Below are 54926 nucleotides of genomic sequence, written 5' to 3' on the forward strand. Positions count from 1 at the left end.
GTGACGCTGGCGTCGGCCTTCAGCAGGGGATCGTCGACACCGGCGCGATAGGTCTGGTCGACCCCGGGATCGAACAGGCCATTGCCGTTGGTGTCGAGCGCGAGGCTGGTGATCGCCGGATCCCACTGGTCCCCGCCGATCGCGCCGATCGCGGACAGGACGAAGGCTTCCGGTGCATTGCCGGCATTGACGACACGAAAGGACAGCACCCGGTTCTGCTCACCGGGGGCGACCGGAACGCTGCCGCCATCAAGCCACGCGATCGCGACATCGATGCGCTCGTCGACCTTGAGCGAGGCTGGGTTGGACTGGACGGTGCGCTTGTCGCCGCCATCGATCCAGCTCAGCTGCGCGACGTTGACGATGTCGGTCCCGGCCGGCGTGCCCTCGGCGAAAGCCGCGGCAGACGCGGCGCACAGGGCGACCGACAGCGCGATCCGCGCCTGCCGTCCGATCCGTCCTTCCACCTGCCTCGTCATTCCAGTGCGCTCCTTCAAAGGATGCGCAGGACCGACCGAAAGGCCGCGACCGCAAGCGAGCAGGCGACAGGCGAAGGGGGAAGATGACGCCGGTTGTCTGCGCTCTCGTGGACTAGCTTGTCGCCGTGAGGAGACAGCCAGACCTGCGCGACACCCCGATTAGCGACATGACCGCATTAACGGTCATCAACAGTTGTAAATCGGGCGGCGACGGACCCTCTTTTACAGCTGTTTACACGGCGATCCGACTTTACAGTTGTTTACGCGGTGCCCGCGCGAAAGCATGTTAGCAGCGGACTTCATGGTGTTTGAAATCTATCTCGATTCCGACGACCGGTTCCGCTGGCATCTGCTTGATCAGAAGGGCCAGATCGTCGCGCTTGCGGCCGAGGCGCACCGCGACCTCGACGAGGCCGTACGCAGCTTGGCCACGGTGCGCGACAGCAACCGCGCCGAGATCCGTCACCCTCAGGGCTGAGCGGCGCGGTAGCGAGCGCGGATGTCCTCGGCGAGGGTCAGCGGATCGAATGGTTTGGCGATGACGTCCATTGCACCGGCGACCTTCAGCGCCTTGATCCGGTCCGGCATCAGGCTGGCAGTCATGAAAATGGCCGGGATCGCGGCACTCTGCGGTCGCTCGCGAAGCTTCGCCAGAAGCTCCTCGCCGGTCATTTCGGGTAAGCGGAAATCGAGCAGGTAGAGGTCGGGCACCATCGCCGCCTGGTCGGCCAGCAGGGCAGGGCCGGACCCGTAATGGGTGACCTCGATCCCGCCGATCTCACGCAAGGCAAGCTGCGCGAGGACGGCGATGTCCGGATCGTCTTCGACCAAGACGATGGTGCGCAGGTCGTTCATGCTGCCGGCAACTCGATCCAGAAGCAGGAGCCGCCGCCGTCGCGAGGCTCGTAGCCGATCCGCCCACCATGCTGCTCGACGATCGCGCGGCTGATGGCGAGGCCGAGGCCTGTCCCACCATTGCCACGCCGCTTCGCATCGACCGCCTGGGAAAAGCGCTCGAACAGGCGATCGACGAAATGCTCGGGTACACCCGAGCCACGGTCACGCACCTCGATCCGCGCCAGTCGGTCCCGGCGCAGGCCTTCGACCTCGACCACCGATCCCGGCGGGCTGTGCCGGGCGGCGTTGGAAAGGAGGTTGGTCAGGACCTGCAGCAATCGCCCGGGATCGCCGGTCAACGGGAGGGGATCGCCGGGAAATGCTTCGAAGCGAACGTCCAGCCCCTCGGCGAACGGGCCGTTCTGCTGGACGGCATCGTGGATCACCTCGTTCATGTGCAGCGGCACCAGCATGTAGCCGGTCTGACCGCGGGTCAGCCGCTCGATGTCGAGGATGTCGTCGATCAGGGTGCTGAGCCGGGCGGCATTCTTCTGCGCCATGTCGAGCATCTGCCTGGCCCGGTCGTTGATGCCGGTGCCGAGGCTTGCGCCGAGCAGCGCGATGGCCCCGCGGATCGCGGTCAGCGGGGTGCGCAGTTCATGGCTGATGGTCGAGATGAATTCGTCCTTCGCGCGATTGGCGATCCGCTCGGCGGTAAGATCGCGCACCGACACGATGAAACCCTGCCCATCGTCGAGACGCAACCGTACGGAATGAAGCGTGCGCCCTTCGCGTGTCGTGATCTCGGTCTCCGAGCGGGCGGTGGTGCGGATGTTGTCGAGCATCGCCGGCAGCATCGCCTCGGTCGCCTTGGGTCCGAACAGCCCCCAGCGAAGACTCTTCTCAAGCATTTCCTCCGCATCGGCGCCGCGCCGCTTCATGTCGTCGCCGAAGCCGTGAAGTTCGAAGAACAGGTCATTCCACAAGGCGAGCTTCAGGTCGCCGTCGAAATAGGCGATGCCCTGGTCGACGCTGTCGAGCATGACCCGCAGCAATTGGGTCTGGCGCTTGAGCTCGAGCTCGCGCTTCTCCGCGACAAAGGTGCCGAGGCGGGTTTCGATGAGGTTTGCCGCAACCTCCCCCAGATCCTCCAGCTGCCGGCGTTGTACGGCCGTCATGGTGCGCGGCTTTGTGTCGATGATGCAGAGCGAGCCGATGGCGACACCGCCGATGGTGATCGGCGTCCCGGCATAGAAGCGTATGAACGGTGGCCCGGTCACCACGTCATGGTTGGCGAAGCGGGGATCCTCGAGCGCATCCTCGACGACCATCACCGAAGGCTGGCGAACCGTGTGGCCGCAGAAGGCGCTCTCGCGGTCGGTGCCGCTGTCGGAGAGTCCGCAAACCCCCTGGAAGATCTGTCGGTCGCGGCGGAGCACCGTGACCAGTGCAATAGGCGTGTCGAAGATGCTGGCAACGGTCTGGCTCAGCTGATTGAAGGCGGCTTCGTCGCTCTCGCCCAGTCCGTAGCGCGTGATGACGCGCTGGCGCAGATCTTCCTGCGTGTCGATCATCGCGGCAAGCCCCGAAGCCCCGCGACCAGCGCGGCAATCGCCTCCTTCACTTGCTCCAATCCCCCCTCGCAGCTTCGATCCAGATCGCGCGCTAGTCGGGCGGCGTGGTCGAATCCATAGCTGCCAAGCGTGCCGACGAGCCGGTGGCTGCACTGACGCAGGGCATGAAGGTCGGAAGGGTCGGCCGCGAGCAGCCAGTCGGCGGTGTCTTGCATCCGGTCGATGCACGCACCCCTGGCCAGGGCGAGGCGGAACTGCAGAGCCGGACTGATGTGCATGCCGTTCGCACTAAGCGGCAAAGGTTACCAAGAGGGTAACCATGACCGGCGATGGCCGATAGTGATTTCGCGGTAACAGGATCGATACGGATATTAGACCTCAATGAAATTCGTCTCTCCCTTGGGTATGGCCCGTCGGGAAGGGAGTTCGCGTGCGTATCGCTTTGCTCGAAGATGACCCATCGCTTGCCGACCTGGTGTCGGCGACGCTGGAGACTGCCGGTCACACTTGCCATCATTACCCCGACTGCCGTTCGGCCAAGGTGGCGTTCCGGCAGGAGAGCTTCGATCTCCTGCTGATGGACTGGCACCTGCCCGATGGGGAGGGCGTCGACGTGCTGCGCTGGGCGCGGCAGAACCTCGTTCCCTGTCCGCCGGTGATCATGGTCACCAGCCGGACGGAGGATGAAGCCGTGGTCGCGGCGCTCGACGCCGGGGCCGACGATTATGTGGTGAAGCCGATTGTCCCTATGGTCCTGCTCTCAAGGGTCGCCGCGCTGTTGCGGCGAACCTACAAGCCGGTCGCGACCGTCGGCGGGGTCGAAACCCATTTCGGGGTGGCCTTCGACCATGGCGATTGCAGCGTGTCGATCGGGGGCGACACCGTGGCGCTGACCCACAAGGAGTTCGGGCTCGCCCTGCTGCTGTTCCAGCACGTGCACCGCCCGCTCAGCCGGACCTATCTTCTGGAAGCGGTGTGGGGCCGTAACCCCGACCTCCCGACCCGGACGCTCGACGTCCACATCTCGCGCCTCCGCTCGCGCCTTGGCCTCACCGCCGCCGGGTTCAAGCTGAGTTCGATCCAGAGTTTCGGCTATCGACTGGAGATGACCAGCCTGCAGTAGGGGCGTCCGCGCCGGCCCGATCGTCAATCATCGTCAATCATCGGCAAACCATCGTGCCATCATCATCCCCCATCGGCCGCCCGATCCGTAGGCGAGGGCCATGGAGTCGGTCGCGGATCTGCGCTTCCGGCTTCTCATGGTCAGGAAAGGATCGGACCGATGAAGCAGCAGAATTGGACGGTGGCCGGGCTTGCCCTCGGCATGGCGCTAGGGATTGCGGCACCGATATCGGCGCAGGTGGTGCAGACCGGGTACAACGATCTGACCGGCACCCAGCAGGTGACGTTCGGCGGCGTGGCCGGAGGGCCGGTGCCAGGCACCAACTACAACGGTATCCTGGTGATCGACGGGGTCGCATTCGGCGAGCGCTTTGCCGGTCAGACGGTGACCGCCAATGGGGTGTATGACCAGCTGGGGGGTAGCCCGACCGGTCCGTTGACGCTGCTCGCCGGCGCGGCGGGGCAGAACCTGTCGGTCTTCAACAGCCCTGCCGGACCGGTGCTGGCCGGGCTCGGCCCGCTGGGCTTTCCAACGAATGATGCGATCGGCGAGGGCGCCATCTCGATCCTCTTCCCCACCTTGCAGTCCGAATTTGGCCTGCGGCTGACGGGAGGGAACGGAGGAAGCGCTTTCGTCAGCTTCTTCGGCGCGGATGGAAACGTCCTTGGGTCGACCACTTTGTCCGACCTGCCCTTGCTGTCTTCGTTCGGTTTCGCGCGGGCGGGCGGGGTGGCGGACATTCGCGGCGTGTCGTTCTGGAATGCCGACGTGACCGGCCTGGGGCTGGCGGGGATCCGCTTCAACGTGGCGACCGGCGTGCCCGAGCCGGGCACCTGGCTGATGATGCTGCTGGGGTTTGGCGCGATCGGCTCGGCCCTGCGCCGCCGTTCGCGGGGCGTGATCCTTCCGCAGGCGGCGTGATGCCGGGCGCAGCAGGGGCGCAGCTTGCCAAAGGCGGCAATCTACAGTTCTCTGGCCCGGACTTCAGAGGGAGTCGCGTGTGATCATCGAACTGGCCACTGCCATGTCGTTCGCGCACGCCGCGCTGCAAGCGGCACCCCCTTTAGCGCCAGGCGCCGAGCCGCCGGATGGTGCTGGGGAGATCGTCGTCACCGGCGAGCGGCTTCCGCGGCGCCTGCGTGACACGCCGTCGAGCGTGGCGGTCATCGACAGCGAGACGATCGAGGCGGGCGGGGACGACCGCATCGACCAGTTGCTCGCCGCGATCCCCAACGTGCAGCAGGGCTCGGGCGAAGACGGACCCGCGATCCGCGGCCAGGATTCGACGGGCGTAAGCCGGGGCCTGTTCGCCTTTCTGGGCGGCACCCGGCCGCGCGTCACGCTGCAGGTCGATGGCCGCGCGGTCAGCTATTACGAATATGTCTCCAGCTCGACCCCGGCGTGGGACATCGACCGGATCGAGGTGTTCCGCAGCCCGCAGACGACCACCCAGGGGCGCAATTCCATCGCCGGCGCGATCTTCGTCGAAAGCCGCGATCCCGAATTCAGCTGGAACGGCCGGGCCCGGCTGATCGCAGGGGAGATCGGCACCCGGCAGGCGTCGGCGGTCATCACCGGTCCCTTGATTCGGGACCAGCTTGCGGTGCGGATCAGCGGCGACGTCAGGCGCGGCCGGATGGCGAGCAAGATGTTCGACGGGATCGCCGGCGCCGACATCGACCGGGACGATTACAGCCAGGCCCGGGTCAAGCTGCTCTACCGGCCGTCGGCGATGCCCGGGCTGCGGGTCGAGACCACCGCCGTCCATACCCGCTCGCAAGCACCGCAGTTCGAAGCCGTGGCGGCCCCCTTCAAGCGGCGCGAATATTCCCTTCCCGAGCGGACCAACGGAATCCTGCGCGTGACCGCCAACAGCCTGACGTCGCGCATCATCCTGCCGCTCGGTCCTGAGCTGGCCGCCGAGGTCACCCTGTCGGGCGGGGACGCCAATGTCCGGCGCTTCGGGCTGCCGGGCCTCGGCAATACGCGGGTGGACAACAAGGATGCCTCGATCGAGACGATCCTGCGCTGGACCCCCGGAGGGGCGGTAGGGCTGATTGCGGGCGCGTCCGGCGGCCTCAACCGCCAGGAGCAATGGATCGATGTCGTCGGGCTCGGGATCGGCTCCGGCGGCTTCGACGATCGCCAGAGCAGCGTCGGCCTGTTCGGGGAAGCCAGTTGGAAGATCGTGCCGCGGATGACCCTGACCGGGGGGCTGCGCTATCAGGGGGATCAGCAACGGCGCAGGGGGATGGTGGGAAGTCCGCCGGCCGGGATCGCCCTCGACTATCGGGAATCCTTCGATGCCTGGCTGCCCAAGCTGTCGCTCACCTATGCCGTGAGCGAGGCGGTGAACGCCGGCGTTCTGCTTCAGCGCGCGCACAACCCCGGCGGCATTTCTGTCAGCCTGCTGCGCCGCGTCGGTGACCCGTTCGATGCCGAGCGGCTGACCAATCTCGAAGGCTTCGTCCGCGCAATCTTCGCGGGCGGGCGCGGCACTCTGTCCGCCAACCTGTTCGCCAACTGGATCGAGAATTCGCAGCGCCAGCTGTTAGTGCCGGTGACGCTGCCGAACGGCGGGACGTTGCTCACGACAGAATATGCCAATGCGCCGGAAGCGACCAGTCGCGGGTTCGAGGCGCAGGTCGGCTGGCGGCTCAACCGCCAATTGTCCGCCCGGCTCGGTGTCGGGTTCCTCAGGACTAGGCTGGAGCGCACATTACTTCCGAACGATCCCACGCTCGGCAAGCAGTTCCAGCGCTCGCCGCGATGGGGCGCGAGCGGCGGGATCGACTGGCGTCCGGCGGCGGCGTGGCGACTGTCGGCCCAGGCGCGCTATCATGGCCGCTATTTCAGCGACGATGCGAACAGCCCGGCGCGCCAGGTCGGCGCGGCGGCGATCGTCGACCTGCGGGCGGCCTGGGAAGGCCGGCGGGCAAGCCTGTTCGGCTATGCCCGCAACGCCTTCGACAGCTTCGCGCTCACCTATCTTTTCTCCTCCACCTTCGCGACTGCGGAGGATCCGCGCGAGGCGGGCGTCGGGGTGGAACTGCGCTTCTAGCGCACCGGTTGCGCGAGGAAGTCGGGGCTCACCCCGCGCTGATCCCAGTAGTCCTGCAAGCCGATGTCGCGCATCAACGGCAGGAAGCGCGAGTCCTGCTGCATCGGCACGCCCAGGGGAGTGAACAGCATGTTGGTCTTGCGGCGGCGCTGGTCGGGAACGAACGGCTGACCCGGTCGCCAATTCAGCGCCGCGATCACCGGTCCGCGCTCGAGATAATAGGCCTCGGCCAGGCCGAACGCAGCATCAAGCGACTTCATCATCTGCAGGAGCATGAAGGCATTCACTACCGCCGAGACACTCGCACGAACGCCGCCCAGCACCTGTTTGGTAGTCGCCGCGACGACTGCCGGATCCCCGCTTAGCGCCGCCCGGTGGGCACTGCGCAGCGCCGCGAGCATAGGTGGGGGAAGGTCGGGATGGCCCCGCTCGTTCTCGATCTGCTCAAGCGCACGGTCGGTGCGCCCGGTCCCGTTCAGCAACCACAGCCGCGCAAACCAGACGGGGGCGAAGCGCGGCCACATGTCGAAAGCACGCTGGGCCGCCTGGTCGGCCTCGGTGATCTGGCCGAGGAACCAGTGGCAGTAGATGGAGCGATATTGCAGCTGGGCGTCGTAGAGATCGTCGGATGCCAGCGACAGGCGCATGCGCGCGCTTTCCTTCATCCGGCCGACCGCGCCCAGCATGAAGGAGTAGGAATCCCGGGCATAGGGATGGTCGGTATGGCGGGCGAGAAACTGCTCGAATTGCCGCTCTACCGGCAGCCAGCTGCCATAGTAGGGAAGGGCGATGATCCGCGCGGCGGCGGCATCGGCATTGCCTGGATCGAGTGACAGCGCGCGCTGCGCCGCATCGTCGACTTTCGCCGCAGAGGTCACCGGGCGCGCGAAGACATGTTCGTCGACCCGCGCCACGGCAAGGGCGAGCTGGCCCCAGGCATTGGCATTGCCAGGTGACCGCTTCACCGCTTCGTCGAGCAGGGCGATGGCCTTGCGCTGGCCCTCGGCAGTACCGGTGCGCAGCGATTGCTGAGCCCTGGCGAGCAGCGCGTCGGCAGGATCGGGCGTGGGACGGTTGCCGGCCCACCAGGCTACGCCCGCGGCCGCCCCAAGCGAGAGCCCACCGGCGAGCAGGGCCCGGCGAGACCAGCTCGCGCGCCCGGTGCCCGGCTCCACCTCCCCCGCGGCGGCCTGGCCCAAGCCGTCTCCCGTCAAGCGATATCCCGTCCGTGGTACGGTATCGACGGAGAAGCTGGCCTCGACGCTGGCAAGTGCGCGCCGGACGCCGGCCACCGCCCGATTGAGGCTGTCGTCGCCGACGTACACATTGCCCCAGCAGCGCGCGAACAGGAGATCGCGGGTGACCACGGCACCCTCGGCGTCGGCGAGGGATACCAGCACCTGCATGACCCGCGGCTCGAGCTGAACGCTGCCGCCGGGTCCCGACACGGTCCGGGTGCCCGGATCGATGCTGATCGTGCCGAGCTGAAAGCATGGCCGCGCCGCCAGCTGCCCGCTCGTCAGTAATGAGTCGACTGGTCCGTGCACCGTCCGACCTCCCTCCTGCGTGAGGATCATCGGCAGACCGTCAGGTCATCATCATTCCCCGGCGCATCGCCAGGGCAGACCATGTGCATCCAACCGGCGACACCTCGCTGATCGTCCGGAGGATAGCAGATTGCGCGCTCGCCGTAACGGTCGAGTTCGTGGCTGCCCAACCAGGAATGGGGAATGATGATGAGACATTTCGCAGCTTCTCTTCCGGCGACCCTGACGCTGCTGCTATGCGCCTGCGGAGGCGGCGGCACCACCGGGAGTGTGCAGTCGATCCCGGCTGCGCCGATCACCCCGCCCACGGCATCAACGCCGCCCGCCCCTATCACCCCGCCGCCTTTGCCGAATGGTCCGCTTGGGCTGTCGGCGGGGCCGTTCGTCACGCAAGCGGCCAATTGGGATGGCATAAGCGGCGAGTGGCCCAAGCAGACCACCGAAAGGCTATTGTCGGGGCCCGACCTGGTCAGCATCAGCTATTCGGCGGCGGACAACAGCTACACCCTGACCTTGCCGGATTTCGGCACCGGTACGCTACGTCCGGTGAACGGCAGTGGCATTTTCAATGCCGGCAGTACCACCTGGAGCAAGCTTAATGCCGTAAACTACGCGCTGGTGCAACCAAACGGTATTGCCGCCCCGGTCACTGTGGCGATGGACTATGCTCCCGACAGCGGGTTCACCTACACGTCGACCGGGTTCTGGAGCGACGGATTGCAGGGCAATCCGAAGCGGGCAGGGGTATTCGCCTACGGACAGGCCACGACTGACTCGGCGATGCCCGTCAGCGGTACCGCCAGTTTCGGCGGCGAGGTGCGCGCCTACACCCGTACGTTCAACGACGTATGGGGAACGGTCGATCTCAGCTTCGATTTCGGTGCGGGCACGCTGTCGGGCAAGATGGTGCTCGATACCAGCGACGGCTGGGATCCGCTCCCACTCGGCACCTTCCCCTTCCAGAACACCGTTTATTCGAAGGGGAGCACCAGCTTCAGTGGTGCGATCGCGGCCCCCAATGCGGAAACCTTGGGGAGCTTCTCGGGTCAGTTCACCGGGCCCGGCGCGCCGGAACTGCTCGGCAACTTCCGCACCCCCGCCTTCAATCCCCTGCTCAAGAGCTGGGACGAGATTGCCGGCGTGTTCGTCGGCAAGCGGAAATGATCGTCTGCGTCTTCGCCTGCCTCGCGGGAACGATCGACCTTGTCCCCGGGCAGCCGGCGATCGAGCAGCGGGTCGGGGGCCCGCAGTTGCTCCGGCTGGCGCAGGCGGCGCAAGGCCGTGGGGATACCGGCTTTGCCGAACGGGCCTACCAGCTGTTGCTGGGGGACAAGCAAGCCCACGTCCGCAACGAGGCACGCTTTCGCCTGGCGCATCTGCATGCCGGGCGCGGCGAGTGGACGAACGGCGCCCGCCTGCTGCGCGCGATCCTCGACGAGCAGCCCGAAAGCCCGCGCGTGCGGCTGGAGCTTGCCGGAATGCTGGAGAAACTGGGCGACGAGCCGGCCGCACGCCTTGAGCTTCGCACCGCGCAAGCCTCGCGCCCGTCGCCCGGGCTGGCGCGCCTGATCGACCGTTATGCCGCGGCCTTGCGCGACCGGCGCCCGTTCGGTGCCGAGATGCGGCTGGCGGTCGCCCCCGACAGCAACATCAATCGCGCCACCGCCGACGATCGGCTCGCCACCGTGCTCGGCGACTTCGGCATCGACCGGTCGAGCCGGGCGAGGTCGGGGCTCGGCCTGTCCATGGAGGTCGCCGCCTTCGGCCGCTTGCCGCTTGGCGAGGATATGTCGCTGGTCGCGCAGGCGGGGATGCAGTCGACGCGCTACAAGCATGACGAATTCAACCGAATGGGGGTGGCTGCCCGGGTCGGGGTGCAGATGGCGTCAGGCCCCGATCGCCTGGACGTGGCGATCGCCCATCAACGCTTCCATCTCGGCTCTCGGCTGCTGCTGGACAGCACCGGGCTGGAGATCGACTGGACCAAGTCGCTGTCACCCCGCCTGCAGGGGCGCCTGAGTGCAAGCGCGGCGCTGATCGACAACCACCGCAACCGGCTCGAGGATGGCCGTGCCTATGGTCTGCGCGGCGGACTGGATCTTGCGCTGTCGGCGACCACCGGCGCCAGCCTGTCGCTGGGCGCCACCCGCCGAACAGCCGCCGACCCGGCCTACTCGCTGCGTTCCGCGGACCTGGGTGTCGAGGTGTGGCGCGACCTGGGCAGCGTCACTGCCGGTCTGTCCGCTACGGCTTCGGTTCTCCGCGCGGACGACAGGCTCCTGCTTCTCCCGGCCAGGCGCCAGGACCGAGGCTGGGCGCTCGGCGCGAGCCTGACCTCCCGCCGGCTCCAGTGGAAGGGGCTGAGCCCGTTGCTCCGCGTCACGATCGAGCGGAACCACAGCAACCAGGCCTTCACCAACAATCGCCGCCGCGCACTCGAGCTGGGTGTGATCCGCTCCTTTTGACGCTGGCGAAGCGGCTGACAGCGTCGACGGCGCGAGCATCGGTGGACAAGCATCGGACCGGTCCCTAGCCTCCGGAGCACCCAGGGGAGGGCAAAATCGACATGGCTCGTGACCGTAACTTCAGGCTGCTTGCGCTTGCGCTGACGGCAGCGGTGCCACTGACGGTTCACGAGGGTGCCAGGGCCCAGGCCCAGCCGATCGAGCCGGTCCTGTTGCCGGTCAAGGCAGATACGGCGACCGGCAAGATCGTCGCCACCCTGCCCAAGCCGGGACCGGACGGGACTTCCGGTCGCTACATCTACCTCAGCCAGCTGGAAACGGGGGTCGGTTCGGCGGCGATCGGTCTCGACCGATCCGCCCCAGGCGCCTCACGCATCCTAGCGTTCCGCCGGCTCGGCAAGAAGGTCGTGGCGGAGATCGAGAACAGCAAGTTCGTGGCGAGCCGCGGGACCCCTGACGAGCAGCAAGCCGTCCGGGAATCGTTCGCCACCTCGATGATTTGGATGGGCGAGGTCATCGACACGCGAAAGGACGGCAGCTTTACCGTCGACCTGTCGTCGTTTCTCGCCCGGGACGACATCGGTATCGCGCAGGCGTTGAAGGACGGCGGCGGCGGGGACTTCAAGTTCGTCGCGGAACTGAGTGCTGCCGACCCCAATTTCGTCAAGCTGTTCCCGAAGAATGCCGAATTCTCGGCCCGGCTGACGTTCCGCTCGGACGAGCCCAGGGCGGAAGTGACGAACATCATTCCGGGCTCGAATACGGTGAGCGTCGCAGTGCGACATTCGCTGGTCGCGCTGCCCGAGCCGGGCTTCCTCCCGCGCACCGATCCGATGGGCTTTGCGATCGGGCGGCAGCAGGTCGACTATTCTGCCCCCCTGGGGTCGGCGATCGTCAGCGATCTTGCGCGGCGCTTCCGGCTCGAGAAGGTCGATCCCGCCGCAGCACGTTCGGCCGTCAGGAAGCCGATCATCTTCTACATTGACCCGGGCGCACCCGAACCCGTTCGCACCGCGCTGAAGGAGGGCGTGGGATGGTGGGCACAGGCGTTCGATGCCGCCGGCTTCATCGATGCCTTCCAGGTCGGGATCCTTCCCGCAGGGGCAGATCCGCTCGACGTTCGGTACAATGTCGTGAACTGGGTCAATCGCGCCACCCGCGGCTGGTCCTATGGCAGCGCGATCGACGATCCGCGCACCGGCGAGATCATCAAGGGCGCGGTGATGCTCGGTTCCCTGCGCGCGCGGCAGGACATGCTGATCTTCCAGGCCTTGGTCGGGGCAAGGCTATCGGGAACCGGGGATCCCAACGATCCAGTGACGGCAACGCTCGCACGGCTGCGGCAGCTTGGCGCCCATGAAGTGGGGCACGCGATCGGGCTTTCCCACAATATGGCGGGAAGCTCGCAGGGACGTTTCTCGGTGATGGATTATCCGGCGCCGCGAGTGACCCTCGAGGGCGGCACGCCATCGCTGCGCGACGCCTATGGCGCGGGCTTGGGCGAGTGGGACCGGTGGGTCATCAAATGGCTCTACGGCGCCCGAACCGATGTCGCGGCGGGGCCGATGCTGGCCGAGGCACGCGCCAGGGGCCTGCGCTTCGTGTCGGACGGTGACTCGCGGCCGCTGGGATCCGCTCACCCGAACGGCGCGATCTGGGATGATTCCGCGGATTCGATAAGCGAATTGCGCCGCATGATGCAGGTCCGGCGCGTCGCGCTGTCACGCTTCGGCGAAGCGGCGCTGCCGCGGGGCGAGTCGCTGTCGGGCCTCCGGCGCGCCTTCGTGCCGCTCTGGCTGCTGCACCGCTATCAGGTCGAAGCGGCGTCCAAGAACCTCGGGGGCGTCGATTTCCCTTACGCGCTTGCGGGGGAGGGGCTGAGGGCCACCGCCGTCCCCGGAGCGATGCAGCGCAGCGCGCTCGACGCACTGCTCGAAACCCTCCGCCCCGAAGAGCTGACTGTTCCGGAGCGGCTCCAGCTGACCATGTCGGCAGGCTTTGGCGGAAACGATGACCGGCAGACCGATATCGAAATCATCGCGACCGCAGGCGGCCCGGTGTTCGATCCGCTCAAGGCCACCGAAATCGGTGCGGTACAGACGTTGAAAGCACTTCTCAGCCCGCAACGGCTGAACAGGCTCGAAAGCCAGCATGCCTCCGACCCCAGCGTGCCGTCGCCATCGGAACTGGTCGAGCGACTGACCGATCAGGCCTTTGTTTCGACCGATCGTGAGGTCGGGCGTCGGATCGCCACCACGACAGCCCTCGCGCTTGCCCGGGTCCAGCGCAACGCCTCACTCTCGCCGACGATCGCCCTGGCGATGTCGTCGCAGCTCGAGCGTCTTGCGGAGCGGCTGCGCAGGCAGCGCGGTACGGACATGCGGGGCGACTGGAGCCGAGGACTGGCCGCGCTGCTGAGCGACCGCGAGGCGCTCGACACGGCAATCGCCGATCCGGCACGGCTTCCGAGCGTACCACCGGGAATGCCGATCTGACCGGATTGCGCGAGCTCGACCAATCCACTCGCAGGTGTACCCATCCCGACGCCTCCCGCGTTATCCGGACCCGCTTTCTTTTGGAGCAGCCCCATTGCCACGTAAGACAAACTACGATTTCGAGCGTCGCGAACGCGAACGAAACAAAGAACTCGAGGCGGCCAGAAAGGCGAAGGCCAAGGCCGACCGGAAAGCCGCGGAGCAGGGGTCGTCCGACATGATCGAAGCTGGTGACGCTTGAGCGCGTCGCGGATCGCCTCTCAGGAATGACGAACACTCCCGGCACGCCTATCCTGTTTGAACTCGGGTGGAATTCCTTCTTCGGTGACCAATTGTCGGAGGACGACGGGCGCGGAGGGCAGCCGGTCCGGGTCATGTCCGTTCATCGCGGAATGGTTTCGGTCGCGGGCGACGGATTTCAGGACTCGATCTCCTCGAGCGTGCCAGACTCGAAGGGTTCCGAAGACCGGCCGACGGTCGGCGACTGGCTTCTGATCGACCGCGACGATCACGGCATCCTTCGCATCCTCGACCGGACGAGCCTGTTCAAGCGGCCGGCGCCGGGAGACGACCGCCGGCTCCAGCTCATCGCGGCCAACGTCGACACCCTCTTCGTGGTCACGTCCTGCGACCAGGACTTCAATGTCGCCCGGCTCGAGCGCTATCTGGTTCTCGCCGGCGAGGTCGGCGTCAGCCCCGTGATCGTGCTGACCAAAGCCGACCTCTCGCCCGATCCGTCCGCCTTCGTCGAGGCCGCGCAGTCCCTTCAGGCCGGGGTCGAGGTGCGCCTGGTCAATGCGCGCTCGGCCGAAAGCGTGGCCGGCCTTGCGGACTATTGCAGGATCGGCGCGACGGTGGCCCTAGTGGGCTCGTCCGGGGTCGGCAAATCGACCCTCGTCAACACGCTGACGGGGTCCGACGCCACGGCGACGCAGCCCGTCCGCGAAGAAGACGGCAAGGGCATGCACACGACCACCGTGCGGCAGATGCATCGGATCGGTTTCGGCGCGACCGGCGGCGGCTGGCTGATCGACACGCCCGGCATGCGCGAAATCCAGATGTCCGAGGTCAGCGGCGGCGTCGCTGAAGTCTTCGACGACATCGTCGCGATCGCGCTGCAATGCCGCTTCACCAACTGCATGCACAACGACGAGCCGCAATGCGCGATCCGCGCCGCTTCCGCCGCCGGGACGCTCGACCCGGCCCGCCTCGCGCGGTGGCGCAAGCTGGCCGGCGAGGATGAAGTGAACAGCGGGATTGCGGCGCGAAGGCGCGCTCGTCCACGCAAGACCAGGGAAAGAGGATAAGCCGTGGCCGATCTTTATCGCAAGGGAATGGAGGCTGAGCGCCGCAGGCTGTGGGCCGAATGCCGCCTCAAGGGCCTCGCCAAGGACACACCCGAGCGGCTTCGCATCGTCGAACTCGACAAGCTCTTGAGCGCGCACGCCGCGAAGTCGGCGGACCGCTGACCGCAGAAAGCAACACCTGTTCCGGGCGATGACGAACGTGGACGAAGCAGCACCGAACTCGATGGCTCTTGGAGTTCGCACGGGAGTGGCGGAGGAGGTCGCCTATTTACGTCCGCGATACCCGGCCAGCGAATGGCGATCGCATGAGAACTTCGGCGAACTGGCCAATTTCTGGCTCCAGGTCCATGCCAGCCTGCGCAGCGAAGGCAGCCAGGTTGTTCGGATCGTGGATGCTTTCCGCGGTCAGGAAATCGATGGAATGCAGTTGCAGCAGGCCTTCGTGCCGCAGCTCAATTCCTTTCTTCAGCACCTCGACCACCACCACAGGATCGAGGATCACGTCTACTTCCCCAAATTTCGGCAATTGGACGGGCGTCTGATCGTGGGATTCGATCTGCTCGAGGCCGATCACGAGCTCATCCATGAGAGCCTTGTCCAGACGGTCGAGCACGCACGGGAACTGCTGGTAGCGCTGTCGCAAACCTTCGGTGAAGAACGCCAGGCCGCCGACATCTTTGCTGACAGGATCGGGCATCTCCTGAGGCTTTTGCAGCAGCATCTCGCCGACGAGGAGGATCTCGTCGTTCCGGCCCTCCTCGAGTATGGCGAGCAAGCGCTATGATGAGGCGATCAAGGCTGGGGGAAATAGCTTTCAGCGTTTCGCCCGGCCGACCAGCCCGAAGCGCACTTCGCCACCAGCAGCCGACAGGCGTCCCAAGAAGCTGTTCTGGGTTTGCGCTTCCCGCGCAATCTGTGAGGAAGAATGGTGGACGCACTTGGGCTCGAACCAAGGACCCGCTGATTAAGAGTCAGCTGCTCTACCAACTGAGCTATGCGTCCATGCCATGAGGCAGGCGCCGCCGCGTGGAAGCGGGGCGCGGGGGAGCCTCTAGCTAGGCGTCGGGAGCTTGGCAAGTGCGTTCGGCCCGCCTTCCTTGCAATGTAGGATTTTCCCTGACAGCCTCTTGCCTCGTTCGCTCTTTGACAACGCCGATCAACCTCGTCTTTGACGCCTGTGACCTTGTTCAGGTTTGACGTTGCCGGACACCGCGCCACCAGTGACCTTCGTGACCTTGTTCAGAAAGGTTAACGCGATTCAGCTGAGGCGCGAACTGGTCCGCTGCTGCCGCTCGAAGCTCATCAGCAGGCCGAGGCAGATCATCACGGTCATCACCGCCGACCCGCCATAGCTGATCAGCGGCAGGGGAATGCCGACCACGGGCGCCATGCCCATCACCATCAGCAAGTTGATCGCGAAATAGCTGAACAGCACCGCCGTCAACCCGCCGCAGCTCAGCCGGGCGAAGCGGGTCGGGGCGTTGGCGGCGACGCCCAGGCACCAGCGCAGCACCAGTAGGTAGGCGATGATCACCACCGTCCCGCCCAGCATCCCCCATTCCTCGGCAAGGGTGGCGAAGGCGAAGTCGGTATGGCCCTCGGGCAAATACTGGAGATGGCTCTGGCTGCCCTGGAGGTAGCCCTTGCCGAACAGCCCGCCCGATCCGATCGCGATCTTGCTCTGGGTGATGTGATAGCCAGCGCCAAGGGGATCGCTTTCGGGATCGAGGAAGATGTCGATCCGCTTGCGCTGGTAGCCGTGGAGGAACTGGTAGACGATCGGGATGGCTGCGGCGACGGTGAGGCCCGGGACCAGGAACCAGCGGAGCGGAACGCCGGCAAGGAACATGACCGTGACCCCGGCGAAGGTCACCATCAGGCCGGTCCCGAGGTCAGGCTGGAGGATGACGAGGGCGGCGGGAATGCCGAGCAGCAGGGCGGCCGGCCAGACCGCGCGGAACTTGCGGATTTCGCCCGCCGGAAGAAGCTCGTAGAAGCGGGCAAGGGTGAGGGCGATCGCCGGCTTCATGAATTCGGACGGCTGGAGCCGGATGAACCCAAGATCGAGCCAGCGCTGGGCGCCCTTGCCAACGAAGCCGAGCAGGTCGACCAGGATCAGCATGATCACGATCGCGCCATAGATGGGGAAGGTGATCTGCTTGACCGTCGCTTCGCGCACCTTGGAGATGAAGATCGCCACTGTCAGGAAGAAGCCGAAGGCCATCCCCTGGCGCAGCGCCCAGGGCTCGATCGAGCCACCTGCGGCCGAATAGAGGTTAATCAGGCCGAACAGGCCGATCCCCAGCACCAGGAAGATCAGCCGCCAGGGTAGGCGGGCGAGGGGCTGGGGGATGATGGCGCTGGAAATCATGTCAGCGGTCCTCGGGCGCCGGCGGGGGCAGGTTGACGCTGGGCGGGATGGGCGAGGGCGCCGCAATGGGGGCTGAACGGGCGGCGGCGGCCTGGGCGGCGGCCGCCTCGATCGCGGCGGAGCGACGCGCCATCCGCTCGGCCAGGGTGCCGCCCCATTCGGCTTCCAGCCCTTCGAGGCGTTTGAGCGCCTGCGGCCGGTCGAACAGATAAGTCAGCACATCCTTGGCGACCGGAGCGGCGGCGCGAGCCCCTCCCATGCCATGCTCGATCACCACCGAGCCCGCATAGCGCGGCTTGTCGAAGGGCGCGAAGAACACGAACAGGCCGTGGTCGCGGTAGCGCCAGTCGCCGCCCTGGCCGCGGCTTGCGCTGGCCGACAGGCGACGGACCTGGGCGGTGCCGGTCTTGCCGCACATCTCGATTCCCCGCACCTGAAGCCGCGAAGCGCCCGCGGTGCCATCTCCGTTGACCACCTCCCACATCCCGCCGCGAACCGCCGCCAGATGCTCGGCCGGAATGTCGAGCGGCGCGGCCGGCTGGTCATGCTTGCCGAGCAGCAGCGGGCGGATGTTGCGTCCGCTGGCGATGCAGGCAGCCTGAACCGCCAGCTGTAACGGGTTCACGATCACGAAGCCCTGACCGATCACCGCGTTGAGGCTGTCCGATCGAGTCCAGTCGGGCCGCTCCACCAGCCGCTTGTTGCGCTCGAAGCGGCGGCGCTTCCATTCGCTGTCGGGGATGGTGCCGTAATTCTGGCTGACCAGGGGCAGGTCGAACTTTTCGCCGAGGCCGAGCAGCCGAGCCATCGGCGCGATCGCGTCGTAGCCGATGCGGTTGGCCATGGTGTAGAAATAGGTGTTGCAGCTCTTGGCGATGGCGCGGTGCATGTCGACCGTGCCGTGCCGACCGAGGCAGCGGAAGAAGCGATTGCCGAGCTGATAGCCGCCGCCGCAGAATACCCGTTCCTTGGGGTCGATACCGGCCTGCTGGATCGCCAGTGCGGCCATCGGCTTGAGCGTGGAGCCCGGCGGATAGAGGGCGTTCACCGTCTTGTTGACGAGCGGCTTGCGCGGGTCTTCGGACAGGGTCTTCCACTCGGTCCGACCGATCCCGTCGGAGAAGCTGTTGGGATCGTAGCTCGGCATGGAGGCCATGCAGAGGAGGTCGCCGGTCTCGCAGTCGAGGATGGTGCAGCTGCCGCTTTCCTCGCCCAGCCGGCGGGCGGCATATTCCTGCAGGCCGGCATCGATCGACAGCTGTACGGTGTTGCCCGAGCGGTCGGGCTTGGGGGTTAGCTCACGGATCAGCTTGCCGCGGGCGGAGACCTCAACCCGCTGGCCGCCCGGAATACCGCGCAGCCGCTGCTCGAGGACGGCTTCCAGTCCCTCCTTGCCGATCTTGAATCCCGGCGTGATCAGCAGGGGGTTCTTCTCCCGCTCATATTCGCGGGCGTTGGCCGCGCCGACATAGCCGATCAGCTGCCCGACCGCCGCGCCCGCGGGGTAGAAGCGGGTGAAGCCGCGGGCCGGCTCGATCCCTGGCAGCTCGGGCAGGCGGACGGTGATCGCGGCATAGCGATCATAGGGCACGTTCTCGGCCACCTGCACCGGCTGGAAGCCTTTCGCGGCGCGAACTTCGCGGGTGATGCGATCGACCTGGTCGGGACCAAGGGCTAGCAGACGGGCGAGCAGCGCCAGTTCGCGCTCCGGATCGTCCATCCGCTCGGGGATGAGGTCGACCCGGAAGTCGGACCGGTTGATGGCGATCGGCTTGCCCCCGCGGTCGACGATCCAGCCCCGCCGCGGAGGGACGATGATAAGCTGGACCCGGTTGTCCTCGGACAGCAAATTGTAGCGTTCGTTTTCCTTGATGGAGAGCCAGCCCATGCGGCCGATCAGCGCGCCGGCGACACCGATCTGGGCCCCGCCCAGCAGCAGCATCCGGCGCGAGAAGACAAGGTCGGCCTGAGCGTTGGTGAACCGGCTCACCGCCCCAGCCTCCAGTGATCGATCCGGCTCGCGGCCCAGGCGGCCAGCGGGAAGGAGAGGGCGGAGATGGCGGAAGCGGGAAGGATGGTAGCCAGCGGATAGCGCGCGCCCATGGCGCCATCGACCTGCCAGCGAATGACTTCGGCCAGCACGATCAACGCGACGGCAAGCAGCCATTCCAGCCAATAGTCGCGCCACATGGTGCGGCGGTCGAGCAGGTCGAGAAGGATCATCGATCCGCTGAAGATGACCACCGAAAGCCCGATCGGATGACCGAGCACGAGGTCGTTCCACAGCCCCAGCGGCGCTGCCCACCAGGCCGGGATCACGTCACCGCGCAGCAGCCGCCAGGCGAGTAGGAGCAACAGGCCGGTGTCGGGCATCCAGCCCACTTCAGCGACGACCGGGGCGAGAGGCAGGAGCGAGGCGATCCCGACCGACATGGCAGGGATGGCTCGCGCCAGCCGCTTGGGCCGCCGTTCGAGCGCATTGGGGCGGCCAAGGGCAAAGCGGACCATTCGCCTTAGCCGGCGCCTGCAGGAGGAGTAGCTGCCGGTGACTCGGCAGAGCTCGGAGCAGCCTCGGGAAGCGCGGCTTCCTCATAGGGCCGCCCGACCACGGCGAAGCTCACCTTGGCGGGATCGGCCATCGGCAGGGCGATCGCTCCGTCGTCGTCGAGCCGGATGACCCGCGCGATCGGCACGTTGGGGGGATAGAGTCCGCCGGTCCCAGAGGTCACGATCAGGTCGCCGCGCTTGAACGGATTACGGCCGACCTCCAGCGGGCGAAGGTCGATCGTCCCGTCGCCGCGCCCGGTCGCGATCACCGGCTGGCCGCCGCGCAGCAGTCGAGCAGGCACGATGTTGGAGCGATCGGAGACGAGGAGGACCCGGCTTGCGGTGAGGCCCGAATCGATCACCCGGCCGATCAGCCCCTCTGCGCTGCGGACCGGCATGCCGACCGACACCCCGTCACCGCTTCCGGCGGTGATCACCGCGAAACGCCGCTCGCTTTCGAGGCTGGATCCGACGATCCGCCCGGTGGCGACGGTTGCCACTTCCTTTTCACGCAGGGCGAGGACGGCTTTCAATTGCGCATTTTCCCCGAAGATCGCGCGGGCCTGGATCGACTGGCGGCGAAGCTTGCCGTTTTCTTCGCGCAGCGAGGAGTTCTGCCGTGCAGCGTCCCAATAATTACCGGCGCCGGTGAACAGGCCGGCAACGGTATCGGTGACGCCCCGCAGAGCCCCGGTCACCGGTGCCGTCACATCGAGCGCCGCTCCGCGAACGCTCGCGTAGGCGGTCGGCGCGACAAGACTGAGCGCCAACAGCGCTAGGCCGATCAGCAGTCCGGCGATGGCCGCCAGGAAGCTGAAGAACAGGCCATATTGCGCCCGCCTCGACCAGCCCGGGCGCGCCCCTGGGCCTGGCGCCACCGTCTATCCTCCCTGAAGCTCAGGCGGTTTGAAGAACACCGCGGAACTGCTCTTCCTCGAGCGCGCGGCCGGTGCCGAGCGCAACGCAGGTAAGCGGATCCTCGGCCACCGTGACCGGCAGCCCGGTCTCGTCGCGCAGCACTTCGTCGAGGCCCTGCAGCAGCGCGCCGCCCCCGGTCAGGACGATGCCCTGGTCGCAGATGTCGGCGGCGAGCTCGGGCGCGGTATTCTCCAGCGCGATGCGGACGCCCTCGACGATGGTGCCGACCGGTTCGCTGAGCGCTTCGGCGATCTGCCCCTGGTTGATCGAGATTTCCTTGGGCACGCCGTTGACCAGGTCGCGGCCCTTGATGTGGACGGTCTTTCCGATGCCGTCGACCGGCGGCTTGGCGATGCCGACCTCCTGCTTGATCCGCTCGGCAGTCGCTTCGCCGATCAGCAGGTTGTGATTGCGGCGGACGTAAGAGGAGATCGCCTCGTCCATCTTGTCGCCGCCGACGCGGACACTGGTGGTGTAGGCTAGGCCGCGGAGCGACAGAACGGCGACCTCGGTGGTGCCGCCGCCGATGTCGACGACCATCGACCCGACCGGCTCGGTGACCGGCATGTTGGCGCCGATCGCGGCGGCCATCGGCTCTTCGATCAGATAGACCTGGCTGGCGCCGGCGTTACTGGCCGCATCACGGATGGCGCGGCGCTCGACGCTGGTCGAGCCCGAAGGCACGCAGATCACGATCTCGGGGAAGCGCAGGGCGCGCAGCTTGCCGCCGCCATGCACCTTGTGGATGAAGTGCTTGATCATCTGCTCGGCGACATCGATGTCGGCGATCACGCCGTCGCGGAGCGGCCGGATGGCCTCGATCTGGTCGGGCGTCTTGCCCATCATCAGCTTGGCGTCTTCACCGACGGCCTTGACCTTCTTGACGCCGTTGATGGTCTCAATCGCGACCACCGATGGTTCGTTGAGGACAATTCCGCGACCACGAACATAGACGAGCGTATTCGCCGTCCCGAGGTCGATCGCCATGTCATGGCTCATCCACTTGAACCAGCGCGTCCAGAACATGCCCGCCCACTTCTTGAAAAAGGTTTAAGTCCAGCGACGTAACGACCGTTTAACCGGCTGGTCGAACAGCGTCTCGCCCGCCCTGTGCGATTGGGCTAGAGCCCTCCCCATGTCAATAAGAAGGCTGCCCTCGCACCTCGTTGATCGCATCGCCGCGGGCGAGGTGGTCGAGCGGCCGGCGAGCGCGCTCAAAGAACTGATCGAGAACAGCCTGGATGCGGGCGCGACCTCGGTCAGCGTCCGGCTGTCGGGCGGGGGCACCGGCCTGGTCGAGGTGACCGACGATGGGCTGGGGATGAGCCCGAGCGAGATGGCGCTGGCGATCGAGCGGCACGCCACCTCCAAGCTGCCCGACGAGCGGATCGAGGAAGTCGCGAGCTTCGGCTTTCGCGGCGAGGCCCTGCCGTCGATTGCCAGCGTGGCGCGGTTCACGCTGGAAAGCCGCGAGCGCGGCGCCGACGGCTGGCGGCTGGAGATCGATCATGGGGTGAAGGTGGGGGAGGGACCTGCCGCACTTCCGCCCGGGACCCGGGTGCGGGTGGAGGAATTGTTCGAGCGGGTGCCGGCGCGGCGCAAGTTCCTGCGCTCACCACGGAGCGAATATGCCGCTTGCCTCGATATCGTCCGGCGGCTGGCGATGGCCCGTCCGGACGTCGCCTTCACGCTCGAGCATGACGGACGGCGAGTGCTCTCTGTCCAGCCCGCGCCGCTGCCGGGCAGGGTCGCCGAACTGCTCGATCCGGGCTTGGCCGAGAATGGATTGCCGATCGACCTGCAGCGCGGGGAGGTGAGCCTGGGCGGGGTGGTCAGCCTTCCGACCTTCACCCGGGGCGCGGCGGACCAGCAATTTCTGTTCGTGAACCGCCGTCCGGTGAAGGACCGCCTCCTGGTGGGCGCGTTGCGCGCGGCCTATCAGGATCTGATCGCGCGTGACCGGTCGCCGATCGTCGCCCTGTTCCTCGATCTGCCGGGGAGCGAGGTCGACATCAACGTCCACCCGGCCAAGACCGAGGTCCGCTTCGCCGATCCGCAAGGCGTGCGCGGGTTGATCGTCGGCGGGCTGCGCTCCGCGCTCGACCAGGCGGGGCATCGCAGCGCCGCGCGGGTGCAGGCCGCGGCACCGGTGCGGTGGACGAGTGCGTTCGACGCACCTTCTTATGCCTCGCCGGCAAGCAGGGTGGATGGAGCCTATCCCGTCACGCCCGCCACGCTCGATCATGCTTCGCAGGTGGCCGAGGCCCATGCCTTGTTCTCCGGGGCGCCTTCGGCGCGGGCCGAACCGGCGACGGCTCCGGTCAGCGACCATCCGCTGGGGGTCGCCCGCGGACAGGTAGCGGGGACCTATATCGTCGCCGAAGCGGAGGACGGGCTGGTGATCGTCGACCAGCATGCCGCGCACGAGCGGCTGGTGCTCGAGCGGTTGAAGCGCGGCGCGGGCGCTGGCGGGGTGGCGGTGCAGGCCCTGTTGCTGCCGCAGGTGGTGGAACTGGACGAGCCCGAAGCCGACCGCATCGAGGAGGCTGCCGCCGAGCTGCTGCACTATGGCCTCGACGTCGAACGGTTCGGGCCGGGCGCAATCCTGGTCCGGGGCACGCCCGCGCCGCTGGGAAACCTCGACACCCCGCGGCTGGTCCGCGACCTCGCTGCGGAGATCGCCGACATGGGCGGTCCGCAGGCGCTGAAGAGCCGGCTGGACCTGCTGGCCGCCACCTTCGCCTGCCACCACAGCGTGCGCGCCGGGCGGGTGCTGTCGGTCGCCGAAATGAACGCCCTGCTGCGCGAGATGGAGGTCACGCCGCACAGTGGTCATTGCAACCATGGCCGCCCGACCTGGGTGAAGCTCGCCCATGGCGACATCGAACGTCTTTTCGCTCGCCGCTAAGCCCTTGAAATGACGCGGAGCGGGGCCATCTTCTCGCCATCGTCAACAGATCGAAAGGAGGTGGTCAGATGTCTCATTGTCCCAAGTCGGTGAGCCCTGCCTCCAGTTTTGAGGTAGTCGCCTAACGGCTCGGTTCACCGAGCAAGACAATGGAAAGGCCGCTGAAGCTCAGGCTTCGGCGGCCTTTCTTGTTCGTGCGGCAGCGCCGCCGACGGTCAGCCAGGCGACCGCTCCGGCGCTTGCGCTGACCACCGCGGCGACCAGCAGGGCAGTGTGGAAAGCGCCGACCAGCGCTGCGCCCTCGGCTGCGAGGACCGCGCCCAGTAGGGCAGTGGCGATCAGGCCGCCGGTTCGGGCAACCGCACTGTTGAGGCCGCTGGCGGTGCCGGCATGGCGCTGGTCGACCGACGCTAAGACCGTGCTGGTCAGCGGTGTCACGGCAAGCGCCATGCCCGCGGCGAGCACCACCACGGCGGGCAGCACGGTCAATGCGTAGCTGCCTTCGGCATCGATGCGGGTGGCGAGCAGCAGGCCTGCCGCGACGACCACCGGGCCGGCCGTCAGCGGCAGCCGTCCGCCGATCCGCGCCGCCAGCTTGCCCATCAGCGGCGACGCCACCGCGATGATGACGGCCAGCGGGGTCAGGGCGAGGCCTGCCTGGAGCGGCGAATAGCCTCCCGCCTCGATCAGGACGTAGGGGATCAGAAGCATCACCGCCCCGAAGGCCCCGTAGAGCAGGAAGGTCAGGAGGTTGGTGCCGGTGAAGCAGCGATCACCGAACATCGCCAGCGGCATCATCGCGGTATCACCGCGACGCGCCTCGACCCACAGGAACAGGCCGAGCAGGACCAGACCGGCGAGCCCTAGTGCGATGACCCGCGGGTCGACCGTCAGCTGCACCGACCACAGGGTCAGTGCATAGGTCACCCCGAGCAGGCCGAGCGTCGCCAGCATCGCGCCCGGGAAATCGGTCCGGGCTGCTTCCTCGTTGCGGCTTTCGGCGGCGAAGCGGGCAGCGATCAGGATCGCTCCCGCGGCGAGGGGGAGATTGATGTAGAAGATCGCCGGCCAGCCGACATGATCGACCAGCCAGCCGCCGATCAGCGGCGCGATCGCGGCGGCGCCGGCCCCGACCGAGGCCCAGATGCCGATCGCCCTTCCGCGCTCTTCACCGGTGAAGGAGGAATTGAGCAATGCCAGGCTATTGGGCAGCAGCAGCGCCGCTCCGATGCCTTGCAGCACACGGCCGACGAGTAGCCAGGCGAGGTCGGGGGCGAGGGCGCAAAGAAGTGACGCGGCGGCGAACAGCGCGGTGCCGATGATCAGCAGCTGCTTGCGGCCATGCTGGTCGCCCAGCGCTCCGCCGAGCAGCAGCAGCGCCGACAGCGGCAGGAGATAGGCGTTGACGACCCACTGGACCTCGCTTGCCCCCGCGTCGAAACTGCCGCGGATGGCGGGGAGGGCGACGTTCAGCACCGAGCCTTCAACGAAGCTCAGGCTCGAGGCGAGGATGCAGGCGGCCAGCGTCCAATTGGGGTGCGGCGACTTCGCGTCCGATCGCACCGCCGCGTTGGCACTCACCTGCGATCGTCTTCGGCGTCGGCGATGCTGGCCTCGACCATCCGGGTCCAGGTGACGGGGTCACCGACGCTGGCGCCGCTGGCGTCCGTCTCGCGGATCGCCTTGAGCACGGCCAGCGCCTGGTTACGGTGGGTCATCCAATGCTGGTCGACGTGCGACGAGGCATGCTCCTCCGACCCTTCGGCGTTGGCGCTATGTTGCGACCCGCACAACACGCGGGCGATCCGTTCGACGAGGCTGGTATGACCGCCTTCGGGCATTTGCTTCTCCCTTGTTTCGGTTGTGCAATGCGCGAAACTAGCTTCGGTTCAGAACCCGTCGGACGAGGCGGCGGGCGGAGAGGATCAGCCACAGGCTGGCGAGCACCAGGATCAGCGCGATCAGCGCCGCCGCGATCGGGTTGGCGATCGCGAGGGCCAGCAGCCCGGCGGTGGCGATATCCTCGCCGGTCGAGACGACCATGTTGCTGACGGGTTCGGGCGAGGTGTTGACCATCGCCCGGGTCGCGGCCTTGCCCGAATGCGACAGGAAGGCCGCGCCGCCGCCGAGGAGGAAGGCGGCCACCTGCCATACGGGATCGCCCGGATCGACGATGGCAAGCGACAGCAAAGCCCCGCCCAGCGGTCGGATGGCGGTGTTGATGCCGTCCCATAGGGTATCGATGAAGGCGATCTTGTCAGCGAAAAATTCGAACAGGGCGGCGGCGCCGGCGATGACCAGCACCCACGGATTGGCGAGTACGTCGAGCGCGGCAAGCTTTTCGGGCAGGGCGATCCAGCCCAGCCGCATCGACAATCCGGTGACAAAGGTGACGAGGTAGAGCCGCCAGCCAGCCAGGAGACTGGTGGAGGCCGCAAGGGCCAGCAGCTCTACCCCGCCCATGTGGGTTAGAAGACTTCGAACAGGCCGGCCGCGCCCATGCCGCCGCCGACGCACATGGTGACGACGACATATTTGGCGCCGCGGCGCTTGCCTTCGAGCAGCGCGTGGCCGGTCAGGCGCGCGCCGCTCATGCCGTAGGGGTGGCCGATCGAGATGGCGCCGCCGTTGACGTTGAGCAGCTCGTCAGGGATGCCGAGCTTGTCCTGGCAGTAGAGCACCTGCACCGCGAACGCCTCGTTCAGCTCCCACAGGCCGATGTCCTCGACCTTGAGGCCGAAGCGGCCGAGCAGCTTGGGCACGGCATAGACCGGGCCGATGCCCATCTCGTCGGGCTCGGTGCCGGCGACCGCCATGCCGACATAGCGGCCGAGCGGGGTCAGGCCCTTCTTCTCGGCCAGCGCGCTGTCCATCACCACGCAGGCCGAGGCGCCGTCCGACAGCTGGCTGGCGTTGCCGGCAGTGATGATCTGCTCCGGCCCCATCACCGGCTGCAGCTTGGCGAGATCCTCGAGCGTGGTCTGCGGGCGGTTGCCCTCGTCCTTGGCGAGGGTGACTTCCTGCATCGAGGTTTCGCCGGTCTCCTTGTTCTTGACCGCCATCTTGGCGGTGACCGCGACGATCTCGTCGTCGAACCGGCCCTGGGCCTGGGCGGCGGCGGTGCGCTGCTGCGAGCGGAGGGCATATTCGTCGCAGCGTTCGCGGCTGATTCCGTAGCGATTGCCGACCACTTCGGCGGTCTGGATCATCGGCATGTAGACGGCATTGTGCATGCTCAGCAGCTCGGGATCGGAGCCGAGGCGCATTTCGGGGGTCTGGACCAGGCTGATGCTTTCGACGCCGCCGGCGACGCAGACGTCCATCCGGTCGACGATGACCTGCTTGGCGGCGGTGGCAATCGCCATCAGGCCCGAGGCGCACTGGCGGTCGATCGACATGCCGGCCACCCCGACACCCAGCCCGGCGCGAAGCGCGGCGGTGCGGCCGATGGTGGTCTGGACGCCCTGCTGGAGCGCGGCGCCGATAACGCAATCCTCGATCTCGTCAGGGGAGACGCCGGCCCTCTCGACCGCGGCCTTAATGGCGTGGGCGGTGAGGGTGGGCGAGGGGGTCGCGTTGAAGGCGCCGCGATAGGCGCGGCCGATCGGGGTGCGGGCGGTGGAGACGATGACGGCGTCGCGAACGGTGGACATGGATGCTCCTAGGCTCCCCTCCCGCTGGCGGGAGGGGCTGGGGGTGGGCGTGTCGCGAGTTGCCTAACCCACCCCCGACCCCTCCCGCAAGCGGGAGGGGATATTGGTTCACGCGAAGACCTGCCCGATCCAGGTGGCGATCAGGGCGGGCTTGTCCTCGTCCTCGATCTCGACCGTGACGTCATGGACGAATTGATACTGGCCGGGACGCTTCTCCTCGAAGGCGACGAGGGTGAAGTGGCCGCGGACCCGCTTGCCGGCGCGGACGGGGGCGAGGAAGCGGACCTTGTCGAAGCCGTAGTTGACGCCCATCCGGGTCGTCTCAGGCGCCAGCATCACGTCGGCGGCCATGCGCGACAAGAGCGAGAGCGAGAGGAAACCGTGGGCGATCGTCCCGCCGAACGGGGTCTGCGCGGCCAGTGCCTCGTCGACGTGGATGAACTGCTGGTCCTCGGTCGCGTCGGCGAAGAGGTTGATGCGATCCTGGGTCACCTCGATCCAGTCGGAGGCGCCAAGCTCCTGCCCGACCTTGCTGCGGATGGTGTCGATGCTGGCGACGGGCATGGGCTTCCTTCTGGCTGGCGAATAGCGGGCGACCGAAGAAGAAGCGCGCCCGCGGGTCAAGCCCGCGGTGACGAATTGGCATTAACGATTATGAACAAGGTCACAAAGGTCACTGGTGGCGAGGTATTTGCGCGAAGGGTGTGACGTTCGGCTTGGGCGAAGAATGACGGCGCTGAGAAAGAGCATGGCAGGGAACCGTTGCGGTTAGTCCAGCAGAGGAATTCCTACTTTGCAAGCGGGAACGCCAACGTCGCCAATGGGTGGAAAGCGGACCTAAGCTGCGCATTTCCCAGGTTGCGGAAATTCCACAGGTAAGTTCTGCTGCTTTGGTCTCGGGCGAAGGATGGCCCAAAGGAGCAGTGCAAGCATCCAGCCCACGCTGCTCAAGAGAGCCAACGCTCCGTGTAGAAGCGAGGCTTGCTCCGCAGCATTTTCGTTGAGATCGGTGAACCTGACCCGCTTAGCGTGCGCACTGTTAAGGAGAAGCCTTGCCACATCCGGCTGGTAAACGTTCGAAATTTGCGCGTCTGCTGTCATAAGCCAGTCTAGCGGATAACGACGAGCAGCAATCTCTTGATTTGCATCGTATACCCACCACTGACCTTCGATTTTAATAGTAGGCAAGAAATGTCCGCCCAGATTTTCCTGGCCATTGATCCTTACCGATGCGAATTCGAACCCTAGACGCTTGGCAATCTCCTGGAAAACAATTGCCTGCTGGCTGCAGGCAGCGCGCCTGAATTTCAGGATGTCGTCCGGACGTACTGGCGCTGCAAGATCATCCCAGACCGGTCGCAGAAATGCCGCCATCCAGTTTTGCTTCATGCGGAAGTAACTGTAACCGTGCACGAACCTCTTGCGCAGCAAAGCGTCTGCGGCATCGAGCTTCTGCAGCTGAGTGGCATTGGGATTGGCGCTGTTGAGAGTAGTCATGACCTCGTCGACGCTATCCAGGTGAGTCAGGCCAGGCTCGAACTCTTCTATGGTTGGCGGCAACGCCGGCGGGGGCCATAGTGGGAGATGTGCCAACGCGGTGGCGCACGCCATAAGTCCGCCAACTGCCAAGGTCATTCGTGCGAGCGTCGACCGGCGAGCGTTAACCCAGTTGAAAAAAGTAAAAACGACGCAACTCCCCCGCGAGAGCCGCCGTCTACAATGATGCTAAGTTGTTTCAACTGGTATATCCGCAAGTAAACAGTGAAATAACCTCCAGAACGGATCAATTGTGGAGGTCGATCCGATGCCCGCAATTGAGCACTCGGACGTTTTTATTTGCTTGTCTGCGAAGGGTCGTAAACGAACATTATACGCCCGCCATTCTCCGCTTAAACATCTTTCTGCAGCACCGGCGGGTTCGTCGCATAAGGCATGACCAGCGTCCCGTCGGGCGCGGCGGTGAAGGTGGTCTGGGTGGGATAGGCGAAGTCGATGCCTTCTTCGGCGAAGCGGCGGAGGAGGGCGATGATGATCGCGGCGCGCTTGGCGAACAGGATGTCGGCGTCGAGGCCGGTGTGGCGGAACAGCAGCTCGTGGTCGAGGCTGGAGGAGCCGAGCGCGACCAGCACGCAGCGATGGAGGGTGCAGCCTTCCTGGGCCTCGACCACCTCGCGGGCGATGTCGGCGACGCGCTCGAGCTTTTCGGGCGGGGTCTGATAGGTCAGGCCGAAGCGCAGGGTCTCCTGCCGTTCGTGGCCGGCGGCGAGGTTGCGGACCTCGCGCTCGAGGAGCTTGGTGTTAGCCATGATCACCTGCTCGCCGGTCAGGCTGGTCAGGCGGGTGGTCTTGAGGCCGATCTTCTCGACCGTGCCGGTGGTGGTGTCGAAGCGGATGGTGTCGCCGCGGCGGAAGGGCTTGTCGAACAGGATGGCGAGGGCGGCGAACAGGTCGGAGAAGATGCCCTGCGCGGCAAGGCCAATGGCGATGCCGCCGATGCCAAGGCCGGCGACCAGCGCGGTGACATTGACCCCGAGATTGTCGAGGATGACGACCATCGCGATGGCGAACACCGCCACGCTGACCAGCACGCGGATCACGCCCATCGCATTGCCGAGCGTGGTCTCGCCCGGCCGCTCGCCGACGCGGGCGCCGATCACGCCGAGGATCAGTTCGCGCGCCCACACCGCGGCTTGCAGGGCGAAGGCGATGATGAAGGCGTTGTGAAACAGGTGGGCGACGCCGGCTGGCGGCTCGGCATAGTTAAGGACGATCTCGAGCGCAGCGGCGGCCATGAACAGCACGCCGGTCCTGGAAAGGACGCGGCCGACGACCCCCTTCCAGGTCGTCGCGCCAGGGTCGCCGGCGACGATGCGGTGGCCAATCGCGCGGGCGATCAGCATCACCCCGACGAGCCCCAAAGCCACGGCGAGGCCAAGGGCCAGCGATTCAAGGTTCGCGGTGAGCCAGTCGAGGAGGTGCGTAAGCTTGGCGTTCATGGCCGCGCAGATGGCGGAGGGGCGGGGCGGGGGTCAAGCGCGCCCCGGGCAGGCGGTTGCCTCAGGCGGCTGCCGCGACCTTTTTTGCCACGGCATCGACCTTGGCCATCGAGACGTCGGCGGCCTTGACCGCGGCGTCGACATTGGCCTGGGCCTCCTTCGCGCTGCCCGACTTCTTCTTGCCCTTCATCAGCCAGGCGATCAGCCCGACTTCCTCGCTGGCGAGATACTTGCGGGCGCGGGGCCGCTCGATGGGGCCGAGCGGGCGCTTGGGATTGTCGCGGGTGGCCTCGATCAGCTTGGGATGGACGTAGGACTTGCGGCTGATCGCAGGGGTGTTGCCGAGCGCTTCGGCGACCGGTTCGAGCACGGTCTTGAGGCTGATCTTGCGGACTTCCTCTTCCTGCGCGGACAGCATCTGGTCGAACGCGATCACGCTCGCGCTCCAGGTGCGGAAGTTCTTGGCGGTGAAGTCGCCGCCGGTCGCCTCGCGGATATAATCGTTCACGTCCGAGGAGGCGATGGCGCAGGTCTCGCCGTCGTCGGTGACGTATTGGAATAGGTTCTGGCCGGGCAGCTCGGTGATCTTGGACACCACCCGCTTGAGCTTGGCATCGGTGATCGCCAGTTCGCGGGTGATGCCATGCTTGCCCTTGAACTTGACCAGCAGCTTGTTGCCCGAGCGGGTGAGGTGGCGGCTGCGCAGGGTGGTGGCGCCGAAGCTCTTGTTGTCGCGGGCGTAGCTTTCGTTGCCGATGCGGATGTGTTCGGTGTCGAGCAGGCGGACGACCGCGGCGAGCACGGCCTCGCGGCTGGTCGGCTTGCCGCCGAGGTCTTTTTCGACGCGGCGGCGGAGCTTGGGAAGGGCGGAGCCGAACTCGACCGTGCCGAGATACTTCTTCTTGTCCTGGCGGCCACGGAAGGCGTCGTGATAGCGATATTGCTTGCGCCCCTTGGCATCGCGGCCGGTGGCCTGGATGTGACCGTTGGGGAAGGGGCAGAACCAGGCGTCGGTGTAGGCGGGGGGAAGCGCGATCCCGTTGAGGCGGTCGATCTCGTCGCGGTCGGTGATGCGGTCGCCGTCGGGCGAGAAATAGGCCCACTTGCCCTTGATCTGCTTGCGGGTGATGCCCGGCTGATCGTCGCAGCAGTGGCGGAGGCGGGCGGGGGCGGACTGTTCCATCTTGAGGGAAAAGCGCCGGAGCCGTAACGCTTGTTCCCCATGCAGACCAAAGTCCTGATCATGGCGACGAGCGGGTTCGAGGAGGACGAGCTGTTCGTGCCGCTCGAGCGGTTGCGCGCGGCAGGGTGCGACGTGCGGCTGGCGGCGCCGTCGCGCGAGCCGATCCGGGCGACTGTGATGGACGATCCGGGGCGGTGGATCACGCCCGACCTGACGATCGCCGAGGCGGATTCGGCCGAGTGGGATGCGTTGCTTCTGCCGGGCGGGCTGATCAATCCCGATCACTTGCGCACCGACAAGGCGGCGGTGGCGCTGGTCCGGGCGTTCCTCGCCGCGGGCAAGGCGGTGGGGGCGATCTGCCACGGGCCGTGGCTGCTGGTCGAGGCCGACGGGGTGCGCGGGCGACAGGTGACCGGGTGGCGCTCGATCCGGACCGACCTCAGCAATGCCGGCGGCGTGGTGAGCGACGGGCCGGTGGTGCGCGACGGCAGCGTGGTGACGGCGGTCGGGCCGGAGGACAGTGCCGCTTTTGCCGATGCGTTGCTGGCCGCGGCTAAGGAAAGCCTAACCTTTCGCGCCTAGCGGTGGGGCATGGACAGGGGCGGCGACGAACTGATCGGGTGGAGCATCGACGGGGTGGCCGCAGGGCTGCTCGGGGCGGCGCTCGGCGCCTGCCTGTTGCTGTTGGGGATGGCGCTGCCGGCGGTGGTGGCGGCCAGCGCCGGATGCCTGCTTGCGCTGGCAGCGCTGCGCCAGGTCCGGCCCGAACCGCGACGGTTTCGCGTGCCGGCCTTTGCGCTGGTCCCGGTCGAGGTCGCGCCCGCCGAGCCGGCGGTGCTGGAACTGACCGAGGTCCTCGGCCCCGAACCGCTTGAGCTCGAAGACCGGCTGGACGATCCGGCGACCGACAGCCGGGTCGTGCAATTGTTCGCCCCGCGTCCGCTTCCGACGCCGGGTGAGCTTGCCCGGCGGATCGAGCGCCATCTTGGCGGCGGAAGCGGCGGCGAAGAGCGTGGGGGCACCGTCCTCGACCTTGAGGCTGATGCCTCCGCCGCCCTTCGCCAGGCGCTTGGCGAGCTGCGCCGGAGCCTCGCCTAATCGTCGAGCGTAAGCGCAGCGATCTCGACTTCCGCCATGCCATCGTCCCGCAGGGTCGGCGTTCCGATCACCTCGATATCGGCTACGAAGCCGCGGGTCATGGCGAACTCGGCTTCGGACAGGCCGGCCAGCCACAGCGCCGCGAAGCGCAGCGGGTCCGGCCCACCGACGGTGAAGCTGGCGCGGTGGCGCTCACCGTCGAGGGTGAGTGAGTTCCATTCGACCGTCTTCCACTCGCTGAGAAAAATCCTGTTGCAGTCCTCTCCCGCGCGCTGCAGAAGAAGGCGGAGGAGGACATTGGCATACGCCGTCATGCGAGGCCGGTTCATCCTGCCATCTCCAGATAAGCTTTCACCTTTTCAACGGTTTCTGGTCGGGGCTCGCGGCCCCGGCGAAGATCGAACACGAATCGCGGATCCCCCATCGCCTCTCGTCCAAATCGCGCTGCACTGAAATTTTCGGCATTCAGAAAGCGCTCTACATCTCTGAGTAAGTACATCTTTCACGTCCCCGCACCCCGACGACTCGGCAATCACGAACCTTCCAATTCGCATCCTACATGTCTAGGGATAAATCCTATGGTAGATAGGAAATTAACTACGGACCCGCGCCAGGTGCTCGAACAACTGTGCCGTGAGCGTGAGCAGGACTATGCCAGCCTGTCGAGAATGGTCGGGCGCAATAGCGCTTACATCCAGCAATTCATCCGCCGGGGGACGCCGCGGCGCCTGCCCGAGCAGGAGCGGCGCTTGCTCGCGCGGCATTTCGGAATTGCCGAGCAGTTGCTCGGGGGCTCCAGCCACTCGGCCGCCACCGCCGGGCTGGTGCCGATTGCCTTGCTCGATCTGGCGGTGTCGGCAGGTCCCGGGACGGAGGGGGGAAGTGAAATGCCGGTGGCGCAGATCGGCTTCGACCCGGCCTGGCTCAATCGCCTGACCTCGGCCGGGCCCGACGAACTCAACCTTGTGCAGGTCGACGGCGATTCGATGGCCAACACCTTGCTGCCCGGCGACGACATCCTGGTCGATCGAAGCGACGGCGAAGCGCGGGTCCGCGACGGGATCTACGTGCTGCGGATCGAGGACAGCCTGCTGGTCAAGCGCCTGACCCTGCATCCGGTGACCCGGCGGGTGACGGTCCAATCGGACAATCCGGCCTATGCCGACTGGCCGGACCTGTCGCTGTCGGACATCAAGCTGATTGGCCGGGTGATCTGGACCGGGCGGCGGGTCGCCTAGCCCGAGCGGGCGCGGAGCCAGAGAAGAATGGCAAGCACGGCGGCGGCGGCGACGCCGAGGATCGCCCCGAGGCTCGGCTCGTCATAGGCGATGCCCGCGGCCGATCCGACCAGAAAACCGATGAAAATCAGGAGGCCGCCTGCGTACAGGGCCGTGGAACCGTCGCGTTGCATCGCGGTGCCATAGGCGAGGGCGAATGGCGCGCCAACCCGGCCGCGCCATGACAACAGACAGGGTGAACGGCGCGTCAACCGTGTCTGGTGGCCGGTCGGTGAACCCCTCGCTGCTAGGCCGGAGACATGACGACCTTTATCGCTTCGCGTGACGCCCTCGACGATGCTTGCAGCCTGATCGACTCCTTCGGCGCCGATGCGGCGCTGGAGGCCGCGGTTCGTGCCGAAGGCGCGCGAGACCGCGGCAACGTGCTTCGCTTCTGCCATTGGCGGCAGATCGAACGGGTGATCGTGACGCTGTCCGACCAGGAGCCGAGCGGGACGGTGCACTGACCGACCCGGGCTTCGGGTTGACGCACCCGCGGCCTTCCGCTTCGTTCGGGTCCATGAACAACTGGACCTACCGCAAGAGTGTCACCGCCCACGACGAACTGGCCGAGCATCATCGCCTGGCGCGAACCCTGTCTTGGCCGCACCTGGTGGCGCTGGGCGTCGGGGCGATCGTCGGCACCGGCATCCTGACCCTGATCGGGGTCGGGGCGGGCAAGGCGGGTCCGGCGGTGATCCTGAGCTTTGCCATCGCCGGGCTGATCTGCGCCTGCGCCGCGCTGGCTTATGCCGAGGTGGCGACGATGATCCCGGCGTCGGGATCGGCCTATACCTATAGTTACGTGGTGTTCGGCGAGCTGATCGCGTGGATCATCGGGTGGAGCCTGATCCTCGAATATAGCCTGGTGGTGAGCGCGGTGGCCGTCGGCTGGTCGGGCTATGTGTCGGGGTTCATGGCGAGCCTGGGGTGGGCGCTGCCGCAGGCGTGGATTGCGGGACCGCATGCTGGCGGCGTCCTCAACCTGCCGGCGATCCTGATCATCGGGCTCGTCGCGGCGATGCTGATGGCCGGGACCCGCGAAAGCGCGACGCTCAACGCGATCCTGGTGCTGGTGAAGATGGCGGCGCTGGCGCTATTCATCCTGATCGCGCTGCCGCACTTCCAGGCAAGCAATTTCGAGCCATTCATGCCGTTCGGCTTCCCGCGCTCGGGCCCGAGCGGAAGCGAAGTCGGCGTGATGGCGGCTGCCGCGATCATCTTCTTTGCCTTTTACGGTTTCGACGCCATCGCAACCGCGGCGGAAGAGGCCAAGAACCCCGGACGCGATCTGTCGATCGGGATCGTCGGATCGATGGTGGTGTGCGTCGCGATCTATATGGCGGTGGCCGCCGCGGCGATCGGCGCGCTGGCCTACACCCGCTTCGCCGACAGCCCCGAGCCGCTGGCACTGATCCTGCGCGAGATCGGGTCGGGGTGGGGCGCGCAGCTGCTGGGCGCGAGCGCAGTGATCGCGCTCCCGACGGTGATCCTGGCGTTCTTCTACGGGCAGAGCCGAATCTTCTTCACCATGGCCCGCGACGGCCTTCTGCCGCAGGGGCTGGCTCGGGTTTCGCGCCGGGGCAGCCCGGTGCGGATTACCCTGTTCACCGCGGCGGTGGTGGCGGTGATCGCCGGGCTGTTCCCGCTCGACGAGATCGCCGCGCTGGCCAATGCCGGGACGCTGGCTGCGTTCGTCGCGGTGTGCGCGGCGATGCTGGTGCTGCGCCGCCGCAATCCGGGTGCCGAGCGCAAGTTCCGGGCACCCGCCGCCTTCGTCATCGGCCCACTGGGGATGCTCGGCTGCCTGTACCTGTTCTGGAGCCTGCCCGCGCAGACCCGCTGGTATTTCCTGCTGTGGAACCTGATCGGGTTGGTGGTCTACCTGCTGTGGGCGCAGCGGCAGGCGGCGCGGAGCCGGGCGACGGCTTGAGCCTGCTGCTCGCCCTTGCCGCCGCAGTGACGCTGCCGACCCTGCAATGGGAAGGGCGCGGTCGTCTAGAACGGCAGGCGCGACATCGCGATCGCGGTGAGGACGCGGATGGAAAGCGGAAAAATCGTCAGCGAGGGCTGGCCGGTCGCCGAGGGCGAAGCCAAGGGACTGAGGCGCCTGATCATAACGGATGTCGATAAGGCCACGCTCGAGCGTGGCGGCAAGGTGACGGCGATGCCCGCCGCCTTTGCGACCGAGGAGCGAGCGCAGTTCGCTTTCTACCGCCAGTTGCAGGAGGCGGCCCGCATCTGCGCGGCACGGCCTGCGGGGAAGGTGATGTCGGAGGCGTTCGTCGTCGATGGACGGACCTCGTTCCGCTGCCGGGGCAACGAGGTCCGCACCGCAGCCAACTGGGTTGCGGCCGAAGGAGCGCCGGTGCGGCAGGAATTCCGCATCGTCGGCCTGGGGCGCAGCAATGCGACGGTGTTCCCGCGCCGGCTGGAGATCAGGCCCGACGGTCAGCCGTTCTTCGATTTGGAGGTCACTAGCTTTTCGGCAGGAGCCGCCGACTAGCGCCGGCGAATGGCGCTGCGGGTGCTTTCCAGCTGGCGTTGGAGCCGGCCGAGATCGGTTTGCGTCCAATGCCCTTCCCAGGGACTGTTCGCATTCGCCTTGTCGCGCAGATAGTCGGGCGCTTCCCAGCCCGATGTCGCGACCTGCGGCCTAGCGTTGGCCAGCTCGGCGAGGTCGAAAGGCGAGTGGAACAGGAGCCCGGCCTGATCGCCGCGCGACCAGGTCACGGTCGCGAAGATCGTCCCGGCCTGACCGAGATCGAGCAGCACTTCGACGCCTACCGGATAGAGGGCGGCGCTCTCGATCAGGGCGCCGCTGGACGAGATGTTGCGCAGCCGCACGGGCGCGCTGTCGTGGTCGAAATGGACGATGCCCGACCAGATCAAGGGGTGGCGAAGTTCACGCTCGGCCTGGTCGCGGCCGTCGCTTCCCGGGGGTGTCTCGGCGGTATCGGACGGAGCGCTGCCCGTCTCCGGAAGGATCGAGGCCACGTCGGGAAAGGATTTGGCGATCACCGCGAGCAGGGTCGCGGCCAGCTCCTCGTTGCCGGTATCGATCCGCGTTTCCTGGGCGAATTCGAGGCCGAAGCGGGGGCCGCGAACCCAGCGCACGACCGCATGGAGATTGGCGGTGCCGCCGAGCCGAAGCTCGACCCTGTCCCACAGCTTCAATCCATCCACGCCCTCGATCATCGCGCCGCCGCCCGAGAGGTTGATCAGCGAGACCTGCTGCGTGCGGCCGTTCCGGCTGAGTTCGACGGTTTCAGAATCGAGCCGGTGACGATCCGCATCGCGATGATTGGCCTGGCGCCTGGCTTCGCGTCCGATCGCCAGTTCGGCCAAGGCCTTTTGCTCGGCAGTGGTGCTGACCTCGACACGCGGCAACTTGGCCTTGGCGCGAAGGAGAGGGTCGCGGAGGGGCTTGCCCGCCAGGATGCGGTCCCGGAATTCGTTCATGCCTGCCTACCGTCCTTGCGCTCAAGAAAGGCAAGACTAGGCGCCGAGCGGTTACCAACTGGTTGCCGGTGCCTTAACCGGCGGCGAAAAAAGGCGTCGTCCCCGCTCCGGCAGAGACGACGCCAGGTGGCTCAGCTCGAATAATACATGTCGAACTCGACCGGGCTGGGGGTGGTTTCCCAGCGCATGACCTCGTCCCACTTGAGTTCGATATAGGCGTCGATCTGGTCGGCCGAGAAGACGTCGCCCTTGAGCAGGAAGTCCTTGTCGGCGGACAGGCTGGTGAGCGCTTCGCGGAGCGAACCGCAGACGGTCGGAACGCTGACCAGCTCGGCCGGCGGCAGGTCGTAGAGGTTCTTGTCCATCGCCTCGCCCGGATGGATGCGGTTCTGGACGCCGTCGAGCCCGGCCATCAGGATCGCGGCATAAGCGAGATAGGGATTGGCCATCGCGTCGGGGAAGCGGAATTCGACGCGCTTCGATTTTTCGCCAGTGCCGTAGGGGATGCGGCAGGAGGCCGAGCGGTTGCGGCTGGAGTAAGCCAGCAGCACCGGGGCTTCGAAACCGGGGACCAGGCGCTTGTACGAATTGGTGGTCGGGTTGGTGAAGGCGTTCAGCGCGCGGGCGTGCTTGATGACGCCGCCGATGAAGTAGAGCGCAGTGTCGGACAGCCCGGCATAGCCGTTGCCCGCGAACAGCGGCTTGCCATCGCTCCACAGCGAGAAGTGGGTATGCATGCCCGAGCCATTATCCTGCGCGATCGGCTTGGGCATGAAGGTCGCGGTCTTGCCGTAGGCGTGGGCGACCTGATGCACGACGTACTTGTAGACCTGCATCCGGTCGGCGGTTTCGACCAGCGTGCCATAGGTCAGGCCGAGCTCATGCTGGGCGGCCGCAACCTCGTGGTGGTGCTTGTCGCAAGGCAGGCCCATTTCGAGCATGGTCGAGACCATCTCACCGCGGATGTCGACGGCGCTGTCGACCGGCGCGACCGGGAAGTAGCCGCCCTTGGCGCGTGGACGGTGGCCCATATTGCCGCCCTCGTAGCTGCGGCCGGTGTTGGTCGGCAGTTCGATATCGTCGAGGTGGAAGTAGCTGCCGTTATAGTCGTCGCCGAAACGGACGTCGTCGAACATGAAGAATTCGGCTTCCGGCCCGACATAGACGGTGTCGGCGAGGTTGGTTTCCTTGAGGTAGGCCTCGGCGCGGGTCGCGGTGGAGCGGGGATCGCGGGCGTAAAGTTCGCCGGTCGCCGGCTCGACCACGTTGCAGCAAAGGATTAGCATCGGAGTGGCGCTGAACGGGTCGATGTAGGTCGCGCCCAGATCCGGCATCAGGATCATGTCGCTCTCGTTGATCGCCTTCCAGCCGCCGATCGACGAGCCGTCGAACATGAAGCCGTCTTCCAGCATGTCCTCGTCGATGGCGCCGGCGGCCATGGTCAGATGCTGCCACTTGCCCTTGGGATCGGTGAAGCGAAGATCGACCCACTCGATCTCCTCCTCTTCCAGGCGTTTCATGATGTCGGAAGCGGTCACCTTGTCGGCCATGGGAGAATCGTCCTTGCGCTTGCTTGAGAGTTGCGCGGACACCGATTCCAGCCGGGGCGCTCAAGGCCAAGGGCAGGGTGAAATCTTCGCGGGAACCTTGCGGTCAGCCGAGTATCAGACCGGGACTGGCCGCCGCCAGCACGACGCTGGGCAGCAGGCCGAGCAGGGTAGCGAGGGCGAAAGGCGTGCGGTTCATGGAGGTGAGCGCAGCGCCCGCCGTAATCAGCGGACCCGGCGCACCGGCGACGCGCAAGCCGGCGACCGCATAGGGTCCAAGCCGGGTCAGCCGCTCCTCGAAGGGTTCGAGCCGGCTGCCGAAGCGGCGGCGCAACCGCTCGGCCCCGAACCGGCGGGTCAGGGCGAACAGAAGCAGGCTGCCGGTCACCGCCCCGGTCGCGACGGTCAGAACCGCCAGCCACGGTCCGAGCAACAGACCGCCGGTCAGGCTCATCGGGATGATCATGCCCGGAACGGAGCAGGCGGTGAGGGTTGTCGCGAGAAGGTAGAGGAGCAAGGCGCCGCCGATCGTCCCGCCGATCGCCGGCAGCAACGGGGCCAGTTGAAGGTGCAGCGCGGCGAGTTCCATGCTTGATAGCCAATGAACGAAGGCACGGAGCGTTCCAGCCTGACGCCGATGCTGCCCTCTATCGAACACGCCGTTGCCTCCGCGCAACGCGGCGTTATGAGCCATTCCATGGCAAGCGAGGGTAACGTGCGTATCGAGGCGCTGGAGCATCAGTTGATGCGGGCGTGGCTCGAGGGTGACCGCAAGGCGATGAAGAAGCTGCTGTCCAGCCGCTTCCGCCTGGTGGTCGGAGCCAAGTCGCCGGTGCTGCTCGACCGCAAGAGCCTGATCGAAGCGGCCGGCACCGGGTGGCGGCTGAACGGCTACCGGGTCGGCAACAGCGTCTACTCGCGCACCATCGGGCCCTCGGCCCTGTTCGCGGCCGAGCTAGAGCTCAAGATCGAGATCGACGGGGTGGACCTGTCGGGCTCCTGGTGGATGGCCGACTATTGGCGCCGTTCGGGCATCGCCCAGCGTTGGCAGCTGGCCGATCGGCAAATGGCGCGGATCGACGAGGGCTCGCCCTTCCCCGACGCGGTTCGCGGGCTCCAGCTCTGGCGCTAGTAAGCGCGGCGCTGGGCCGCGACCAGCATCCGAAGCAGCATGGCGACCGGACGCGGCACGCCGACCTTTCCTTCCAGCCATAACGATACGGCCGAACGGCTGACGCCAATCGCGGCGGCAAGGTCGTTCTGGGTCCGATAGCCGAGCGCGCGCATGTGGCTGCGCAGCTCCTCTGGCGCCATCGAGGCGAGGCGCGGATCCGGGGTGGTGACGTCGGTCATCGGGCGGGACTCTTAAGCAACATCGTACAGCGCGGGTCAGATCGCATCCGCACCCTGATCCCCGGTGCGGATCCGGATCGCCTGATCGACCGGCGAGACGAAGATCTTTCCGTCGCCGATCCGGCCGGTGCGCGCGGCGCTGGCGATGGCTTCCACCGTGTTGGCGACCAGGCTGTCCTCGACGACGACCTCGATCTTCACCTTGGGCAGGAAGTCGATGACATATTCGGCGCCGCGATACAGCTCGGTATGGCCCTTCTGACGGCCGAAGCCCTTGACCTCGGTCACGGTCATGCCGCTGACCCCGACGTCGTGGAGCGCGTCCTTCACGTCGTCCAGCTTGAACGGCTTGATGATCGCTTCGACCTTCTTCACGTCAACTTCTCCCACGCCCTGCCGGTCCACCTTAGACAGCGTCTTGGCTTTGCCGCAATTCCCCGGCAACCGCACTGGCCATGCGTCAGGCAATCATCCTGTCGGCGGGACAAGGCTCCCGGCTCGGCCAACTCACCTACGACCGGCCCAAGTGCCTGATCGAATTCGGCGGGCGCAGCCTGCTGGACCGCCAGCTCGACGTTGCCGCCGCCTGCGGGATCGAGCGGGTGGTAGTGGTCACCGGATTTCGCGAGGATGCGGTGGAAGCCGCGCTCGAGCGGCGCCGGGCGGCGGGGCAGGGGCCGCAGGTGCGCACCTTGTTCAACCCCTTCTACAAGGTCGCCGACAACACCGGCTCGCTGTTCATGGCGCGCGAAGCGCTGAGCGGGGACACGTTGGTGTGGAACGGCGACACCATGGTCAGCCCCGCACTGATGAAAAAGGTAGTGGCCAACCGCCAGGAAGGGATTTGCGTCACCATCGACCGCAAGGCTGAGGGCTATGATGCCGACGACATGAAGGTGGTCGAAGAGGACGGAAGACTGCGCTCGATCGGCAAGCGCTTGGCGGATGCCGACGGCGTGAACGCGGAGTCGATCGGCCTGCTCGCCTTTCGCGGCGACGGGACCGAGCGGTTCCGGGGCGCGATCGAAGCGGCAATGCGCTCGCCCGAGGGGACGCAAATCTGGTACCTCAGGGTCATCCACCACCTGGCGCAGGATAGCGCGGTGTGGACGCTCGACATCGCCGGACAGCAGTGGGGCGAAGTCGACTTCCCCGAGGATATCGAGCGCGCCGAGGCGATGGTCTCCGGCTGGTAACCGGGGTCAGTAAGGCGGCTTGTCGAGCCCCTTGGGACTGGCGGTAAAGATTTCGCAACCGTCTTCGGTGATCCCGATCGAATGTTCGAATTGCGCCGACAGCGAGCGGTCGCGGGTCACCGCGGTCCAGCCGTCGTCGAGCATCTTGCAGTCGGCGCGGCCGATGTTGATCATCGGTTCGACCGTGAAGAACATGCCGGGCTTGAGTTCGGGGCCGGTACCGGGGCGGCCGGCGTGGACAACCTCCGGGCTGTCGTGGAACAGCCGGCCGAGGCCATGGCCGCAGAAATCGCGCACCACCGAATAGCGATGTTTTTCGGCATGCTGCTGGATCGCGTGGCTGATGTCGCCGAGCCGGTTGCCGGGACGGGCCTGATCGAGCCCCAGCATCAGGCATTCGTAGGTGACGTCGACCAGCCGACGCGCCTTAACCCCGACGTCGCCGACCATGTACATTCGGCTTGAATCGCCGTGCCAGCCATCAAGGATGGGGGTCACGTCGATGTTGATGATGTCGCCGTCCTTGAGCGGCTTGTCGGCCGGAATGCCGTGGCAGACGACCTGGTTGATCGAGGTGCAGCAACTGTGGGTATAGCCGCGATAGCCAAGGGTCGCCGGCACCGCGCCCGCTTCGCGCATCAGGCGGAAGACCGTGTCGTCGATCTCGCTGGTGGTGACGCCCGGCGCGACCAAGGGAACGAGCGCGTCGAGGATCTCGGCGGCGAGGCGGCCCGCGGCCCGCATGCCGGCGAAGCCGTCTTCGCCATGAAGCTTGATCACGCCGCTACGGGCTTCGCTGCGGTCCTCGGCGGCGACGGTAATATACTGAGTCATCAAGGGCCATATAGCCGCGACCGTCGGAAAAGGTTAGCCCGACCCCAATGACAAGCACCCGCACCTGGACCGCCGCACTCCTCATCATCGGTGACGAGATCCTGTCCGGACGGACGCAGGACCGCAATGTCGCGCAAGTCGCGACCTGGCTCAACGTGCAGGGCATCCGGCTGGCCGAGGTGCGGGTGGTGCCCGACGTGCTCGAGAAGATCGTCGCGGCCGCCAACGCGCTGCGCAGCGAGAACGACTATTTGTTCACCACCGGCGGGATCGGGCCGACCCACGACGACATCACAGTCGATGCGATCGCCGCCGCGCTGGGGGTCGAGGTGGTGATCCACCCCGACGCTCGGGCCATCCTCGAGCGCTATTACGAAACCCGCGGCGGAGTGACCGACGCGCGTCTGCGGATGGCGCGGGTGCCGGACGGGGCGGAACTCATCGTCAACAAGGTGTCGGGGGCGCCGGGCATCCGTCATGGCAGCATCTTCATCCTTGCCGGCGTGCCGCACATCGCGGCGGGCATGCTCGATGCGCTCACAGGGACGCTGGAGGGCGGGTTGCCGGTAGTTAGCGTTACGCTGGGCGGGATGGTCCCCGAAAGCGAGGTCGCCGACCTGCTGCGCGAGACCGAGCGCGCCCACGAGGGCATTGCGATCGGCTCCTATCCCTTCTTCCGCGAGGGCCGCGTCGGGGCCAATTTCGTGGTTCGTTCGGAAAGCCGGGAAGAGGCGCAGGCGGTCGCCGACCTGCTCCAGGCCAGCATGGAAAGCGCCGGCTATCAGGTGGTGATGGGCGGGGTCTGAGCGGCCCACCAGTCGGCATAGGGCGTGTTCTTGGCCAGGTGCCGGTTCCAGTCGCGCGCGCCATCGTCCCACCACACCGGGCCGCGCTCGCCCAGCGCCCGCTTGACAGCGTCGACCCGGGCGCGATGACGTTTGCGGCGGGCGTCCATCAACTCGCGCACCAGTTCCTCCCGCCGATCGGGAGGGAGGGCCGGATTGCTCAATCGCCAAAGACGCCCGCGCACCACGAAGTAGCGGCCGTCGGGCGTCCTGGGATAGTCTTCGCTCAGGAGTCGACCACCGCCTTGGGCGGCACCACCTGGCTGTGGTGGACCACGGTCCAGTCCTCGTGCCCGCGGCGCATCAGGGTCGAACTGGCGTAGCAGCGATAGGTCTCCTCGCCGCGTGTCGCCTCGACCTGGTAGCCGATCACGATCAGCCCTTCGTGCGGGCGGTTCACCCTGGTGTCGGAGAAGTTCACCTGCTCCCACCGCGGCGTGTCCTTGACCGCGGCCTTGGCTTGGTCGCGGCTGAAAATGAATGGCTCGGCCGGCAGGCTCATCACGACATTCTCATCGACCAGCCGCTCGTAGACCTCATCGCTGCCGTGCCAGAGCTTTTCTTCCATTGCCCAGATGCGTTCGTCTTCCATCGTCTCGCTCTCCTTGTTGATCGGGGGAACGGGCGGGAACGAGGGAGGTTCAAAGCGTTGATTTAGTAAGTAACCTTACTATACGGCGGGTATGGAACAACTAGCCTGGGATATCGGCGAGACCTCGCACGCCTTGCGCAGGGCGTTCGATCGCCGCGCCGCCGAACTCGGCATCACCCGTGCGCAATGGCGGGTGCTGGCGCACCTGGACCATCAACCGGGGCAGCGGCAGGTCGACTTGGCGGAGCGGATGGACATCGAGCCGATTACGCTCTGCCGCATCGTCGACAAGCTGGAGGAGGCCGCCCTGGTCGAGCGGCGGCGCGATCCGGGCGACCGGCGCGCGTGGCAACTTTACCTGCGGGACAGCGCAGCGCCGCTGGTCCTCAGGCTCCACGCCCTGGCCGAAGCCTTTTCGGCCGAGGTGTTCGGCAATCTCGACCCCGCAGAACTGGAACGCTCGCGCGCGTTGCTCGCGACTATTCGCAACAACATCAGCGGCATGGCGCCGCGTTCGAAGGCATCGGCATGAACCAGGAAACCAAGATCACCGGCACTCCGATCGAGGATGAACCGGTCGTCGAGGCGGGCGAGGTCGCCGCCACGGCGCCGATCAAGAAGCCCGGCAAGGCACGGCGCTTGCTGCTGTTCCTGATCGTGCCGTTGCTGCTGCTCGCTGCCGGCGGATGGATGTGGTGGTCGGGCCAGGGCAAGGTCGAGACCGACAATGCGCAGCTGAAGCAGGACATCACCTCGGTCGGCGCGCAGGTCGGCGGACCGATCGCCGAGGTGCTGGTCAAGGAAGGCCAGCAGGTCCGCGCCGGGCAGCTGCTGTTCCGGATCGACCCCGCCCCCTATCGCGTCGCCCTGCTGGCCGCCGAGGCGCAGCTTGCCGCGGCGCAGCTGGCCGAGCGTCAGGTCGTGACGGCGGCGGCCGGCACCACCGCCGACATCAGTGGGGCGCAGGCCCAGCTGGCGATCAACGAGCGCGCGCTAGCGCGGCAGGCCGAACTGCTGAGGCAGGGCTTCACCACCCGCGTCCGTTATGACGAGGCGCTGGCCGACGTCACCGCGTCGCGCACCGCGCTGGCCGATGCCCGTTCGCGCGCGGCGAACGCCGGTGCAGCGATCGCGCAAGGTGGCGAGCAGCCGGGTGAGGCGGCGGCCCGTGCCGCCATCGCCAAGGCGCAGCTCGACCTCGCCCGCACCGAAGTGCGCGCGCCGACGTCGGGCACGGTCTCCAACACCGACCGCCTCTTGACCGGTCAGCAGGCAGTACCTGGGATCGGCCTGCTGAGCCTGGTCGCTTCCACCGAGGCGTGGGTTGAAGCCAATTTCAAGGAAAAGGACCTGGCGCGGATGGCTCCGGGGCAGCGTGCCCATATCGAAATCGACGCCTATCCTGGCCTCGAGCTTAGCGGACGGGTCGCCAGCATTGGTGCCGGCACCGGCAGCGAGTTTGCGATCCTTCCGGCGCAGAATGCCAACGGCAACTGGGTCAAGGTGACGCAGCGCGTGCCGGTCCGGATCCGCTTCGACGGCAAGCCGTCCAAGCCGGTGATCGCGGGCCTCAGTGCCACGGTCACGGTGGATGTGGAGTAAGCGCCGAGGCTGCCGCCTGGTGCACCGTTCATGACCACCGATTTCAAACCGCTCGATCGCACGCAGCACCTCCTCATCACCATCGCGGTGATGCTGGCGGTGCTGATGCAAGTGCTCGACACGACCATCGCCAACGTTGCGCTGCCGCACATGCAGGCCAGCCTCGGGGCGACGCAGGAGAGCGTGAACTGGGTGCTGACGAGCTATATCGTCGCCTCGGCCATCGCGATCCCGATCGCCGGCTGGCTGTCCGAGCGGATCGGGCGGCGGCGGCTGATGATCATGGCGGTGATCGGCTTCACCGCCGCCAGCATGCTGTGCGCGATCGCCACGTCGCTGCCCGAGATGGTCGCGTTCCGGATCGTCCAGGGCGTCACCGGCGCCTTCCTCGTGCCGCTGGCGCAGGCGACGATGTTCGACATCAACCCGCCGGAGAAGCACGCCCAGGCGATGGCGCTGTTCGGCGGCGGGATCATGATCGGGCCGATCATGGGCCCGGTGCTGGGCGGGTGGCTGACCGACAGCTTCGACTGGCGCTGGGTGTTCATCGTCAACCTGCCCGTCGGCGTGCTGGCGACGGTGATGCTGTGGCGTACCATGCCGGAAAGCGAGACCAGCCGGAGGCGCTTCGACCTCCTCGGCTTCGCCCTTCTCGCGCTGGCGCTCGGCTCGCTCCAGATGTTCCTCGACCGCGGCGAAAGCCAGGACTGGTTCGAGAGCTGGGAGATCATCATCGAGATGGGCCTCGCCATCGCGTTCGGGTGGATGTTCGTCATCCACACGATGACCGCCAAGGCGCCGATCTTCGAACGCGGCATGTTCGCCGATCGCAATTTCGCGACGGGGCTGCTATTCATGGCGGTGACCGGTGTGCTTTTGCTCGCCGGGCTCGCGCTGCTGCCGCCGCTGCTCCAGCATGTCTATGGCTATAGCGTCTTGCAGTCGGGTATGCTGACTGCGCCGCGCGGGGTGGGGACGTTGATCTCGATGCTGGTAGCGGGGCGCCTGGTCGGCAAGATCGACAGCCGCCTGCTGGTGGTTGCCGGAATCTCGCTGATGGCGACCAGCCTGTGGATGATGACCGGCTTCGCGCTCGACCAGCCGTCGGGGCCGGTGATCTGGTCTGGCGTGGTCCAGGGTCTCGGCATCGGGCTGATTTTCGTCGTCATGCAGAGCCTGGCCTTCGCGACGCTGGCGCCGATGATGCGCACGTCCGCCGCCTCGCTGCTCAACCTCAGCCGCAATATCGGCGGATCGATCGGCATCGCGGTGGTCGGATCGCAGCTGGTGCGGATGACCCAGGTCGCCCATGCCGACATCGCCAGCCACGTCACCGCCTCGACCATTCCGACCATGGACCCGATGCTGCTCGAGCGGATCGGGCAGGAAGGCGACATCGCGCTGGCGGTGATCAATGCCGAGGTCACGCGGCAGGCGGTGTTCATCGCCTATCTCGACGATTTCTGGCTGATGATGTGGATCACGCTGGCGGCGCTGCCGCTGGTGCTGCTGCTGAGGAAGGAGAGCGCGCCGCAGGGCGGGCCGGCGGCCCATGCCATCGCCGACTAAGTCGGCTAAGGCGGCGGCATGAGCGATATCACCACCCACCACTGGACCGCCTCCGACGGCGTCGACCTTGTCTGGCACGAGACCGGTGCCGGCCGCCCGCTGATCCTGGTACACGGGCTGTTTTCCGATGCCGCGATGAACTGGATCAAGTTCGGTCATGCCGCCAGGCTTGCCGCCGCTGGCTTCAGGGTGATCATGCCCGATCTTCGTGCGCACGGAGCGAGCGGCAAGCCGCATGACGCTGCCCTCTATCCCAAGGGCGTGCTCGGCCGCGACCTGGTCGAGCTGGTCGCGCAGCTGGGCCTGAGCAACTACGATCTCGGCGGCTTCTCGCTCGGCTCGCGGACGGTAGTGCAGGGCGTGGGGCAGGGGCTTGCGCCCCGTCGCGCGATCCTGTCGGGCATGGGCCTGGAAGGGCTGATGGGGTGGAAGCAGCGCCATGCCTTTTTCATCGAAGCGTTCGAGAAGTTCGACGCGGCGGTGCGCGGCGACCGCCACTGGTTCGCGATCCAGTTCATGAAGAGCCAGAAGGTCGACCGCGTCGCCACCCGCCTGCTGCTCGAGAGCAATTCGCCGGTCGACGAGGCGATGCTGGCGACATTCGCGATGCCGACCCTGGTGCTGTGCGGGGCCGATGATCACGACAATGGCTCGGCCCAGGCGCTGGCCGAGGCCTTGCCCGATGCCACCTATGTCGAGATCCCGGGAACGCACACCACGTCGGTCACGCAAAAGTCGCTGGGAGAGGCGATAGCCACCTTCTTGACGTCTCCGTGACACAGGAGCAACGACGCTTCCATTCCTTCCGGTGAAAGGCTGCAAGCGTATGAAATTGGCTGCTTCCGTCTCCCTCGTTGCACTCGCTCTCGGGGGATGCATGACGGCACCTTCCGGTGCGTCGCGCTTGTCGCAGGCTGAGCTGAAAGAAGCCATGTCCGTTGACGATGGGACTGCCGGAGGCTCGACCTCGGCTGCGGTTCCGATGGGGTCGGCGGAAGCCCGCACCCCTGAAGCCGCGCGGGCCTTTATCGCTCGCGTCGAGAAGGACCTGTTCGACCTGTCGACCATCTCGTCGCGGGCACAGTGGGTGAACGCCACCTACATCACCGACGACACCGACGCGCTGGCCGCTTATTTCGGCACCATCGGTACCGAAAAGGGCGTCGCCTACGCCAAGGAAGCGGCCGAATTTTCCAAGGTACAGGGCCTCGATCCCGAGACCGCCCGCAAGCTCAACATTCTGCGCGGCGCGCTGGTGCTGGCCGCGCCCTCGACGCCCGGCGCGGCGGCCGAGCTCAACACCATTTCAACCCGCCTGTCGTCGACCTACGGCAAGGGCCGCGCGACGCTGGACGGCAAGACCATCACCGGCGACGTCGCCGAGGAAGCGATGGGCGAGCTGCGCAATCCGGCCAAGACCGCCGAGGTGTGGACCAGCTGGCACACCAATGTCGGCCGCCCGATGCGCGCCGACTATTCCCGCATGGTCGAGATCGCGAATCAGGGCGCCAAGGAACTCGGCTATGCCGACAGCGGCGCGATGTGGCGGTCGGGCTACGACATGAGCCCCGAGGAATTTTCGGCCATGTACGACCGTTTGTGGGGCGAGCTGACCCCGCTCTACAACCAGCTCCACTGCTACACCCGCGACCGGCTGAACGCGAAATATGGCAACAGCGTCCAGCCCAAGAACGGCCCGATCCGCGCCGACCTCCTCGGCAACATGTGGGCGCAGGAATGGGGCAACATCTACGACGTGGTCGCGCCCAAGGGTGCGGGCGACGTTGGCTATGACATCACCGACCTGCTCAAGGCCAAGAAGAAGACCCCGACCGACATGGTCAGGATCGGTGAGGGCTTCTACACCTCGCTCGGCCTCGCCCCGCTGCCCGAGAGCTTCTGGCAGCGCAGCCAGATCGTCCGTCCGGAAGGCCGGGAAGTGATCTGCCACGCGTCGGCCTGGGATCTCGACAATAAGGACGACCTGCGCATCAAGATGTGCACCAAGGTCAATGGCGACGACTTCGTCACCATCCACCACGAGCTTGGTCATAACTACTACCAGCGCGCCTACAACAAGCAGCCGTATCTCTATTTGAATGGCGCCAATGACGGCTTCCACGAGGCGATCGGCGACTTCATCGCGCTGTCGGTGACGCCGGAATATCTGGTCCAGATAGGCTTGCTCGACCGCAACAAGGTGCCCGACGCGAGCAAGGACACAGGCCTGCTGCTGCGCCAGGCGATGGACAAGGTCGCCTTCCTGCCGTTCGGCCTGATGGTCGACAAGTGGCGCTGGGGCGTGTTCGACGGCTCGATCGGCCCGCAGCAATATGAAGCCGGCTGGAACCAGCTGCGGCTGCAATATCAGGGCATCACCCCGCCGACCCAGCGCAGCGAGGCCGACTTCGACCCGGGCGCGAAGTACCACATCCCGGCGAGCACGCCTTACGCGCGCTACTTCCTCGCCCGCATCCTCCAGTTCCAGTTCTACAAGGCGGCCTGCGACATGGCCGGCTGGAAGGGACCGCTCCACCGCTGCTCCTTCTACGGCAACAAGCAGGTCGGCCAGCGGCTGAACGCGATGCTGGAGATGGGCGCGAGCAAGCCGTGGCCCGACGCCCTCGAAGCCTTCACCGGCAGCCGCGAGATGAGCGGCAAGCCGATGCTGGAATATTTCGCCCCGCTGCAGCGCTGGCTGGAAGAGCAGAACAAGGGCAAGACGTGCGGCTGGCAGCAATCCTGATTGCTGCAGCGTGGGGCGGGGTGGCTTCGGCCGCGCCGCCTCCACCGCCCGTCCACCCGCCGGGGTTGGCGACTTCGCTCGAGGGCTACGACCTGCGCGGACTGTACGCGAGTTACTTCCTGTGGCTGAACCGAAGCCGCGAAGGCGCCATTCGCGCGGCGATCCCGTTCCAGTTGACGTGGAACGAGCGAACCTACTGGAGCACGGTGGCGCGCAGCCACATCGACGATTACGACTTCGGCACCGTCCGCGCCGACGTCCTCGACCGTTATTGCAAGGGGAAGCGCTTTCGGGGGGAGCAGGCCACCGACTGCCTTTACCGTTATCGCTTCGCCTTTGTCCCTTTGTTTCCCCTCAGCGAAGAGCGGGCTGCGAAGATTGCAGGAAGCTTCAGGCCGGCCAAGATCGTCGCCGCGCTCAAGCGTTCCGGCATCGCTGCCAAGTCACTCTATCCGTGGGACCCGAAGGTCGTCGCGGTCTTCGGCGAAGTGACGGAGCCGGACGATTTCTACCGGGGCGAGATGGAAGTGCATGACGTGTCATCCGCTCGATGCGAGGGCCTGGAAAAGGCAGTCGCCTTGCTCGACACCGTTCCGGTCAACCTCAACGCCTCGGCGAGGCGGAACGGGCCGGGTGACATCATGCCGCCACACGGGGCCATGACGCGGATCGAGGTGAATGGCGCCGACCCGTCGGGCGGCGAGGTGTGGCTCAAGGGAGCGACCGCGCTCCAGCCGCTGATGAAGCCGATCTGGGAAGCAGTGGAGGCCTGCTCCCCGTCCAGCTTCCTGAAGGCGAGTTCGGCTGGCTGAGCCTCAGCTCATGCCCGCGGCCCTGATCCGCCGCTGCGCTTCGGCAGTGCCGATGTCGCGGTTTTCTTCCTTGGCCCACAGGAACAGCGCACCCGCCGCGACCGAGCCCAGGACCGCAGCGGTGGCGAGCGGATGCATCTGCGCTTCGAGGAACAGCGAAGTCTTGCGCTTGAACGGCTCCTGATTGCCCTCGACCCGGCCGTCGCGACGCGGTTCGAACAGATTGTCGGCGGTACCCGGCGCGGGAGGGACGTCGGTGGTCTGCATCGCCTCGCCGCCGACCAGTTCCATGCCCTTGTCGGCGAGGCGCGGAAGGGCTGGGGCAAGGGTCGTGAGGGCAAGCCCACCGCCGCCGACGATCAGGCTTCGCCGCTGCTTCTGCGCGGCGAAGCAGATCGCCTTGGCAACCAGTTCGGCATCGTACAGCGGCTGGGGCAGGCGGGCGGGCTTGTCGAGCTTGTTGCGGGCATGTTCGGGATACATGGTGTCGATCGCCGCCGGCTTGATCAGCGTGACGCTGACCGGGGCGCCGTCACGCTCCAGCTCCATGCGCAGCGTGTCGGTGAATTGCATCACCGCCGCCTTCATCGCGCAATAGGGCCCCTGCAAGGGGATGGCGCGGTTGGACAGCACCGAGCCGATGTTGATGATCGCGCCGCCATTCGCTCGCAGATATTTGGCGGCGACCAGGCTCGCTTCGACCAGCCCGAAATAGCCGACGTCGAAGACCCGGCGATGCTCTTCGAGGGTGACGTCCTCGACCCGGGCGTAGAGGGCGGCGGCGGCATCGTTGACCCAGGTGTCGACCCGTCCGAACGTCTCGATCGCGTGGACCAGCAGGCGCTCGGCCGCGCCTTCGTCGGCGATGTCGAGATCGAGCGAGCTTGCCTCTCCGCCCTTGTTGCGGATTGCGACCACCGCCTCGTCAAGCGCTTCGCCGTTGCGGGCGGCGAGCACGACCTTGGCCCCGGCGGCGGCGGCCCGGCGAGCCGCGGCGAGACCGATCCCGCTCGATCCCCCGACGATCACCATCACCTGGTCGGAGAGAGGTTTGAGGGAAACGGCCATGGAAGCATTCTCCAATACGAAAAAGGGGCGCCGGACGTTCTGTCCCGCGCCCCTCATCAATCCTTCAGTGCCGCTTAGGCTCCGTAGGCGATCGCCCCGACCTTGGTCTCGGTCTTGGCGGCCTGGTTGAGCCCGGCGTCAGCGGACTTATTGTTGGTGCCAGCGTCCGCAGCGCTGCTCTTGGCGCCGGTGCCCGGGGTCGTTCCGGCGTTGGTACCGTTGGGGGTGGCCGACAAGCTTGCCGCGCGCACCGCCGACGGGCTCGTGCTGCCGGTGCCTGCGCCAGTGCCGGCACTGCTGCTCGGGCTGGTCGAGGCCGTTTCGAGACTGCGGTCGCTGGTGGTCGAGCCCTGCTGCTTACGAGCGCTGCTGTCCATCACCGTGTCGCCAGTGGTGTCCTGGCCCCAGTTCATCAGCGGCTTGTCGCTCTTGCTGCGGGTGAGGAAAAAGGCTGCTGCGCCGGCGGCCACGGTGGCAAGGGCCGCAGCGGCGTAGGGCCGCTCCTTGACCGTGTTCACTACCGCGTCACGGCGACGATCGCGATCGGCGCCTGTCGCGCGATTGCTGTGGGTGTTGCTGCCCTGGTGGCTGCGGGTGTTGTCGTTCTTGGCCATGCCCTGTCCTTCTCGTTACGCAAAGGGATTAGGCGCTCAACGAGTGGGGAAGGGGGTTGTTTCGGCCAATCAGGCAGGCTGCGCCGCGACGTGCCGCGGAAAAGCCGGGGCGCCGGCGATGCCGGGCCCGGCCTTCCTGACGTCAGACGGGATTAAAGCTGCTCGAGCAGGGTCTCTGCGCTCGATGCGCGATATTCGCCTGGCGCCTCGACGTTCAACTGCTCGACCACGCCGTCATTGACGATCATCGAGTAACGCTGCGACCGGACATTACCCATGCCGAACTTCGACCCGTCCATGGTCAGGCCGAGCGCGTCGGCGAGCTGGCCGTTACCGTCGGCGATCATGGTGATGTCCTCGCTGCCCTGGTCCTTGTTCCACGCGGCCATGACGAAGGCGTCGTTGACGCTGGTGCAGGCGATCTCGTCGACGCCCTTGGAGCGCAGATCGCCGGCCTTCTCGACATAGGAGGGAAGGTGCTTGGCCGAACAGGTCGGGGTGTAGGCGCCGGGCACCGCGAACAGCGCGACGCGGCGGCCGCCGAAATAGTCGCCGGTGGTGGTCGGCTTGGGGCCTTCGCCGGTGGCGATGGTCAGCGGTACGTCGGGAATGCGGTCGCCGATCTGGATAGTCATGGGCGGGCTCCTTGGTTGGGCGTGGCTGATGGTCTGTGAAGGCGCTCTATCCGTCGAGCGGAGCGTCAACAAGGCTTGTGCGGCGGCCAGCACATGGCATGGTGAGGCCATGGGGGACGCGCCGTTTCTTTCCGGAAAACTGTTGCTCGCCATGCCGGGCATGTCCGATCCCCGTTTCGAGCGAAGCGTCACCGCGCTGTGCGTCCATGACGAAAATGGCGCGGTGGGCATCGGAATCAGCCACAAGCGCGCCGGGGTGAGGCTTCGCAGCCTGCTCAAGCAGCTCGAACTCGATCCGGGCGAGGCGCCCGACGCGCCGATCCACCATGGCGGCCCGGTCGAGCCGGGGCGCGGCTTCGTGCTCCATTCGGACGATTGGGGCGGCGAGGATACGCTGCAGGTCACCGGCGAGGGTGGCAAGCTGTGGGCGATGACCGGCACGATCGACGTGCTTCGCGCCATTGCCGAGGGGCGCGGGCCGGCACGCTGGCTGGTCGCGCTGGGCTATGCCGGCTGGGGACCCGGGCAGCTCGATGACGAGATGACCCGCCACGGCTGGTTTGCGAGCGAGGGGACCGCGGCGATCCTGTTCGATACCCCGACCGACGAGCGCTGGGCCGCGGCCTTCAAGCTCGAGGGGATCGACCCGCGCCTGCTCGCCAGCGAGACCGGCGCGGCCTGAGCCCTGTCTGCCGCAGGCAGCGGCGTTTAACTCACCATTTCAGCCACACACGGAAAAAGGGCCCCGGTTTCCCGAGGCCCTTTTCCGTTACCGCTTCAAGTCGATCAGAGCTTGAAGTTGACGTTCGCGAAGAACGAACGACCGACCAGGTCATAACCACTGTAGATCGGCGAGTTGCCAACCGTCGTGAGACCGAAGTTGGTGATCCGCGGCGGCGCCTTGTTGAACAGGTTACGGACACCGACCGTGAATTCGTAACGGTCGGCGACGTTGAACTGAACCGACGCATTGTGGAGGAAGTAATCCTTCACTTCCAGGAACGCGAAGTCACGATACTCCTGGACCAGAGCCGGATCAGTCTCGCCCGTCAGGTTGTCGAAGGCAAAGAAGTTGTAGGTCCGGCTCTTGTCACCGCCGACCCAATCCAGGCCGTAGCGGAAAGTCACCCGCGGCGTGGCGTAGATCGCGTCGAAGTTGCCGACCCAGTCCGGCTGGGTGATGATGCCGTTGGCATCAGCCAGGAACTCCTCCGGGAACAGGCGGCTCGACTGCTCGGTGTACTTGGTGACATTGGCATTGAGCGTCAGCGTGCCCGGCCCGACAATCTTGGTCGAGAAGCGCCCGTTGAATTCAAAGCCCTTAACGATGCTTTCCGAGAGGTTCACGAAGCTGCTGGTGACCTGCAGGATGTTGTTCGTATCGCGGGTCACGAAGCGGCAGAAGCCCGCGCTCGGATCGAAGTTCTCAGCTGCATAGCAGCGGTTGAGAATGGTTCCGCCAGCAAGATCCGAGACGCCGTTCTCGACCTTGATATCGAAATAATCGAGCGCCAACGAAAGCGAGCCGATCGAAGCAGGGATGGGAGGCCGGGCAACAACGCCGACCGACCAGTTCTTGGAGGTTTCCGCTTCAAGGCCAGCTTCGGCGCCACCGACCCGGAAGACGGTGATTCCGCTGCGCTGTTCGAAGTCGGCCGGGAGGCCGATCGAGGCGCAGTTACGGGCGACGATCTGCTCCGTCGGCGACTGGTCGCCAGCAGCAGGAAGGGCGCTGCACGGATCGCTGTCGCTGCCCAGGAAGCCGCTGGTGGCTCCCAGGAACTGCTCGGCCAGGGCCGGAGCGCGATAGGAAGTGCCGTAGCTGCCGCGGAAGCCGAGGCCGCGGAACGGCTCCCACTCACCCGCGATCTTGTAGGTCGTGTCGCCGCCGTAGGACTTGTAGTCCGTGTAGCGCACCGAACCGTTGACGTTCAGGCGATACAGGAACGGCAGGTCGCGGACGATCGGGACGAACACTTCGCCGAATACTTCGCGGACGCTGTCCGAACCGACCGTCGGGGTGCCGGCGGTCAGGCCAAACAGATTGCCGCGGACCGAATTCGCGTCGGGCTGGTCGTTGATCTTCTGCTTGCGATACTCGGCACCAAGCGCGAGCTGAACGGCACCGCCGGGCATCTGGAACAGCGGACCATCGACGCCGAACGCCAGCGTGGTTTCACGAAACTTCGTGTTCCCGATGGTATTGTCGACG

At 66.5% G+C, this 54926-nt stretch carries 59 protein-coding genes and 1 tRNA gene (2 of these 60 cut by a window edge); 27 read left to right on the forward strand and 33 right to left on the reverse strand.

What is annotated here, in order from left to right:
* Positions 1-479: the 5' portion of a hypothetical protein gene (locus tag M1K48_RS02035; RefSeq protein WP_249504227.1), read on the reverse strand. Its footprint begins 517 nt before the window's first position; only the first 479 of its 996 coding nucleotides appear in the window; the start codon lies at positions 477-479; its stop codon lies off the left edge, out of view.
* A gap of 301 nt (positions 480-780) precedes the next feature.
* Here M1K48_RS02035 and M1K48_RS02040 point away from each other — a divergent pair, with 301 nt between their 5' ends.
* Entirely contained in the window at positions 781-957 is a 177-nt protein-coding gene (locus tag M1K48_RS02040) for a YegP family protein (RefSeq protein ID WP_249504228.1), read from the forward strand.
* Here the strand turns inward: M1K48_RS02040 and M1K48_RS02045 are convergent.
* The 3 genes from M1K48_RS02045 to M1K48_RS02055 are packed head-to-tail and all read right to left on the reverse strand — an operon-like array spanning position 948 to position 3168.
* The gene (locus M1K48_RS02045; RefSeq protein ID WP_249504229.1) at positions 948-1334 is read right to left on the reverse strand and encodes a response regulator; all 387 of its coding nucleotides are present in this window, start codon (positions 1332-1334) and stop codon (positions 948-950) included. The two genes, M1K48_RS02040 and M1K48_RS02045, sit on opposite strands and share 10 nt — an antisense overlap.
* Positions 1331-2890 carry an ATP-binding protein gene (locus M1K48_RS02050; protein WP_249504230.1) on the reverse strand — a complete coding sequence of 520 codons (1560 nt, stop codon included), beginning with the start codon at positions 2888-2890 and terminating at the stop codon, positions 1331-1333. The genes M1K48_RS02045 and M1K48_RS02050 overlap by 4 nt, the downstream gene beginning before the upstream one ends.
* Entirely contained in the window at positions 2887-3168 is a 282-nt protein-coding gene (locus M1K48_RS02055; protein WP_249504231.1) for an Hpt domain-containing protein, read from the reverse strand. The genes M1K48_RS02050 and M1K48_RS02055 overlap by 4 nt, the downstream gene beginning before the upstream one ends.
* 152 nt (positions 3169-3320) lie before the next feature.
* Here M1K48_RS02055 and M1K48_RS02060 point away from each other — a divergent pair, with 152 nt between their 5' ends.
* From M1K48_RS02060 to M1K48_RS02070, 3 genes are all read left to right on the forward strand, one after another.
* Entirely contained in the window at positions 3321-4013 is a 693-nt protein-coding gene (locus tag M1K48_RS02060; RefSeq protein WP_249504232.1) for a response regulator transcription factor, read from the forward strand.
* A 159-nt stretch (positions 4014-4172) separates the two neighbouring features.
* Complete coding sequence (locus M1K48_RS02065; RefSeq protein WP_249504233.1) at positions 4173-4934, forward strand: PEPxxWA-CTERM sorting domain-containing protein; 762 nt, start codon at positions 4173-4175, stop codon at positions 4932-4934.
* Positions 4935-5013: 79 nt separating this feature from the next.
* On the forward strand, positions 5014-7074 hold the full coding sequence (locus M1K48_RS02070) for a TonB-dependent receptor (protein WP_249504234.1): 2061 nt from the start codon (positions 5014-5016) through the stop codon (positions 7072-7074).
* Here the strand turns inward: M1K48_RS02070 and M1K48_RS02075 are convergent.
* Positions 7071-8621 (reverse strand): winged helix-turn-helix domain-containing protein, encoded by a 1551-nt coding sequence (locus M1K48_RS02075; RefSeq protein ID WP_249504235.1) that lies wholly within the window; start codon positions 8619-8621, stop codon positions 7071-7073. The two genes, M1K48_RS02070 and M1K48_RS02075, sit on opposite strands and share 4 nt — an antisense overlap.
* 183 nt (positions 8622-8804) lie before the next feature.
* On the opposite strand from M1K48_RS02075, the gene M1K48_RS02080 reads away from it, so the two are divergent.
* The 6 genes from M1K48_RS02080 to M1K48_RS02105 all read left to right on the forward strand — a co-directional run bounded on the left by M1K48_RS02080 (position 8805) and on the right by M1K48_RS02105 (position 15672).
* On the forward strand, positions 8805-9785 hold the full coding sequence (locus M1K48_RS02080) for a transferrin-binding protein-like solute binding protein (RefSeq protein WP_249504236.1): 981 nt from the start codon (positions 8805-8807) through the stop codon (positions 9783-9785).
* A complete protein-coding gene (locus M1K48_RS02085) occupies positions 9782-11086 on the forward strand; it encodes a surface lipoprotein assembly modifier (protein ID WP_249504237.1) in 1305 nt (434 codons plus the stop codon). The genes M1K48_RS02080 and M1K48_RS02085 overlap by 4 nt, the downstream gene beginning before the upstream one ends.
* 101 nt (positions 11087-11187) lie before the next feature.
* Positions 11188-13581, forward strand: a complete 2394-nt coding sequence (locus M1K48_RS02090) for a zinc-dependent metalloprotease (protein WP_249504238.1) — start codon at positions 11188-11190, stop codon at positions 13579-13581.
* 266 nt (positions 13582-13847) lie between these two features.
* Positions 13848-14888, forward strand: a complete 1041-nt coding sequence (rsgA, locus tag M1K48_RS02095; protein WP_249504239.1) for a ribosome small subunit-dependent GTPase A — start codon at positions 13848-13850, stop codon at positions 14886-14888.
* A gap of 3 nt (positions 14889-14891) precedes the next feature.
* On the forward strand, positions 14892-15050 hold the full coding sequence (locus M1K48_RS02100) for a hypothetical protein (RefSeq protein ID WP_249504240.1): 159 nt from the start codon (positions 14892-14894) through the stop codon (positions 15048-15050).
* 61 nt (positions 15051-15111) lie between these two features.
* Positions 15112-15672: a hemerythrin domain-containing protein gene (locus M1K48_RS02105; RefSeq protein ID WP_249505146.1), complete on the forward strand. Its 561-nt coding sequence runs from the start codon at positions 15112-15114 to the stop codon at positions 15670-15672.
* A gap of 142 nt (positions 15673-15814) precedes the next feature.
* Here M1K48_RS02105 and M1K48_RS02110 read toward each other — a convergent pair.
* The 6 genes from M1K48_RS02110 to M1K48_RS02135 all read right to left on the reverse strand — a co-directional run bounded on the left by M1K48_RS02110 (position 15815) and on the right by M1K48_RS02135 (position 21750).
* Positions 15815-15890: transfer RNA gene (locus tag M1K48_RS02110), tRNA-Lys, on the reverse strand.
* A gap of 256 nt (positions 15891-16146) precedes the next feature.
* Complete coding sequence (rodA, locus tag M1K48_RS02115) at positions 16147-17259, reverse strand: rod shape-determining protein RodA (protein WP_249504241.1); 1113 nt, start codon at positions 17257-17259, stop codon at positions 16147-16149.
* A gap of 1 nt (position 17260) precedes the next feature.
* Positions 17261-19249: a penicillin-binding protein 2 gene (gene mrdA, locus M1K48_RS02120; RefSeq protein WP_249504242.1), complete on the reverse strand. Its 1989-nt coding sequence runs from the start codon at positions 19247-19249 to the stop codon at positions 17261-17263.
* On the reverse strand, positions 19246-19767 hold the full coding sequence (gene mreD / locus M1K48_RS02125; RefSeq protein WP_249504243.1) for a rod shape-determining protein MreD: 522 nt from the start codon (positions 19765-19767) through the stop codon (positions 19246-19248). The genes mrdA and mreD overlap by 4 nt, the downstream gene beginning before the upstream one ends.
* 5 nt (positions 19768-19772) lie before the next feature.
* Positions 19773-20684, reverse strand: a complete 912-nt coding sequence (gene mreC / locus M1K48_RS02130; RefSeq protein ID WP_249504244.1) for a rod shape-determining protein MreC — start codon at positions 20682-20684, stop codon at positions 19773-19775.
* A gap of 19 nt (positions 20685-20703) precedes the next feature.
* Positions 20704-21750, reverse strand: a complete 1047-nt coding sequence (locus M1K48_RS02135) for a rod shape-determining protein (RefSeq protein WP_168069655.1) — start codon at positions 21748-21750, stop codon at positions 20704-20706.
* 109 nt (positions 21751-21859) lie between these two features.
* On the opposite strand from M1K48_RS02135, the gene mutL reads away from it, so the two are divergent.
* The gene (gene mutL, locus M1K48_RS02140; protein WP_249504245.1) at positions 21860-23632 is read left to right on the forward strand and encodes a DNA mismatch repair endonuclease MutL; all 1773 of its coding nucleotides are present in this window, start codon (positions 21860-21862) and stop codon (positions 23630-23632) included.
* Positions 23633-23800: 168 nt separating this feature from the next.
* Here mutL and M1K48_RS02145 read toward each other — a convergent pair whose 3' ends face one another.
* From M1K48_RS02145 to M1K48_RS02180, 8 genes are all read right to left on the reverse strand, one after another.
* Positions 23801-25213: an MFS transporter gene (locus M1K48_RS02145; protein ID WP_249504246.1), complete on the reverse strand. Its 1413-nt coding sequence runs from the start codon at positions 25211-25213 to the stop codon at positions 23801-23803.
* Positions 25210-25473: a hypothetical protein gene (locus tag M1K48_RS02150; protein WP_249504247.1), complete on the reverse strand. Its 264-nt coding sequence runs from the start codon at positions 25471-25473 to the stop codon at positions 25210-25212. The genes M1K48_RS02145 and M1K48_RS02150 overlap by 4 nt, the downstream gene beginning before the upstream one ends.
* Positions 25474-25510: 37 nt before the next feature.
* Entirely contained in the window at positions 25511-26095 is a 585-nt protein-coding gene (locus M1K48_RS02155; protein WP_249504248.1) for a DUF4126 domain-containing protein, read from the reverse strand.
* Between the two features lie 5 nt (positions 26096-26100).
* Positions 26101-27285, reverse strand: a complete 1185-nt coding sequence (locus M1K48_RS02160) for an acetyl-CoA C-acyltransferase (RefSeq protein WP_249504249.1) — start codon at positions 27283-27285, stop codon at positions 26101-26103.
* A gap of 108 nt (positions 27286-27393) precedes the next feature.
* Positions 27394-27849: a MaoC family dehydratase gene (locus M1K48_RS02165; RefSeq protein WP_249504250.1), complete on the reverse strand. Its 456-nt coding sequence runs from the start codon at positions 27847-27849 to the stop codon at positions 27394-27396.
* 273 nt (positions 27850-28122) lie between these two features.
* Positions 28123-28782, reverse strand: coding sequence for a hypothetical protein (locus M1K48_RS02170; RefSeq protein WP_249504251.1), 660 nt, complete (start codon positions 28780-28782; stop codon positions 28123-28125).
* A 392-nt stretch (positions 28783-29174) separates the two neighbouring features.
* Positions 29175-30281 carry a mechanosensitive ion channel family protein gene (locus M1K48_RS02175; RefSeq protein WP_249504252.1) on the reverse strand — a complete coding sequence of 369 codons (1107 nt, stop codon included), beginning with the start codon at positions 30279-30281 and terminating at the stop codon, positions 29175-29177.
* A 61-nt stretch (positions 30282-30342) separates the two neighbouring features.
* Complete coding sequence (locus tag M1K48_RS02180) at positions 30343-31464, reverse strand: DNA topoisomerase IB (RefSeq protein WP_249504253.1); 1122 nt, start codon at positions 31462-31464, stop codon at positions 30343-30345.
* A gap of 39 nt (positions 31465-31503) precedes the next feature.
* Between M1K48_RS02180 and M1K48_RS02185 the strand changes: the two genes are divergently transcribed.
* Both M1K48_RS02185 and M1K48_RS02190 read left to right on the forward strand, forming a co-directional pair.
* Positions 31504-32046 carry a type 1 glutamine amidotransferase domain-containing protein gene (locus M1K48_RS02185; protein ID WP_249504254.1) on the forward strand — a complete coding sequence of 181 codons (543 nt, stop codon included), beginning with the start codon at positions 31504-31506 and terminating at the stop codon, positions 32044-32046.
* Positions 32047-32055: 9 nt separating this feature from the next.
* Positions 32056-32562: a hypothetical protein gene (locus tag M1K48_RS02190; protein WP_249504255.1), complete on the forward strand. Its 507-nt coding sequence runs from the start codon at positions 32056-32058 to the stop codon at positions 32560-32562.
* Here M1K48_RS02190 and M1K48_RS02195 read toward each other — a convergent pair.
* The gene (locus M1K48_RS02195; RefSeq protein ID WP_249504256.1) at positions 32559-32891 is read right to left on the reverse strand and encodes a hypothetical protein; all 333 of its coding nucleotides are present in this window, start codon (positions 32889-32891) and stop codon (positions 32559-32561) included. The two genes, M1K48_RS02190 and M1K48_RS02195, sit on opposite strands and share 4 nt — an antisense overlap.
* A gap of 285 nt (positions 32892-33176) precedes the next feature.
* Here M1K48_RS02195 and M1K48_RS02200 point away from each other — a divergent pair, with 285 nt between their 5' ends.
* On the forward strand, positions 33177-33800 hold the full coding sequence (locus M1K48_RS02200) for a S24 family peptidase (RefSeq protein ID WP_249504257.1): 624 nt from the start codon (positions 33177-33179) through the stop codon (positions 33798-33800).
* Here M1K48_RS02200 and M1K48_RS02205 read toward each other — a convergent pair.
* A complete protein-coding gene (locus M1K48_RS02205; RefSeq protein WP_249504258.1) occupies positions 33797-33973 on the reverse strand; it encodes a hypothetical protein in 177 nt (58 codons plus the stop codon). The genes M1K48_RS02200 and M1K48_RS02205 overlap by 4 nt on opposite strands.
* Positions 33974-34099: 126 nt before the next feature.
* Between M1K48_RS02205 and M1K48_RS02210 the strand changes: the two genes are divergently transcribed.
* The 3 genes from M1K48_RS02210 (at position 34100) to M1K48_RS02220 (ending at position 36345) form a co-directional block, all read left to right on the forward strand.
* A complete protein-coding gene (locus tag M1K48_RS02210; RefSeq protein ID WP_249504259.1) occupies positions 34100-34306 on the forward strand; it encodes a hypothetical protein in 207 nt (68 codons plus the stop codon).
* A gap of 53 nt (positions 34307-34359) precedes the next feature.
* Positions 34360-35772 (forward strand): amino acid permease, encoded by a 1413-nt coding sequence (locus M1K48_RS02215; RefSeq protein WP_249504260.1) that lies wholly within the window; start codon positions 34360-34362, stop codon positions 35770-35772.
* A gap of 108 nt (positions 35773-35880) precedes the next feature.
* On the forward strand, positions 35881-36345 hold the full coding sequence (locus M1K48_RS02220; RefSeq protein ID WP_249504261.1) for a hypothetical protein: 465 nt from the start codon (positions 35881-35883) through the stop codon (positions 36343-36345).
* Here the strand turns inward: M1K48_RS02220 and M1K48_RS02225 are convergent.
* The 3 genes from M1K48_RS02225 to M1K48_RS02235 all read right to left on the reverse strand — a co-directional run bounded on the left by M1K48_RS02225 (position 36342) and on the right by M1K48_RS02235 (position 39437).
* The gene (locus M1K48_RS02225; RefSeq protein WP_249504262.1) at positions 36342-37301 is read right to left on the reverse strand and encodes a PilZ domain-containing protein; all 960 of its coding nucleotides are present in this window, start codon (positions 37299-37301) and stop codon (positions 36342-36344) included. The genes M1K48_RS02220 and M1K48_RS02225 overlap by 4 nt on opposite strands.
* A 131-nt stretch (positions 37302-37432) precedes the next feature.
* Complete coding sequence (glnA, locus tag M1K48_RS02230; protein WP_249504263.1) at positions 37433-38851, reverse strand: type I glutamate--ammonia ligase; 1419 nt, start codon at positions 38849-38851, stop codon at positions 37433-37435.
* A gap of 103 nt (positions 38852-38954) precedes the next feature.
* Positions 38955-39437: a VTT domain-containing protein gene (locus M1K48_RS02235; protein ID WP_249504264.1), complete on the reverse strand. Its 483-nt coding sequence runs from the start codon at positions 39435-39437 to the stop codon at positions 38955-38957.
* 108 nt (positions 39438-39545) lie between these two features.
* On the opposite strand from M1K48_RS02235, the gene M1K48_RS02240 reads away from it, so the two are divergent.
* Entirely contained in the window at positions 39546-39980 is a 435-nt protein-coding gene (locus M1K48_RS02240) for a nuclear transport factor 2 family protein (protein WP_249504265.1), read from the forward strand.
* On the opposite strand, the gene M1K48_RS02245 is transcribed toward M1K48_RS02240, so the two are convergent.
* Positions 39977-40201 (reverse strand): helix-turn-helix domain-containing protein, encoded by a 225-nt coding sequence (locus M1K48_RS02245; protein WP_249504266.1) that lies wholly within the window; start codon positions 40199-40201, stop codon positions 39977-39979. The two genes, M1K48_RS02240 and M1K48_RS02245, sit on opposite strands and share 4 nt — an antisense overlap.
* A 36-nt stretch (positions 40202-40237) precedes the next feature.
* On the reverse strand, positions 40238-40576 hold the full coding sequence (locus M1K48_RS02250) for a P-II family nitrogen regulator (RefSeq protein ID WP_249504267.1): 339 nt from the start codon (positions 40574-40576) through the stop codon (positions 40238-40240).
* Between the two features lie 74 nt (positions 40577-40650).
* Between M1K48_RS02250 and M1K48_RS02255 the strand changes: the two genes are divergently transcribed.
* The gene (locus tag M1K48_RS02255) at positions 40651-41397 is read left to right on the forward strand and encodes a phosphocholine cytidylyltransferase family protein (RefSeq protein WP_249505147.1); all 747 of its coding nucleotides are present in this window, start codon (positions 40651-40653) and stop codon (positions 41395-41397) included.
* Between the two features lie 6 nt (positions 41398-41403).
* Here M1K48_RS02255 and map read toward each other — a convergent pair whose 3' ends face one another.
* Positions 41404-42231, reverse strand: coding sequence for a type I methionyl aminopeptidase (map, locus tag M1K48_RS02260; RefSeq protein ID WP_249504268.1), 828 nt, complete (start codon positions 42229-42231; stop codon positions 41404-41406).
* A gap of 47 nt (positions 42232-42278) precedes the next feature.
* On the opposite strand from map, the gene M1K48_RS02265 reads away from it, so the two are divergent.
* Positions 42279-43037 carry a competence/damage-inducible protein A gene (locus M1K48_RS02265; RefSeq protein ID WP_249504269.1) on the forward strand — a complete coding sequence of 253 codons (759 nt, stop codon included), beginning with the start codon at positions 42279-42281 and terminating at the stop codon, positions 43035-43037.
* On the opposite strand, the gene M1K48_RS14340 is transcribed toward M1K48_RS02265, so the two are convergent.
* Positions 43013-43198, reverse strand: coding sequence for a hypothetical protein (locus M1K48_RS14340; RefSeq protein ID WP_319941190.1), 186 nt, complete (start codon positions 43196-43198; stop codon positions 43013-43015). The genes M1K48_RS02265 and M1K48_RS14340 overlap by 25 nt on opposite strands.
* A 104-nt stretch (positions 43199-43302) precedes the next feature.
* Positions 43303-43668: a DUF4440 domain-containing protein gene (locus M1K48_RS02275; protein WP_249504270.1), complete on the reverse strand. Its 366-nt coding sequence runs from the start codon at positions 43666-43668 to the stop codon at positions 43303-43305.
* 91 nt (positions 43669-43759) lie between these two features.
* Here M1K48_RS02275 and M1K48_RS02280 point away from each other — a divergent pair, with 91 nt between their 5' ends.
* From M1K48_RS02280 to M1K48_RS02305, 6 genes are all read left to right on the forward strand, one after another.
* Positions 43760-44200, forward strand: coding sequence for a MarR family winged helix-turn-helix transcriptional regulator (locus tag M1K48_RS02280; RefSeq protein WP_249504271.1), 441 nt, complete (start codon positions 43760-43762; stop codon positions 44198-44200).
* Positions 44197-45270, forward strand: a complete 1074-nt coding sequence (locus M1K48_RS02285; RefSeq protein WP_249504272.1) for an HlyD family secretion protein — start codon at positions 44197-44199, stop codon at positions 45268-45270. Before M1K48_RS02280 ends, M1K48_RS02285 begins: the two co-directional genes overlap by 4 nt.
* A 30-nt stretch (positions 45271-45300) precedes the next feature.
* Positions 45301-46839, forward strand: coding sequence for a DHA2 family efflux MFS transporter permease subunit (locus M1K48_RS02290; protein WP_249504273.1), 1539 nt, complete (start codon positions 45301-45303; stop codon positions 46837-46839).
* 18 nt (positions 46840-46857) lie between these two features.
* On the forward strand, positions 46858-47616 hold the full coding sequence (locus tag M1K48_RS02295) for an alpha/beta fold hydrolase (RefSeq protein ID WP_249504274.1): 759 nt from the start codon (positions 46858-46860) through the stop codon (positions 47614-47616).
* A gap of 154 nt (positions 47617-47770) precedes the next feature.
* Positions 47771-49585, forward strand: coding sequence for a M2 family metallopeptidase (locus M1K48_RS02300; protein WP_406697015.1), 1815 nt, complete (start codon positions 47771-47773; stop codon positions 49583-49585).
* Positions 49564-50397 (forward strand): hypothetical protein, encoded by an 834-nt coding sequence (locus M1K48_RS02305; RefSeq protein WP_249504275.1) that lies wholly within the window; start codon positions 49564-49566, stop codon positions 50395-50397. The genes M1K48_RS02300 and M1K48_RS02305 overlap by 22 nt, the downstream gene beginning before the upstream one ends.
* 3 nt (positions 50398-50400) lie before the next feature.
* Here the strand turns inward: M1K48_RS02305 and M1K48_RS02310 are convergent, their stop codons facing one another.
* The 3 genes from M1K48_RS02310 to M1K48_RS02320 all read right to left on the reverse strand — a co-directional run bounded on the left by M1K48_RS02310 (position 50401) and on the right by M1K48_RS02320 (position 52714).
* A complete protein-coding gene (locus M1K48_RS02310; RefSeq protein WP_249504276.1) occupies positions 50401-51465 on the reverse strand; it encodes an SDR family oxidoreductase in 1065 nt (354 codons plus the stop codon).
* A gap of 74 nt (positions 51466-51539) precedes the next feature.
* Positions 51540-52079 carry a hypothetical protein gene (locus M1K48_RS02315; RefSeq protein WP_249504277.1) on the reverse strand — a complete coding sequence of 180 codons (540 nt, stop codon included), beginning with the start codon at positions 52077-52079 and terminating at the stop codon, positions 51540-51542.
* 152 nt (positions 52080-52231) lie between these two features.
* Positions 52232-52714, reverse strand: coding sequence for a peroxiredoxin (locus M1K48_RS02320; protein ID WP_249504278.1), 483 nt, complete (start codon positions 52712-52714; stop codon positions 52232-52234).
* A 109-nt stretch (positions 52715-52823) separates the two neighbouring features.
* Between M1K48_RS02320 and M1K48_RS02325 the strand changes: the two genes are divergently transcribed.
* Positions 52824-53396: a YqgE/AlgH family protein gene (locus tag M1K48_RS02325; RefSeq protein WP_249504279.1), complete on the forward strand. Its 573-nt coding sequence runs from the start codon at positions 52824-52826 to the stop codon at positions 53394-53396.
* Between the two features lie 104 nt (positions 53397-53500).
* On the opposite strand, the gene M1K48_RS02330 is transcribed toward M1K48_RS02325, so the two are convergent.
* Positions 53501-54926 carry the 3' end of a TonB-dependent receptor domain-containing protein gene (locus tag M1K48_RS02330; protein ID WP_249504280.1) on the reverse strand. Its footprint extends 1649 nt past the window's final position, so only the last 1426 of its 3075 coding nucleotides appear in the window; its start codon lies off the right edge, out of view; it ends in the stop codon at positions 53501-53503.

Origin of the sequence: Sphingomonas glaciei (genome assembly GCF_023380025.1) — a bacterium.
GTDB classification, from domain to species: Bacteria; Pseudomonadota; Alphaproteobacteria; order Sphingomonadales; family Sphingomonadaceae; genus Sphingomicrobium; species Sphingomicrobium glaciei.

Coding starts and splice junctions, on each gene's coding strand:
- map (WP_249504268.1), bottom strand. CDS start 42,231: ATGACTCAGTATATTACCGTCGCCGCCGAGGACCGCAGCGAAGCCCGT.
- M1K48_RS02320 (WP_249504278.1), bottom strand. CDS start 52,714: ATGACTATCCAGATCGGCGACCGCATTCCCGACGTACCGCTGACCATC.
- M1K48_RS02290 (WP_249504273.1), top strand. CDS start 45,301: ATGACCACCGATTTCAAACCGCTCGATCGCACGCAGCACCTCCTCATC.
- glnA (WP_249504263.1), bottom strand. CDS start 38,851: ATGGCCGACAAGGTGACCGCTTCCGACATCATGAAACGCCTGGAAGAG.
- M1K48_RS02180 (WP_249504253.1), bottom strand. CDS start 31,464: ATGGAACAGTCCGCCCCCGCCCGCCTCCGCCACTGCTGCGACGATCAG.
- M1K48_RS02265 (WP_249504269.1), top strand. CDS start 42,279: ATGACAAGCACCCGCACCTGGACCGCCGCACTCCTCATCATCGGTGAC.
- M1K48_RS02325 (WP_249504279.1), top strand. CDS start 52,824: ATGGGGGACGCGCCGTTTCTTTCCGGAAAACTGTTGCTCGCCATGCCG.
- M1K48_RS02315 (WP_249504277.1), bottom strand. CDS start 52,079: ATGGCCAAGAACGACAACACCCGCAGCCACCAGGGCAGCAACACCCAC.
- M1K48_RS02165 (WP_249504250.1), bottom strand. CDS start 27,849: ATGCCCGTCGCCAGCATCGACACCATCCGCAGCAAGGTCGGGCAGGAG.
- M1K48_RS02245 (WP_249504266.1), bottom strand. CDS start 40,201: ATGACCGACGTCACCACCCCGGATCCGCGCCTCGCCTCGATGGCGCCA.
- M1K48_RS02225 (WP_249504262.1), bottom strand. CDS start 37,301: ATGAACGAATTCCGGGACCGCATCCTGGCGGGCAAGCCCCTCCGCGAC.
- M1K48_RS02105 (WP_249505146.1), top strand. CDS start 15,112: ATGGCTCTTGGAGTTCGCACGGGAGTGGCGGAGGAGGTCGCCTATTTA.
- M1K48_RS02295 (WP_249504274.1), top strand. CDS start 46,858: ATGAGCGATATCACCACCCACCACTGGACCGCCTCCGACGGCGTCGAC.
- M1K48_RS02215 (WP_249504260.1), top strand. CDS start 34,360: ATGAACAACTGGACCTACCGCAAGAGTGTCACCGCCCACGACGAACTG.
- mreD (WP_249504243.1), bottom strand. CDS start 19,767: ATGGTCCGCTTTGCCCTTGGCCGCCCCAATGCGCTCGAACGGCGGCCC.
- rsgA (WP_249504239.1), top strand. CDS start 13,848: ATGACGAACACTCCCGGCACGCCTATCCTGTTTGAACTCGGGTGGAAT.
- M1K48_RS02190 (WP_249504255.1), top strand. CDS start 32,056: ATGGACAGGGGCGGCGACGAACTGATCGGGTGGAGCATCGACGGGGTG.
- M1K48_RS02080 (WP_249504236.1), top strand. CDS start 8,805: ATGATGATGAGACATTTCGCAGCTTCTCTTCCGGCGACCCTGACGCTG.
- M1K48_RS02285 (WP_249504272.1), top strand. CDS start 44,197: ATGAACCAGGAAACCAAGATCACCGGCACTCCGATCGAGGATGAACCG.
- M1K48_RS02235 (WP_249504264.1), bottom strand. CDS start 39,437: ATGGAACTCGCCGCGCTGCACCTTCAACTGGCCCCGTTGCTGCCGGCG.
- M1K48_RS02310 (WP_249504276.1), bottom strand. CDS start 51,465: ATGGCCGTTTCCCTCAAACCTCTCTCCGACCAGGTGATGGTGATCGTC.
- rodA (WP_249504241.1), bottom strand. CDS start 17,259: ATGATTTCCAGCGCCATCATCCCCCAGCCCCTCGCCCGCCTACCCTGG.
- M1K48_RS02135 (WP_168069655.1), bottom strand. CDS start 21,750: ATGTTCTGGACGCGCTGGTTCAAGTGGATGAGCCATGACATGGCGATC.
- M1K48_RS02160 (WP_249504249.1), bottom strand. CDS start 27,285: ATGTCCACCGTTCGCGACGCCGTCATCGTCTCCACCGCCCGCACCCCG.
- M1K48_RS02280 (WP_249504271.1), top strand. CDS start 43,760: ATGGAACAACTAGCCTGGGATATCGGCGAGACCTCGCACGCCTTGCGC.
- M1K48_RS02045 (WP_249504229.1), bottom strand. CDS start 1,334: ATGAACGACCTGCGCACCATCGTCTTGGTCGAAGACGATCCGGACATC.
- mutL (WP_249504245.1), top strand. CDS start 21,860: ATGTCAATAAGAAGGCTGCCCTCGCACCTCGTTGATCGCATCGCCGCG.
- M1K48_RS02065 (WP_249504233.1), top strand. CDS start 4,173: ATGAAGCAGCAGAATTGGACGGTGGCCGGGCTTGCCCTCGGCATGGCG.
- M1K48_RS02155 (WP_249504248.1), bottom strand. CDS start 26,095: ATGGGCGGGGTAGAGCTGCTGGCCCTTGCGGCCTCCACCAGTCTCCTG.
- M1K48_RS02205 (WP_249504258.1), bottom strand. CDS start 33,973: ATGCAACGCGACGGTTCCACGGCCCTGTACGCAGGCGGCCTCCTGATT.
- M1K48_RS02150 (WP_249504247.1), bottom strand. CDS start 25,473: ATGCCCGAAGGCGGTCATACCAGCCTCGTCGAACGGATCGCCCGCGTG.
- M1K48_RS02170 (WP_249504251.1), bottom strand. CDS start 28,782: ATGACTACTCTCAACAGCGCCAATCCCAATGCCACTCAGCTGCAGAAG.
- M1K48_RS02175 (WP_249504252.1), bottom strand. CDS start 30,281: ATGAACGCCAAGCTTACGCACCTCCTCGACTGGCTCACCGCGAACCTT.
- M1K48_RS02090 (WP_249504238.1), top strand. CDS start 11,188: ATGGCTCGTGACCGTAACTTCAGGCTGCTTGCGCTTGCGCTGACGGCA.
- M1K48_RS02300 (WP_406697015.1), top strand. CDS start 47,771: ATGTCCGTTGACGATGGGACTGCCGGAGGCTCGACCTCGGCTGCGGTT.
- M1K48_RS02050 (WP_249504230.1), bottom strand. CDS start 2,890: ATGATCGACACGCAGGAAGATCTGCGCCAGCGCGTCATCACGCGCTAC.
- M1K48_RS02055 (WP_249504231.1), bottom strand. CDS start 3,168: ATGCACATCAGTCCGGCTCTGCAGTTCCGCCTCGCCCTGGCCAGGGGT.
- M1K48_RS02040 (WP_249504228.1), top strand. CDS start 781: ATGGTGTTTGAAATCTATCTCGATTCCGACGACCGGTTCCGCTGGCAT.
- M1K48_RS02240 (WP_249504265.1), top strand. CDS start 39,546: ATGGCAAGCGAGGGTAACGTGCGTATCGAGGCGCTGGAGCATCAGTTG.
- M1K48_RS02085 (WP_249504237.1), top strand. CDS start 9,782: ATGATCGTCTGCGTCTTCGCCTGCCTCGCGGGAACGATCGACCTTGTC.
- M1K48_RS02185 (WP_249504254.1), top strand. CDS start 31,504: ATGCAGACCAAAGTCCTGATCATGGCGACGAGCGGGTTCGAGGAGGAC.
- M1K48_RS02210 (WP_249504259.1), top strand. CDS start 34,100: ATGACGACCTTTATCGCTTCGCGTGACGCCCTCGACGATGCTTGCAGC.
- M1K48_RS02195 (WP_249504256.1), bottom strand. CDS start 32,891: ATGAACCGGCCTCGCATGACGGCGTATGCCAATGTCCTCCTCCGCCTT.
- M1K48_RS02220 (WP_249504261.1), top strand. CDS start 35,881: ATGGAAAGCGGAAAAATCGTCAGCGAGGGCTGGCCGGTCGCCGAGGGC.
- M1K48_RS02275 (WP_249504270.1), bottom strand. CDS start 43,668: ATGGAAGACGAACGCATCTGGGCAATGGAAGAAAAGCTCTGGCACGGC.